Source organism: Geodermatophilus sp. SYSU D00697 (assembly GCF_054050175.1).
This window is the reverse complement of record NZ_JBJGYV010000005.1, coordinates 1-57,317: the sequence shown is the minus strand read 5'-3', so window position 1 is coordinate 57,317 and position 57,317 is coordinate 1. Positions and strand designations below refer to the sequence as shown.

Genomic DNA, 57,317 nt, shown 5'->3' with positions numbered 1-57,317 from the left:
GCGGGTCCGGCTGAGCGAGGCCCGCAACCCCTCCCGCTGCCGCTCCACCGTGCGGCGGCGGCCCTCGAGGATCCGCAGCCGCACGTCCGCGGCGGTGTGTCGGAAGAACGCCAGGCGGACGCCGAAGAGCCCGCCGTCGTCGTACGCCTCCGGGCCGGACTGGCTGACCAGCTCGTGGAAGCGCTCCTTCCCCTCCGCGGTGATCGTGTAGACGACCTTCCCGCGCCGGCCGGTGAGCGGCGGTGCGTCGGCCGGCAGCAGTGCACGGGGCTCCGGGTCCTCGGTGGTGACGTACCCGGCGGCGTGCAGCCGCTTGAGCGCGGGGTACAACGACCCGTACGAGATGCTGCGCAGCCCCCCGAGCACCTGCGCGAGCTGTTTGCGCAGCTCGTAGCCGTGCATGGGGTGTTGGTGCAGCAGGCCCAGGATGGCGAACTCGAGCACGTCGCCTCCCCTTCGCCCCGCGGTTCGATGTATCGGGACGATACATCGACAGGTGAACGCCGTGACAACCGGAGGTGGCGGACCGGCGGGCGCCCGACGCTCGAGCGGGCGGCGGGCGAGGCACCAGCGGGTGTCGGTCAGTGCGCGATCAGACGTCCGCCGTCGTCCCCGGTGCGTACATTGGCGCCGTGCCCGGACGTCGATCCGTCGTGGACTACTCGCTGCAGCGGCGAGCCGTCCTCGCCGACGTGTACGCCGGACGCACGGGGCTCTTCGAGGTCTGCGACGCCAGTCCCTACCTCTCCCGCGCGGCCAAGTACCACGGCGAGGCGACCGAGCACGCCTGCCCCGTGTGCCGCAAGGACCGACTCGTGCTGGTGAGCTACGTCTACGGTGAGCACCTGGGGCCGACGGCGGGCCAGGCCAAGACACAGGCCGAGCTCGCCCGCATGGACGCCGCGCAGGAGGAGTTCACCGTCTACGCCGTCCAGGTGTGCCGCAGCTGCGGCTGGAACCACCTGGACTGCTCGTACCTCCTCGGCGCCGAGCCCGAGCCGGGGCGCACGCCGCGCCGCACGCGACGGCGGGCCGCGACGGAGTAGTCGCACCGCCGGGGAACAAACGCGCCCCGGTGGACCCTTCCGTACCACAGGACCGCTGTGGGACGGCGATGTCGCGGGTCCTCCCCCGTTCTCACAGCTGAAGACGACACCCTGGGTGTGGGACGCCTGTGTCCCGTGTCCACCAACGAGTCAGAGAGGGGCCCCTTCGTGCCTCCCCACGACGAGACCTCCCCGGTCGGGCCGCCCGGCGGCTCGGACCGCCGGCCGCCGCCCGGCCGCACCGGTGGCGGCAGCGCCAGCCGGCGTCCGCCGGCCGGCCACGGAGGCCGGACGACGGCGTCACGCAGCGGTGCCCCCGCCACCCGCGGCACGCGGCCCGCCGCCAAGGGCTCTGTTGCCAGGGGCTCTGCTGCCAAGGGCAAGGCGGCGCGGACGGCCAAGCAGAAGCGCCGCCGCCGGCTGAAGATCGCCGGCGCGACCCTCGCCGGTCTGCTGGCGCTGCTCTGCGTCTTCGTCGGCGTCGTGTACGCCACCACCGAGGTCCCCGACCCCAGCTCGGTGCAGAACGCGCAGACCACCGTCGTCTACTACGCCGACGGCACCACCGAGATGGCCCGGCTGGGCGTGGACGGCGGCAACCGCACCAACGTCCGCCTCGACCAGGTCTCCAAGCCGGCGCAGGACGCGATCCTCGCTGCGGAGAACCGCAGCTTCTACACCGACCCCGGGATCTCCTTCACCGGCATCGTCCGGGCCGCCTGGAACAACCTCACGGGTGGCTCGACGCAGGGCGGGTCGACGATCACCCAGCAGTACGTCAAGAACGCCTTCCTGACGCAGGACCAGACGTTCAGCCGCAAGTTCCAGGAGCTCTTCCTCGCCATCAAGTTGGACAACAACTACGACAAGGAGGAGATCCTCGAGAACTACCTGAACACCATCTACTTCGGGCGCAACGCCTACGGCATCGAGGCCGCCGCGAACACCTACTTCGGGGTGCCCGCCGCCGAGCTCACCCCGCAGCAGGGCGCCGTCCTCGCCGTCCTGATCCGCAGCCCCAGCAACAACGACCCCGCGGTGAACCCGGAAGGCGCGCTGCAGCGCTGGAACCTGGTGCTCGACGCGATGGTCGAGGAGGGCTGGCTGTCCCAGGCCGACCGGGAGGCGTCGGTCTACCCGCCGGTGCTGCCCAAGTCCCCGTCGTCCCTGGGCATCCCGGAGGGCTCCGAGGGGCTGGTCGTCCAGCGCGCCGTGGCCGAGCTGGAGGCCAAGGGCTACACCGAGCAGCAGATCCGCGCCGGTGGCCTGCGGATCACCACGACCGTGGACAAGCGCTACCAGGACGCCGCCATCGCCGCCGTCGACACCGAGATGGCCGGCGAGCCCGAGGGGCTGCGCCAGGCGCTGGTGTCGGTGGACCCGCGCACCGGCGCGGTGCGGGCCTACTTCGGCGGGCGCAACGGCACGGGCACCGACTACGCGCTGGCCCAGCGCCAGCCCGGCTCCTCGATGAAGCCCTACACGCTGGCCACCGCGCTGGAGCAGGGCATCAGCGTCAACTCCCGCCGGGACGGCAGCTCCCCGCAGAAGTTCCCCGACCGGGACGCGCTGGTGCGCAACTCCGGCGGTGCCTCCTGCGGGGCGTGCACCCTCGTCGAGGCCATGACGCGCTCGCTGAACACCACCTTCTACGGGCTGGCCTACGAGGTCGGCCCGGCGAAGGTCCGGGAGACCGCCCTGGCCGCGACCGGGCTGCCCGAGACCTGGCAGAGCGGGACGCTCAAGGACAACACCACGCTGGCCAACGCCGACGGCTTCACCGGGTCGGCGATCGGCATCGGCGAGTACGAGATGCGCCCGATCGACCAGGCGCACGGCTTCGCGACCTTCGCCAACGGCGGTGTCGAGCACGAGCCGTTCTTCGTCTCGCGGGTGACCGACAACGAGGGCACCGTGCTGCTGGACTACAACGGCGACACGGGCGAGCAGGCCATCCCGGCCGACATCGCCAACGACGTCACCTACGCGCTCAAGGGCGTGGCCTCCTACTCCAAGCGCGCCCTCGACGGCGGCCGCGAGGTGGCCAGCAAGACCGGTACGCAGGGCCAGGGCGAGGACAACTCCGACGCCTGGATGGTCGGGTACACGCCGTCGATCTCGACCGCGGTCTGGATGGGCAACGACTCCCCCAGCGACCCGATCGTCAACGCCAACGGCGCGATCATCTACGGCTCGGGCCTGCCCGGGGCGATCTGGCAGGAGTACATGAACACCGTCCTGGACGGGACGCCGGAGGAGGACCTGCCCGACCGGGCGATCATCCGCGGTGACACCGGCGTCGGTGTGCCCGAGCCGACCCGGGAGCGCACCACCTCCGCGCCGTCGTCCTCCGCCGCGCCGACCAGGTCGTCCGAGTCGGCCGAGCCGACCGAGACCCAGGACGACGCCGAGGAGAGCGGCGACGGCAACGGGACCGGGAACGGGAGCGAGAACGGCAACGGCAACGGCAACGGGAACGACGACGCCGGGACCGGCACCGGAGGAGGCGACCAGGGGACCGAGGAGGAGGGACCCGGTGGCGACCTGACGACGCCCGAGGACGACGGCGACGTCACCGAGGGCGACACCACTGGGGACACCCAGAACGGTCAACCCGCTGTGCCGGTGCAACCAGCCGCCTGACCCCCTGAGGGCAGACTGACCGGTGTGAGCAGCACACCGACGGGCCCGTCCGACCCGGCATCCCAGCCGGCGGACGGGCCCTCGGCGTCTCCGGGGGTCGGGGTCCGATCGGCGGACGACGGCCGTCCCGACCGCGTCGTCCCCACCTGGAGCGACCCGGTGGCCGTGCAGGCCAGCGAGGCCGTGGGGGGCCCGTGGGGCCGGCACGCGGTCACCGGCCGGGCGCTGTTCTGGACGCCGCTGCGCGTCTGCCTGCTGTTCACCACCGCGGTGCTGGCTCTGGCCTGGGTCAAGCAGGCGCCCTGCTCCGACGGCAACTGGGCCGGCTCGGTCCAGTACACGCACTTCTGCTACTCCGACACCGTCCCGCTGTTCGGCCTGCACGGCCTCGACCGCGGCGAGATCCCCTACCTGGACTCCGCCGTCGAGTACCCGGTCCTGACCGGCGCCCTCATGGCCGCGGCCGCCGGCCTCGGCCGGGCCTACGACGCGCTGGCCGCCGCGGTCGGCGTGCTGCCCGACGTCCCGCCCGTGCAGTCGTACTACGTCGCCACCTGCCTGCTGCTCTCGCTCTGCGCGCTGCTGCTGACCCGCGCCGTCCTCGGGACGTCGGGACGGCGGCCCTGGGACGCGGCGATGGTGGGCCTGTCCCCGCTGCTGTTCGTGCACGCCTTCACCAACTGGGACCTGCTCGCCGTCGCGCTGGCCGGCCTGGGCCTGTGGGCGTGGGCGCGGCGACGGCCGGTGCTGGCCGGGGCGCTGCTGGGGCTGGGCGTCGCGGCCAAGCTCTACCCGCTCGTGCTGCTGGGCGCGCTGTTCCTGCTGTGCCTGCGGGTCGGCCGGCTCGGCACCTGGCTGCGGACGGCGATCGCGGCCGGCGTCGCCTGGCTGCTGGTCGACGTGCCGGTCGCCGTCCTCGCGCCGGAGAACTGGTCGCGGTTCTTCCGGCTCAACAGCGAGCGGCCCGCCGACCCCGACACGCTGTGGAACATCGCGATCACCGTCTCCGGCGGCCGGCTTCTCGGCGGGGTCCCGGCCGAGGGCGAGACCCCGGCGGTGCTCAACGCGGTCGTCGCCGTCGCCCTGCTGGCGCTCGTGGCCGCGGTGGCCTGGCTGACCCTCGCCGCGCCCGTGCGTCCGCGGGTGGCCCAGGTGGCCTTCCTGCTGGTGGCCGGGTTCCTGCTGCTGAACAAGGTGTGGAGCCCGCAGTACTCGCTGTGGTTGCTGCCCCTCGCGGTGCTGGCCCGCCCGCGGTGGCGCTCGCTGCTGCTGTGGCAGGCCACCGAGGCGTTGCTGTGGGTGCCCCGGATGCTCTGGTACCTCGGCACCGGCAACCGCGGCGTCGAGGTGGAGTGGTTCTTCCTCGCGGTAACCGTCCGCGACGTGGCCGTCGTCGTCCTCGTGGCGCTGGTCGTGCGCGACGTCTGGCACCCGGACGAGGACGAGGTCCGGGCCACCTGGCCGGGCGTCGACGACCCCGCCGGAGGCGTGCTCGACCATTCCCCTGACCGGGTGCGCCTGACGGGCGGTCGCCTGCACCGCACTCCCAGTCCGACAGAGGCACCGGGAGCAGTGCACGCGTCCGGAGGTGCCGTGACGTAGGCGGAGTCCCCCGTGCCTGGGGGTCAGCCGGCGAGGGCTGCCCGCAGGGCCTGGATCTCCGCGGCGTGCTCGGCGGCGTCCCCGGGGGTCTCGAGGACGATCGGGCAGTCGGCCGCCCGCGCCACCTCGGCCAGCACCTCGAAGGGGATCTCGCCGGACGTCAGCGGGGCGTGCCGGTCGCGGCTGGAGCCGGCGGGGTCACGGCTGTTGTTGAGGTGCACCAGGTCGATGCGGCCGGTGATGGCCCGGACGTCGTCCACGGCGGTGGCGAGGTCCCAGCCGGCTGCCCACGCGTGGCAGGTGTCGAGCACGAACCCGGCGCCGAACTCGCCGACCGCCTCCCACAGCCGGGCGATGGCGTCGAGGTCGCGGGCCATGGCGTTGCCGCCTCCCGCGGTGTTCTCGATCAGCAGCGGCAGGGGGAACCCGCCGTCCTCGGCCTGCCGCGCGAACGTCTTGCGCCAGTTGTCGACGCCGACCGCGGGGTCGTCCTTGGCCAGCACGTGACCGCCGTGCACGACCATGCCCAGTGCGCCGATCGCCGCGGCCGCCTGCGCGTGCTTGTCGAGCAGCTTGCGGCTGGGGATCCGGATGCGGTTGTTCGTCGTCGCGACGTTGAGCACGTACGGCGCGTGGACGACGACCACGACGTCGCTGGCGAGCAGGTCGGCGGCGTCCGGGCGCGGCTTGGGGGCGGTCCACCCCTGCGGGTCGGCCAGGAAGACCTGCACGCCGTCGGCGTCCATCTCCGCGGCGCGGGCGAGCGGGCCACCGGCGTCGAGCTCGTTGTCCTCGGTCAGGCCGGGGCCGACGTGTACGCCGATCGGGTGAGCTGCCACGCGCCGACCCTAGAAGGACCCCCTGTCCCCCGTCGCTCGCAGGCTCGCGGCGGGACCCCGCAGGGGGCCAGCGGCCCCGTCGGGCCTGTGGACGACGGCAGCGGGCTCCCCTCCGCGCGCTGGTAGCATGGGAAGAGCGCGTTCCCCCGGTGCCCGCCACCGGTCGGGGCGCGCGACGCGTGTACGACCCTCCTGCTGCAGATGCACTGCAGCCGCCGAGACCAGAGGAGGTGGGGTTCTCCGTGCGTCACTACGAACTGATGGTCATCCTCGACCCCGATCTCGAGGAGCGCACCATCGCGCCCTCGCTCGACCGGTTCCTGACCGTCGTCACCAACGCCGGTGGCACGTTCTCGACCGAGATCTGGGGCCGCCGCCGGCTGGCCTACGAGATCAAGAAGCAGGTCGAGGGCATCTACGCCGTCATCGACATCCAGGCCGACCCGGCCGCGGTGGCCGAGCTCGACCGGCAGCTGAACCTCAACGAGTCGGTCCTGCGCACGAAGCTGATGCGGCCCGAGGTCCACTGACCATGGCCGGCGAGACCGTCATCACCGTCATCGGCAACCTGACGTCGGACCCGGAGCTGCGGTTCACGCCGTCCGGCGCCGCGGTCGCCAACTTCACCGTGGCCTCGACGCCGCGGACCTTCGACCGTCAGTCCCAGGAGTGGAAGGACGGCGAGGCGCTCTTCCTGCGCTGCAACGTGTGGCGGCAGGCGGCGGAGAACGTCGCCGAGTCGCTCACCCGCGGCTCGCGGGTGATCGTCTCCGGCCGGCTCAAGCAGCGGTCGTTCGAGACCAAGGAAGGCGAGAAGCGCACCGTCGTCGAGCTCGAGGTCGACGAGGTCGGCCCGTCGCTCCGCTACGCCACCGCGAAGGTCACCAAGGCCTCCCGTGGCGAGGGCGGTGGCGGCGGCTTCGGCGGCGGTGGCGGCGGTGGTGGCTTCGGCGGCGGGTCCAGCGACCCGTGGTCGACCCCCGCTCCCCCGTCGGACGAACCGCCCTTCTGAGAAAGGACCCTCTCGCCCCCCACGCCCCGCTCCGCGCAGGCGGAGGGCCCCTGCGAGAGGGCCGTTCCACTCCCTCACTCCCTGGAGAACCCCGGTGGCCAAGCCCCCCGTTCGCAAGCCCAAGAAGAAGGTCTGCCAGTTCTGCAAGGACAAGGCGACCTACATCGACTACAAGGACACGACCCTGCTGCGGAAGTTCATCTCCGACCGCGGCAAGATCCGTGCCCGCCGCGTCAGCGGCAACTGCAGCCAGCACCAGCGGGACGTCGCCGTGGCCGTGAAGAACAGCCGCGAGATGGCCCTGCTGCCCTACACCTCCACGGCGCGCTGACCATGAGCACCCAGAAGCTGATCCTGACGCAGGAGGTCACCGGTCTCGGGTCCTCCGGTGACACCGTCGAGGTCAAGGGCGGGTACGCCCGCAACTACCTCCTGCCCCGCGGCCTGGCCATCGTCGCCACCCGCGGTGCCGAGAAGCAGGTCGACTCGCTGCGCCGGGCGCGTGCCGCCCGCGAGGTCCGGACGCTCGAGGAGGCCCAGGCCGTCGCCGGGCGCCTGTCGGGTCTGACCGTGCGGGTGCCGGCCCGCGCCGGTGAGGGCGGCCGCCTGTTCGGCCGGGTCACCACCGCCGACGTCGTGAACGCCGTGACCGCCGCCGGCGGCCCCGCGCTCGACCGTCGCCGGGTGGAGCTGCCCAGCAGCATCAAGACCACCGGGCAGCACACCGTCACCGTGCGGGTGCACCCCGAGGTGACCACCCAGCTGGCCATCGAGGTCGTCCCCGGCTGACAGGAGGACCCCCTGCAGGGGGGTGTGCCCGCGAGGGGCGTCGGACTCCGGTCCGGCGCCCCTCGCGGCGTTCCGGGGCCGGTCAGCCGACCGCCCTCACCTCCGGCCCGGCCGCCCTCCCGGGGGAGGGCCGCCGGGTCACCCCGACCGGCGTGCCGGCGGGGCGGACGCCGGCCGCACCCGGACACCCCGCCACGGCCTCCCACGCGCCCGCCATCGCGTCCGCGTCGGTGGTGCAGGTGACCAGCCGGACGACGTCGGCCGGCGTCGTGCCGGCCCCGTCGAGGACCGTCTCCCCGTGGTCCCGGGCCGTGAGACCTGGCCGGGCAGGTCCCCGACGTGCCGGATCTGCCCTCCGGCGTGCGGCTGGACTGCCGTGGGACCTCCCCTCCACGGCCGCCCTCGGGGCCGCGACGGTCGGCGTCGCGCAGCCATGGTGGCCTGCCCGGTCGACCTGTGGACGTGTGACCTGTGGGGCTGCTGTGCGGGGGCGGCGACACGCCGGGGCGCGACACCCGGATTTCACCCGGCTTTTTCCCGTCCACACCCCGTGGGTCGTCTCTGCGCTGGTCAGACGCGGGATACGCGGATGTCCCCGCGGCCGTCCCCCGCTGTCTCCACATGTCGACACGTCTGTGTCCACCGACTTGTCCACAAGTTGTGCAGAACGGGGTGCACACCGGTGTTGGACGGGTCCGTCCGGTGTTCCTAACGTCCTCTCCAGCTCCCCCGGCAGGCACGAACTGTCGGTGCCCCGGGGTAGCAATGACCCGAACAGACGTTCGAGTCAGGCGTACGTCGTTTCTGGTGCTTCCCCCACCAGGCCCCGGCCCTCCGGCCGGGGTCTGTTCGCGGGTGCGCTGGTGAGTGGATGGAGGAACCACCGTGGCGGTGGCCGACGACTTCAGCCGACCGACCCCGACGGCTCCGCAGTACGACCGGCAGCCGCCGCAGGACGTCGCGGCGGAGCAGTCGGTGCTCGGCGGCATGCTGCTGAGCAAGGACGCGATCGCCGACGTCGTCGAGGTGCTCGCCGGCAACGACTTCTACCGCCCGGCGCACCAGGTGATCTTCGACTGCATCCTCGACCTGTACGGGCGGGGTGAGCCGGCCGACGCGATCACCGTGGCCGCCGAGCTCAACCGCACCGACCAGCTGTCGAAGATGGGCGGCGCGGTCTACCTGCACACGCTGATCCAGTCGACGCCCACCGCCGCCAACGCCGGCTACTACGCCGCGATCGTCGCCGAGCAGGCCACGCTGCGCCGGCTGGTCGAGGCCGGCACCCGCGTCGTCCAGCTGGGGTACGGCGCGGCCGGCGGCAAGGGCGACGTCGACGACATCGTCGACCGCGCCCAGCAGGAGATCTACGAGGTCACCGAGAAGCGGATGAGCGAGGACTACGCGCGCCTCGAGGACGTCCTGCAGCCGACGATGGACGAGCTGGACGCCATCGCCTCCCGCGGCGGCACCGCCCGCGGCGTGCCCACCGGCATCCGCGACCTCGACGAGCTCACCAACGGCCTGCAGGCCGGCCAGATGGTGGTCATCGCCGCCCGGCCCGGTGTGGGCAAGTCGACCCTGGGGCTGGACATCGCGCGGTCGGCCACGGTGAAGCACCACATGCCGGCGGTCATCTTCTCCCTCGAGATGAGCAAGCACGAGATCACCATGCGTCTGCTGTCGGCCGAGGCGAAGGTGCCCCTGCACCACATGCGCGCCGGCACGCTGTCCGACGAGGACTGGTCGAAGCTCGCCCGTCGGATGGGCGAGATCGCCGACGCCCCGCTCTACATCGACGACTCGCCGAACATGACGATGATGGAGATCCGGGCCAAGGCGCGGCGGCTCAAGCAGCGCAACGACCTCAAGCTCGTCGTCATCGACTACCTCCAGCTGATGACGTCGGGCAAGAAGGTCGAGAGCCGCCAGCAGGAGGTCTCGGAGTTCTCCCGGGCGCTGAAGCTGCTGGCCAAGGAGCTCGAGGTCCCGGTCATCGCGATGAGCCAGCTCAACCGTGGCTCCGAGCAGCGTCAGGACAAGAAGCCGATGCTGTCCGACCTCCGTGAGTCCGGCTCGATCGAGCAGGACGCCGACATGGTGATGATGATCCACCGCGAGGACATGTACGAGAAGGAGAGCCCGCGGGCCGGCGAGGCCGACATCATGCTGGTCAAGCACCGCAACGGCCCCACCGCGAACGTCACCGTCGCCTTCCAGGGCCACTACAGCCGCTTCGTGGACATGGCGAACTGACGGATCCCCCAGCACGCCGAGAGGCCCGGAGCCACGCGCTCCGGGCCTCTCGTGTGTCCTCCGCCCGCCACTGGCGAACGGGTGGGGTGCGGATCAGCTCACGGGCACCGCGGCGATGCTGCGGGCGCTGGCCCGCACCTCACCGCGTGCCATGTTCACCGTCCCGGTCATGCCGTACACGGTGTGGTTGAGGGCTGCGAGGGACGGCTCGGCGGTCTGCATCGTCACGGCCCCGTGGATCGGCACCTCGACGTCGGGCCACTCGAAGCCCGGCGCGGCCAGCGTCTCCAGGGGTGGCATCTCGAAGGGCGGCGTGGCGAAGCCACGGACCTGGAGGGACACGATGCCCCCGCCCGGCAACGTGATCGTCTCGTGGACGTCGAGCACGGCGGTGCCGTCCCGGCGGATCAGCAGGTGGTCGACGCCGGTCACCCGCCCGCCGGTCATCGGCCCCTCGGTGATCGTGCCCTCGACCCCGACGTCCAGGCGCAGTCCCTCGGGGACGAGGCCGATCGGGATCGTGCTCGGGAGCCGGGCCGCCAACACGTAGCCGTCCATCGTCGTCCTCCCCTGTGGTGGGTGGTCAGGCGGCCATGCCAGCGCGTGCGGACTCGGAGGGGCAGGGGCGTGGGTCCCGGCACCGGATCTCCCTGCGTCCCGGAGCGCGGTGTCGGCACAGCGTGCGCTCGGAGGACGACGGAGGGCGGGGGCGACGGCCGCTGCCGCCTCCCCCGCCCTCCGCGGTGTCCGTGTCGCCGGTCAGGCGGCCGCCGCGGCCGCCTGGGTCTCCGCCAGCAGGCGGCGGCGGGTCTTCGGGTCCCCGGTGCTCATCTTGTAGAGCTTCACCAGCTGCGACGGCAGGTTCCGGACGGTGGTCTGCTCCAGCCAGCCGTTGGGCAGCGACAGCCGGATGATCTTGTGCCAGGCCGACGCGACCTGCTTCGGCAGCGGCGCGGAGTGGTAGTTGAGCCCGTAGCGGTCGAACAGGTCGCGGACCTTGGGGGCGATCTCGGCGTACCGGTTGCTCGGCAGGTCGGGGAACAGATGGTGCTCGATCTGGTGCGACAGGTTGCCGGTCATGACGTGCATGGCCTTGGACCCGGAGATGTTGGCCGAGCCGAGCATCTGCCGGAGGTACCACTCACCGCGGGTCTCCCCGTCGATCGACTTCTTCTCGAACGTCTCCACGCCCTCGGGGAAGTGCCCGCAGAGGATGACGGAGTTCGACCACAGGTTGCGCACCACGTTGGCGACGAGGTTGGCCGTCAGGGTCGCCAGGAAGTTGGGGCCGGACAGCAGTGGGTGGATGAGGTAGTCCTTGCGCGCCTGCCGACCGATCTTGCGCAGCACGGCCTTGGCCCGGGCGCGGAACTCGGGGTCCTTGGTCTGCTTCTTCGCGATGACGGCGCCGAGCTCGAGGTCGTAGGCGGCGATCCCGTACTCGAAGAAGCAGGCGTTGATGAAGCTCCACACCGGCTGCCCGAGGTACATCGGCACCCACTTCTGGTCCTCGTCGACGCGCATGATGCCGTAGCCGAGGTCGTTGTCCTTGCCGATCACGTTCGTGTACGTGTGGTGCAGCTCGTTGTGCGAGTGCTTCCACTGGTCGGCCGGGCTGGCCATGTCCCACTCCCACGTCGTGGAGTGGATCTTCGGGTCCCGCATCCAGTCCCACTGGCCGTGCAGGATGTTGTGCCCGATCTCCATGTTGTCGAGGATCTTGGCCACCGAGAGGCCGACCGTCCCGATGATCCAGGCCGGCGGGAACCCGGAGGCCAGGAGCACCGCGCGGCTGCCCAGCTCGATCTTGCGGTGGACGTCGATGACCTTGCGGATGTAGCGGGCGTCCCTCTCGCCACGGGTGTCGATGACCTCCTGGCGGATCTCGTCGAGCTCCTTGCCGATCAGCTCGATGTCACCGGCAGTCAGGTGGGCGATGGGGTTGACGGGCTTCTTCTGCAGAACGGTCACGCGTTGTCCTCCGGGATCTCTGGGGAACGGGGTCAGTGGTCGATGGAGCAGGCGCCGGCGGCGGCGCTGATGCAGGTCTGGACGAGGACGCCGTCCCCGGGGGCGGCCGTGGTGACCTCGCCGGTGCGCAGGTCACGGACGGCGCCCTCGCGCAGCGGGAGCACGCAGCCGTAGCAGATGCCCATGCGGCAGCCGCTGGGCATGAGGACACCGGCCTCCTCGGCGGCGTCCAGGATCGGCGTCGCGCCGTCGGCCTCGAGGGTCGTGCCGGCCCGGGTGAAGGAGACCGTGCCCCCCTCGCCGGCGACGATCACTGCCGGCCGGAACCGCTCGGTGAACAGCCGGTCGGCGATGCCGGCGGCGCTCCAGTGCTCCTCCAGCGCCTCCAGCATGCCGACCGGCCCGCAGGCCCAGGTGGCACGCTCGGCGAGGTCGGGGACCAGCTCGGCGATCGCGGCGGGGTCGAGCATCCCGGCGGAGTCGGTGTGCTGCTCGATCAGCCGGATCCGGCCGGCGGCGGCCAGCTCGCGCAGGTCCGGGCCGAAGACGACGTCCTCCGCCGTCGGGGCCGAGTGCACGACGACGACGTCGCGGAGCTCGTCGTGGTTGCGCAGGATGCCGATGACCGGGGTGATGCCCGAGCCCGCGGTCACGAACAGGACCTTGGCGGGCGCCTGCGCCGGCAGCACGAACTCCCCGGTGGCCTGGTCGAGGTGCACCAGCGTCCCCGGCGTCGTGCGGTGCACCAGGTGGTTGCTCACCTTGCCGCCCGGGATGGCCTTGACGGTGATGCTGATGCAGCCGTCGGGCCGGTCCAGGTGCGAGGTGAGCGAGTAGGCCCGCCACATCCGGACGCCGTCGACGTCGATCCCGATGCGCACCCACTGACCCGGCACGTGGCGCTGCCAGTCGGCCCCGGGTCGGATGACCAGCGTGGCGGCGTCCCGGGTCTCCTTCTGGACGGCGACGACGCGTCCGCGCAGGTCGGTGCCGGCCCGCAGGGGGTTCACCATGTCGAGGTAGTCGTCGGGCAGCAGCGGCGTGGTCACCAGCTCGGCGAGGCGCAGGGCACGGGCGCGCAGCGCAGCCAGGGCCGGCCGGGCCGGGGCCGGGCGGGCCGGGGCCGGGGCCGGGCGCGGGACGGTCGCGGTCATGTCCTCGATCGTTCCCAGCGGGGGGCGCAATTACCTGTGCTCTGGACGTGAACCTCCGCCCGGATACTGTTCGCTGCGAACAACGACGCGGGAGCGGTGAGGTGGACGTGGCCCCGGAGACCGAGACCTTCACCCCGGAGGTGGCCGCCGCCATGCTCGGGGAGCTGCCAGCCGTGGCCGAGTCGACGGTGGCCGCGATCGTCGTCGAGGTGCCCAGCTATGCCGAGGCGTTCCAGGGCGACATGGGCCGGGCCATCGAGAACGCCGTCCAGCTGGCCCTCGGCGGGTTCCTCGAGCTCGCGACGGCGACCGGCGGCGCCGACCCGAGCCGGCCGATCGGGCCCGCCCTGGAGGGTGCCTACGCGCTGGGCCGCGGGGAGGCGAAGGGGGGCCGCACCATGGACGCGTTGCTGGCCGCCTACCGGGTGGGCGCGCGGGTGGCGTGGCGGCACATGAGCGAGACGGCCGTGGCCGCCGGGATGCCGGCGGACTCCCTGGCCCGCTTCGCCGAGCTGGTGTTCGCCTACATCGACCAGCTGTCGGCCTCCAGCGTCGCCGGGCACGCCGACCACCTGGCCACCAGCGGCCGGGTCCGCCGTCGCCACCTGGAGCGGCTGGCCGAGCTGCTCCTGACCGGTGGCCCGCCCTACGACCTGGCCGCCGCGGCCGAGCGCGCCGACTGGTCACCGCCGCGGACCCTGACCGCGGTGCTGCTCCCCGAGGTGCGGGCCCGCGCTGCCCTGGCGGTGCTCGACGCGCGCACGCTGCAGGCGGGCGAGGACCTGCCCGGCGCCCAACCGGAGACCGAGCGCGCGGTGCTGCTCGTCCCGGACGCCGAGGGGTTCGCCCGGGCCGGGTTGCTCAAGGCCCTGCGCGGGCGTGCGGCCGTCGTCGGGCCGGCGCGGCCGTGGCAGGAGGCCCGCTCCTCCTACTCGCGGGCGCTGCGGGCGCTGCAGCTGGGGCTGCGGCCGGAGGGCGACGCCCCGGTGGACACCGAGCAGCGGCTGGTCGAGCTGGTCCTCCGGGCGGACGGCGAGGCGCTGGCCGACCTGCGGGCGCAGGTCCTCGCGCCGCTGGACGACCTGGGCCCCGGCCCGCGCGAGAAGCTGGTCGAGACGCTGCGCTCCTGGCTGCTGCACCACGGCCGGCGGGAGAAGATCGCCGCGGAGCTGTTCGTCCACCCGCAGACGGTCCGCTACCGGATGGGCCAGCTTCGCGAGCTCTTCGGCGCCCGCCTCGAGGACCCGCAGAGCGTGCTGGAGCTGACCCTCGCGCTGGGCACCCAGCGGTCGTGAGCCCTCGTGCGACGGCCGTCGCGAACCCCCTGCTGGCGGAGGTGTGGCCGCTGCTGGCCGGCGTCCCCGCCCCGGACGTGCCGGTCACCGGCGCGACCGGCCTGGACGGGCCGCTGCCGGTGCCCGACCTCGCCGTGGGCGCGGTCGCCGCGCAGCTGCTCGCCGCCCGGCTGCTGACGCCCGGCGACCCGGTGCGGCTGGACGCCGCGCACGTCGGGCTCGCCTTCCGCAGCGAGCGGTACGCCGCGGTCGACGGCCGGCCGGTGGGGCCGGGGTTCCACCCGCTGTCCCGGTTCTGGCGCACCGCCGACGGCTGGCTGCGCCTGCACGCCAACTACCCGCACCACCGGGCCGCGGCGCTGCGGGTCCTCGGGGAGGACGTCGAGTCGGCCGCCCTGCGGTGGACCGCCGAGGAGCTGGAGTCGGCCGTGGTCGCGGCCGGCGGTGCGGCGGGCGCGGTCCGTTCCGCGGCGGCGTGGGCCGGGTCGGCGCCGGGCCGGGCCGTCGCGGCCACACCCCTCGTCGGCCTGCGCCGGGCGGCTCCCGGCCCGCCCCGCGCGGGATCGCCGCACGGGCTGCGGGTCCTCGACCTGACCCGGGTGATCGCCGGTCCGGTCGCCACCCGGACGCTGGCCTCGCACGGCGCCGACGTGCTGCGGGTCGACAGCCCGCGGCTGCCCGACGACCCCGGTTCGCTGGTCGACACCGGGCCGGGCAAGCGGCACGCGCTGCTGGACCTCGCGGCCGGCGCCGACCGCCGGACCGTCGAGGCGCTCCTCGCGACGGCGGACGTCGTCGTGCAGGGCCACCGGCCCGGCGCGCTGGCCCGTTTCGGGCTCGACCCCGCCGCGCTGGCCGAGCGGCACCCGCACCTGGTGGTGGTGAGCCTCTCGGCGTGGGGGACGCGGGGCCCGTGGTCGGGACGGCGGGGCTTCGACTCGCTGGTGCAGGCCGCGACCGGCATCGCGCTCGCGTGCGGGGGCGCCGAGGCGCCGGGCGTGCTGCCGGCCCAGGCGCTGGACCACGCGACCGGCCACCTGGCCGCGGCGACCGTGCTGGCCGCCGTGGCCCGTCGGCGGGAGGAGGGCGGCAGTTGGCACGGGGAGCTCTCCCTCGCGCGGACGGCGCACTGGCTGCTCGGCGCGCCGCGGCGGGCACCGGAGGGCGGCGACCCGGCCGACCCGGCGCCGTACCTGGTGACGTTGCCGTCGGCCGAGGGCGCCGTGACCGTGGTGGCGCCGCCCGGGTCACCGCCCTGGCGGGCAGCGGCGGAGCGCGACGCCCACCCGGGCTGGCGGACCTAGCGGACTGCCAGCCGCCGGCCAGTTCCCTGCCAGGGAGCGGGCCCACGCTGGAGGGCGCTGGGGCGAGCGGGCAGGAGCACCCGTTCCCACGACCCCGGCGAGCGGAGGCCGGCTCGAGGGCGCCGGCCCCGCCGGGAACGCGGAGCCCGGCACGTCCCCGTGGTGCCGGGCTCCGCGTTCCCCCTCCGGGCCGACGTGCCACGTGGAACACCGCTCGGCACGGGGAGTCCGCCCTCAGGCCGGGCGGAGGACGGCGACCAGGAAGTCCGACGCGGGCGTGAACGGCCGCACGTCCCACGTGGACAGCAGCAGGTCCGGCGCCCAGCCGGCGGTGCGGGCGTCGTCCAGGAACGTGTCGAAGCCGTACCCCCGCCCGGCGCCGAACCCGATGACCGCGCGGCCGTCGCCCGCGACGTGCGCGCGCAACCGGCGCAGCACCGCGGTGCGGGTCGACGGCGCGAGGAAGGTCATCACGTTCCCCGCGCAGACGATCGCGTCGAGGAGTCGTCCGCCCAGGTCCAGCTCGGCGAGGTCGCCGACGAGCCACCGCGGCCCGGGGTGGTCCTCCTCGGCGGCGGCGATCAGGACCGGGTCGACGTCCACCCCGACGACGTCGTGCCCGGCCCGCGCCAGCCAGCCGCCCACCCGGCCGGGACCGCAGCCGGCGTCGAGCACCCGCGAGCCGCGGGACAGCATCGCGTCGACCAGCCGTGCCTCGCCCGCCAGGTCGAACCCCTGGGCGGCGAGGGTGCGGAACCGCTGCACGTAGTTCGCGGAGTGACCGGGGTCCTCCTGGGTCATCCGCACCCACGCGCTCTGCTCGGCCACGCGGCCCATGATCGCCCCGATCCCGACCGAATCCCCACCCGGGGCCCAGGCTCCCCACAGGTGCGCGGCGCAGCCTCGGATCCCGACCGGCCCGCGAGGGGCCGCGGGACGACGGGAGGACACCATGGGCACCAGGACGAGCGAGGGCAGGATCCGGCGGCGCATGCGGATCCGCCCGCTGACCCCGCCGCCGGACGTCGACCTGCCGGCCGACCTCGCCGTGGCGGTCGCGACCGCGGCGCTCGCCGAGCACCCCGGCGCCACCATCGACCGGGTCGAGGTGGACGGCGAGGGCCTCTACACCGCCCACCTCGTCACCTGCTGCGGGCAGCGGGTCGTCGTCCCGGTCGACCGCGACCTCACGGTGCTCGGCTGGGTGGCGCTGGCCCGCTGACCCGCCAGTCCGGCGGGTCGGCCGGGTGCAGCGCGGGGTCGTCGGCGGGGAGGGTCCGCACGGGCCCGGGCGGGGTGAGCGGGCCCTCGAAGCGGACCGTCACCCGCCCCAGCCCCCTCCCCCACACCCAGCCGGCGCCCAGCTCGTCGTGCCGCACGTCCTGCCCCGGCCACCACCGCGCCTCCGTCGGGGCCGGTGGGACCTCGGCGGCTCCCGGCTCGTCGGGGAGGACGGCCTCGTCGGGGGACGACGGCTCGTCGTCCGACGCGAACAGGTCGCCCTGGGCGTAGAGCGACAGCCCCGAGACGCCGACGCCGAGCAGCCGCAGCCCGCCGCCGGTCCCCGCCTCGGTGAGCAGCCGGCGCGCGATGGAGGCGATCACCCGGACGTCGTCGGTGGGCTGCGGCAGCGTCTGCGACCGGGTCTGCGTCGTGAAGTCGTAGCGGCGCACCTTCAGCGTCACCGTCCGGCCGGAGAGGTCCGACGCGCGCAGCCGGGCGGCCACCCGCGCGGCCATGGCGTCGATCTCCCGGCCGAGGACGGCGAGGTCGGTGAGGTCCCGCTCGAAGGTCTCCTCCTGCGACACCGACTTGGCCTCCCGCTCGGCGACCACCGGCCGGTCGTCCTCGGCGCGGGCCAGCGCGTACAGGCCGGCCCCGTGCGCCCGGCCGGCCAGCGCCACCAGGTCGGGCAGCGACTTCACGGCGAGGTCGGCCACGGTGCGCACCCCGACCTGCCGCAGCCGCTCGGCGGTCGCGGGACCCACCCCGCCCAGCCGGGTCACCGGCAGCGGGTGCAGCACGTCCAGCTCGCTGCCCGGGGGGACGACGACCAGCCCGTCGGGCTTGTCGAGGTCCGAGCCGATCTTGGCCATCAGCTTCGACGAGCCGATGCCGACCGACCCGGTGACCCCGCCGGTGGCCGCGGCGATCCGCTCCTTGAGGCCGCGGGCCAGCTCGGTGACGCCGTCCACCGACAGGTCGTGCCCGGGCCCGGCCGCCAGGTCGACGTAGGCCTCGTCGATCGACACCGGCTCGACCAGCGGGGACAGCTCCCGCAGCAGCCCCATGACGACGTCGGAGGTGCGACGGTAGGCGGCGAACCGGCCGCCGAGGAACGCCGTGCCGGGCGGGCAGCGACGCCGGGCCTCGGCGGTCGACATCGCCGACCGGGCACCGTAGGCGCGCGCCTCGTAGGACGCGGTCGCCACCACACCGCGCCCGCCCACGCCGCCGACCACCACCGGCCGTCCGCGCAGGGACGGCTTGTCCCGCTGCTCCACCGCGGCGAAGAAGGCGTCGAGGTCCAGGTGCAGGATGCTCGCCTCCCGCCGCACACCCCACCTCCTCGCAGATCCCGCCGGCCGTTCCCATGGTCGCCCGTCCTCCGACCGGGTGAGAGCGGACCTCCCGGGGCCGGAACCGGTTGATCACCGTCCCCCGTGGCTGCGAGTGTCCGGTGGCACACCGACGGAGAGGGGCAGCGTGGCGGGAGTCCTCCTCGTCGTGGGCGCGATCGGCCTCGGCGTCCTGCTGCTGTCCCTGCTCGTCGGCGAGATCGGCGACCTCGCGGGCGACGCCGACGGCCCATTCTCCGTCCTCGCCCTCGCGGCGCTGGTCGGCGGCGTGGGCTTCGGCGGTGCCGCGGCCGCCGCGGTGCTGCCCGAGGGCCTCTCCGACGCCGGCCGGCTCCTGGGCGCCCTGGCCATCGGGGCGGCCGTCGCCGTCCCGCTCGCGTGGGGCGCGGTGCGCCTCTCCCGCGCCCTGCGGGACATGCCCACCACCGCCACGCTCACCCGCCACCACCTCGTCGGCACGCAGGGCGTCGTGGTGTCCGCCGTCCCCGGTGCGGGCTTCGGCGAGGTGCGGCTGGCCGTCGCCGGACAGCAGCTGAAGTACGCCGCGCGCAGCGACGTCCCGCTGCCCGCGGGCACGCCCGTGTACGTCGTCGAGGCGCTCAGCGAGACCGCGGTCCAGGTCGTCTCGACCGCGCCCGACCCCCTGCCCGAGACCGGAGGCTGACGCCCGTGGACCCGACCCTGCTCATCGCCATCGGCGGCATCGCCGTCCTGGTCCTCCTGCTCGTGGTGCTGGTGCTGTCCCGGATCAAGGTCGCCGGCCCCAACCAGGCGTTCATCGTCACCGGCCGCCAGGGGCGGGAGGTCACCAGCGCCACGGGGCTGACCTCCCGCGACGCCTCGGGGCAGAAGGTCGTCATGGGGGCGAGCGTCTTCGTGCTGCCGGTGGTGCAGAAGCTGCACACGATGGACCTCTCCAGCCGGCGCATCCCGGTCGGCATCCGCGGGGCGGTGTCCAAGCAGGGCGTCAAGTGCGACCTCGAGGGCGTGGCCATCGTCAAGGTGGGGGGCAGCGAGGACTCCATCCGCGCCGCGGCGCAGCGGTTCCTCAACCAGCAGGAGGGCATCGACACCTTCACCTCGGAGGTGCTCGCCGGTGCGCTGCGCTCCATCGTCGGCCGGCTGACGATCGAGGAGATCATCCGCGACCGGGCCGCGTTCGCCTCGGCCGTCGCCGAGGAGGCGGAGTCCTCGCTCACCGGCCAGGGGCTCGTGCTCGACACCTTCCAGCTCCAGGACATCCAGGCCGAGGGCAGCTACCTGGCCGACCTGGGCCGCCCCGAGGCCGCCCGGGTGCTCAAGGAGGCCAGCATCGCCGAGGCCCGGGCCCGGCAGGCCGCCCAGCAGGAGCAGCTGCTGGCCGACGAGGCGATCGCGGTGGCCCAGCGCCAGCTGGCGCTCCGGCAGGCCGAGATCACCGCCGAGACCGACGCGGCCAAGGCCCGCGCCGCGGCCGCCGGTCCGCTGGCCCAGGCCGCGCAGGACCAGGCGATCCTCACCGAGCAGGAGAAGGTCGCCGTCCGCACCGCGGCGCTGACCGAGCGCCAGCTGGACACCCAGGTGCGCCGTCCCGCCGACGCCCAGCGGTACAAGGTCGAGCAGGAGGCCGAGGGCCGCAAGAACGCCGCCATCCTCGCCGCCGAGGCGCAGCGGCAGGGGACGATCGCCGCGGCCCAGGCGGCCGCGGAGCAGGCCAAGCTCTCCGGTGAGGGCGAGCGGGCCCGCCGCTCGGCGCTGGCCGAGGCCGAGGCGATCGAGGGGGCCAAGCGCGGTGAGGCCGAGCGGCTGCGCCGGCAGGCGATCGCCGACGCCGTCGAGCGGGAGGGGGCGGCCGAGGCGGCGGCCATCCTGGCCCGCGGCCAGGCCGAGGCCGAGGCGCTCGACGCCCGCTCGGAGGCGTTCGCCAAGTACGGCGAGGCGGCGGTCCTGGAGATGCTGGTGAAGGTGCTGCCGGAGGTCGTGCAGGCCGCGGCCGCGCCGCTGGCCGGCGTCGACAAGATGACGGTCATCTCCGCCGACGGAGCCGGGTCGCTGGGCCGGTCGGTCGCGGCCAACGTGGCCCAGGGGCTGCAGCTGTCCGGCGACCTCACCGGTGTCGACGTCGCGGCGCTGCTGCGTCGCCTCGGTGGCGCCGGCGCGGTCGCGGGCACGGCCACCGCTGACGGGGCGGCCACCCGCATCCCCGTCGTCCCCGCGGACGGCGAGGCCCCGGCGCGCTGAGCCGCGGTCAGGGGAGCGGGTCGGGCCAGGTCTCCCGCTCGTGCGCGGCCCGCCAGAAGTCCAGCTCGTACCGGGTGGCGACGGCGAACGCGCGCAGCATGGCGGGCTGCGCGCCGGGGTCCTGCCGGGCCGCCGTGTCCACCAGCGCCCGGGCCTGCTCCGCGGACTCCTGGAACTCCGGGGAGTCGTAGGCGGCCACCCAGCGCAGGTACGGGTGCCCGGGCACGGCGGTGGCGGTGCGGGCCAGCCGCGCGCCGACGTCGGCGTAGACCCAGTAGCAGGGCAGTGCCGCGGCGGCGCCGACCGCGTACGGCGCGGTCGCCGCCGTGGCCACCAGGTAGGAGACGTAGGCCCGGCAGGTCGGTGAGGGCACCGGCTCCCCCGCCGTCCGGTCCGCCGGGGGCAGCTGCGCCGACAGCAGGTCGGCGTGCAGTCGGCGCTCGACCGTCGCGGTCACGGCCGCCGACGTCGCCCAGAAGGACGCGGCGGCGGAGTCCGGGGCGCGGGCGCCCAGCAGCGTGAGCGCCCGCGCGTAGTCGGCCAGGTAGAGGCTGTCCTGCTCCAGGTAGTGCCGGAAGGTGAGCGGGTCCAGGGCGCCGGAGCCGAGTTCGGCCAGGAACGGCAGGTCCTCGATCGCCGCCCGGAGGTCCGCGGTCGCCGTCCAGGCCCGTGCGCTGAACGAGCCCACGGCGCCCCCGGCGTCGCTCGCGACGGCGCTCACGCGGACCAGACGCCGGCGAAGTGGTGCACCGGGCCGTGCCCGGACCCGACGCCCAGGCCGCTCCCGGCGACCAGTGCGGCCTGCAGGTAGTCGCGCGCCGGGTCGACCAGCACGGCCCACTCGTCGGTGCGGCCTCGGGCGGCGAGCGCGGCGAGGGCCGACGACAGCGTGCAGCCGGTGCCGTGCGTCGCCGTCGTCCGCACCCGGGGACGGCGGGTCACCGTGACACCGGCCGCGGTGGCCAGCACGTCGACGCTCTCCTCGCCGCCGAGGTGGCCACCCTTGAGCAGCACCGCCCGCGGGCCGAGCGCGAGCAGCGCCGTGGCCTGGCCGGGGAGGTCGTCCACCCCGCCGGCCGGGGCGGCGTCGAGGAGGGCGGCCGCCTCGGGCACGTTCGGCGTGACCAGGTCGCAGACCGGCAGCAGGTCGGTGCGGACGGCGTCGACCGCGGCCTCGTCGATGAGCCGGTCGCCGCTGGTCGCCACCATCACCGGGTCGCAGACGACCGGGCCCGCCCGGCGGCCGGCCAGGACCCCGGCCACCGCCCGGACCACCTCCGCGGTGCCCAGCATGCCGAGCTTGGTGGCGTGCACCTCGACGTCGTCGAGGAGCGTCTCCAGCTGAGCGACGACGAACTCCGCCGGCACCGGGTGGACGCCGGTGACCCCGCGGGTGTTCTGCGCGGTGAGGGCGGTCAGCACCGCCGTCCCGTAGACGCGCAGGGCGCTGAAGGTCTTGAGGTCGGCCTGGATGCCGGCGCCGCCGCTGGGGTCGCTCCCGGCCACGGCCAGGGCGACCGGCACCCCCGCGCCTCCCGTGCTCCCTGGTCGCCCCGGCCCGCTCACCGGGCCACTCCCACCGACCGCCCCGCGTCGACCTCCGCGCGCAGCGCGCGGGCCGCCGCCGCGGGGTCGGCCGCGCCGCAGATGGCGGAGACGACGCAGATCCCGTCCACCCCGGTGGCGGCCACCTTCGCCGCGCGGGCGGCGTCGATGCCGCCGATCGCGACCGCGACCAGCCCCGCGGCCCGGGCGGCGGACGTCAGCGCGCCGGTGCCCTCCAGGCCGAGGCCGGGCGCGGCGTCGGGCTTGGTCGGCGTCGCCCACACCGGGCCGATGCCGACCAGGTCCACGGTGCCCGGCGGCAGCGCCAGCGCGGCGTCGAGGTCCGCGGCGCAGGTGACGCTCAGGCCCAGCACCACACCGGGCCCGAGCAACCGCCGCACCTCGGCCGGGGGCAGGTCGTCCTGGCCGACGTGCACGCCACCGGCACCGGCCAGCAGCGCGACGTCGACCGCGTCGTTGACCACGACCGGCACGTCGCGCCGGTCGGCCAGCGCCGCCTGGACCGACCGGGTCAGCTCGAGCAGCTCCCGCCGGGAGGCGGTCTTGTCGCGCACCTGGACCGCGGTCACCCCTCCGGCCACCGCGGCCCGGACGACGTCGGCCACCGGCCGCGGCCGGGACAGCCCGGTGTCGGTGACCAGGTAGAGGGTCGGGTCGAACCTCACGGCTCCGCCCGCACGTCGGCCCCGGCCAGGGAGTCCCCGTCGAGCGCGTCCAGGGCGTCGAGCCAGGTCGGCGCGAAGGTGCCGGGACCGTCGGCCACGTCGGCGGCCACCTCGGCGGCGAGCGCCACGTGCGCGTGCGCGGCGACGGCGGCGGTCAGCGGGTCGTCGCAGACGGCGAGGTAGGCGGCGACGAGGGCGCCCAGGGCGCACCCGGCCCCGGTCGTGCGGGTGAGCAGGACAGAGCCGCCGCCCACCCGCACCGTCCGCCGTCCGTCGGTGAGCAGGTCGACCTCGCCGCTGACCGCCACGACGCCGCCGGTGCGCCGGGCGAGGTCGGCGGCGGCCTGCGCGGCGGCGTCGGTGCTGTGGGTGCTGTCCACCCCGCGGCCGCCGGCGCCCGCCCCGGCCAGCGCCATGACCTCCGAGGCGTTCCCCCGGACGGCGGTCGGGCGCAGCTCGACCAGCTCGGCGGCCAGGGCCGTGCGGTAGGACAGCCCACCGACGGCGACCGGGTCGAGCACCCACGGCGTCCCGGCGGCGCCGGCCGACCGGGCCGCCAGGCGCATCGCCTCGGCGGTGCGCTCGTGCACCGTGCCGACGTTGACCAGCACCGCGGAGGCGACCGCGGCGAAGTCCCCGGCCTCCTGGGGTGCGTCGACCATGGCCGGCGCGGCACCGGCGGCGAGCAGGGCGTTGGCCGTCATCGTCTGGACGACGGTGTTGGTCAGGCAGTGCACCAGCGGTGCAGCGGTGCGCAGCGCCTCGCGGGCCGCGCGCAGGTCCATGGCTCCCACGCCGTGACATCCCTTCGCCAGTACGAACTGGAGCAGGTTCGACGGGTGTTCTCTCAGCCCCGGGCGGGGCACCCCGTGCCACTTACGCCCTCGAACCTAGCAACGTCGTCCCGGCCGGGGGCGCTCAGGAGGCGAGCGGGACGAAGCGCTTGAGCTTGCCCGACGGCGGACGGGCGATCCGGGCGACCGGCGTGACGGTGACCTCCGGGTCGGGGACGCCGACCCCGGCCAGCTCGCCGGCGATCGTCGCGGCCAGGGCGCCGGTGTCGACCGGCGCGGTGGCGTGGACGACGACCGCCGCGCCCCGCGGCGTCTGGCGCACCTGGTACTCCACGACCTCCCGCCGGCGGGACAGCGGGGACCGGAAGACGTGGGGGTGCACCCGCACCGCGCCGTAGGTGAAGACGTCGTCCAGCCGCCCGTACGGGTCCTCGATCCGCCGGTGCGTGCAGCCGCACGGGCAGGCGCCCTCGACCAGCGTGAGCTGGTCGGTGAGCTCGTACCGGATCAGCGGCAGCGCGGTGTTGTAGAGGTTGGTGAGCAGCACCGTGTCCGACCGCGTGCCCGGGGGCACCGGACGCCCGTCGGTGGTCACCAGCTCGTTGATCATCAGGTCGTCGGCCAGGTGGGTGCCGAACCGGCAGGGGCAGCCGTTGCCGCCCGCCTCGGAGGTCCCGTACCAGTTGCCGACCGGGACGCCGAAGGCCTCCTCGAGCGCCGCCCGGGTCTCGGGCAGCAGCGGCTCGCTGGTGCCCATCACCCAGGCCGGGGAGATCCGCAGCCGGCCGGCCTGCGCCTCGGCGGCCAGCTGGTGCATCGCCGAGGAGTAGCCGCACAGCAGGGTCGGTTGTGCGGTGTTGAGCCCGGCGACTATCTCGGCCATCGGGAGGGTGACCGGGAAGCGGACGATCTCCATCTGCGGGTTGCTGAACGTCTGCGGGGCGGCGCTGGTCATGTGCGTCGGCGCGGCGGCGGCGACCATGCCCAGCTTCGGCCGGATCCCCGCGAACGCCGGGTCCGTGCGCAGCGCCCGGACCGGGTGGCGCATCAGGCTCCAGTAGACGGTCGCCCAGCCCACCCAGTCGTAGACGAAGACCCCGCGCCGTCCGGACGAGCCGCCGGAGGCGCACGCGTGGTAGCGGTCGAACAGGTAGGCGTCGGAGGTGAGCCGGTCGAGGTGGGCCTCCACGACGTCGAGGGTCAGCCGGTCGTCGGTGACGATCTCGTCGAAGTGCGCCATGAGGTCGTCCTTGGTCATCACCGGCAGCTCGCCGAGGGTCTCCTCGGTGACCTCGTCCGGGTCGACGCCGGCCAGCCGCTTGCGGTGCCACGGGGAGAGGTCCCGGGCCACGCGGACCAGGCGGCGCAGGGCGTCGCGGCGGTGCTCGGCGAGCCGGTCGGGCGGCCACTCGAGGGGCGCGAACAGCCGTGGGACGAGGGCGGTGGCGTCGGCGAGGTGCCGCTGGCGGAGTCTCTCGTAGGTGGTCATGGCCGCGACGCTAGGAACGGGCGGGACGCCGGTCTGGCGTACCGGTACGTGCCCGGGTACGCGATTCCGTGCCCGCCGGAGTTCCCGGACCCGCGCCCGCTGTCGCCCCCGGGCCCGTCCTCCCTGGTGTGCCCGGACCCGCCCCCGCCCCCGGGCCGTCCAGCCCCTCGGCCGCCACGTACCGGGCCAGCTCGACCCGGGACCGCACGCCCAGCCGGGCGTAGGCCCGGGCCAGGTGTCCCTCCACGGTCCGCTCCCCGATGAACAGCCGGGCGCCGATCTCCCGCGCTGACAGGCCGGTGGCTGCCAGCTCCGCCACCTCCCGCTCGCGGGCGGTCAACGAGCCCGGGCCGCGGGCGGCCGCGGCCTCCCGGCGGCCCCGTGAGCCCCGGCGCGCCAGCGCGTCGAGGGCGTCGTCCCGCCGGACCAGCGCGCCGCAGGCGGCGTAGCCCTCGGCCGCGGCGGCCAGCTCGGCCGTGGACCGCTCGCGGTCGCCGGCGGTGAGCCCCAGCAGGTGGTGGGCGCGGGCTCGGTGGATCGGCCAGCTCGCCGCGTCCAGGACCTGCACCGCCCGGGCCGCCCAGCGCTCGGCCGCGCGGTCCCGCCCCTCGCCGTGGGCGGACCAGCCGCGGGCGAGGTCGGCCAGGGCGGCGTGCGCGGGGACCCCGGTGCGCTCCGCGACCCGGTCCAGGGCCGGCGCCGCAGTGGGGGTGGGCCGGCCGAGCCGGGCGCCGGCCTCGGCCAGGTCCACCAGGCAGGGCAGGGTGAGCAGGATGCCCAGCTCGTCGAGCCGCCCGGCCAGCCGGTGCAGCTCGGGCAGCACGTCGTCCCGCCGGGAGGCGAGGGTCGCGCACACCGTCGCCGCGTAGGCCACGATCTCGCCGTAGATGCCGCGGGTGCCCGCGTACGGGGCGCGCGCCACGGCCAGGAGCCGGGCCGACTCGGCGTGCTGCCCCAGCTCGGCCGCCGCGGCCGCCGCAGTGGCCGAGGCCCAGGCGGTCCGGCGCCCCGGACCGACCGGGTGCGCGTCGGTGGTCCGGCGGGCCGCCGCCACGGCGCCGGGGAAGTCACCGGCCAGCCAGCGGACGAAGACCTCCAGGGGAAGCGGCGGTTCCTCGGGGGCGAGCTCCCGGGCCTCCTCCACCCGGGGCAGCGCCTCGTCGACCCGGCCGGCGACCACCAGCAGCTGGGCCTCGTTGTGCAGGGCCATGGAGAGCCGGTATCGGCTCCCGTCCGCGCGGGCCATGGCGCTGCTCTCCCGCAGCGCGGCCCGGCCGACGTCGAGCTCACCGGAGATCGTGGCGGTCAGCCCCAGCGTGCGCAGGGCCCGGCCGAGGACGACCCGGTCCCCCAGCGCGCGGGCACGCTCGACCACCCGGGCCGAGGACTCCCGGAGCGCCGGCGCGGAGCTGCCCGCGAGGTGACGGATCCAGGCCAGCTCGTGTCCGGCCAACAGCGAGCCCCTGGTGTCGCCCGCGGCGGTGAACAGCTCGGCCGCCTCCGCGCACAGCCGCTCCGCGCGGCCGAGGTCGCCGTCCCCCCAGGCCAGGAAGCTGGCCAGCCGGAACCGCACCTGCGCGCGGGGGCGCGGGTCGGGCACGTCGGCGAGCGCGGCGTCCATCGCCTGGAGCGCGCCGATCCCGGCGGGTGCGTGCTCGTCGGCGCGGTGGTCGAGCACCCACTCGGCGTCCCACCGCAGCGCGTCCACGACGGCCACCCAGCGGGGGTCCCCGGCGGGGAGGAGCTCGACCAGCGCCCCGAGGACGGCCAGGGCCTCGGGGAACGCGCCGGCCGACTCCGCGCGCCGCTCGGCCTCGATGAGGACGCCGACGGCCTCGTCGTCGTCCGCTCCCGCCGATCGGGCGAAGTGCGGTGCCGCCTCCCCCACGCGGCCGGCGCCGAGCAGCACCCGGCCCACCTGGCGGTGCAGCAGGCGGCGGCGCGCCGCGCCGATCCGCCGGTAGACGGCCTCGCCCAGCAGGGGGTGGGCCGGCTCGTAGGACAACCGCAGGCCCCGCTCCTCCTCGGTGACCAGGTCGGCCCGCACCAGCGACTCCAGCGTGCCGGCCAGCGTCGCCGGCTCGGACCCGGCGAGCGCGACCAGGCTGCGCAGGTCGGTGCGCCGGCCGAGGACCGCCAGCAGCTCCAGCAGCGCGACGGCGTCGGGGGCCAGCCGGGCGAGGTCGAGCTCCACCCGCTCGGCCAGGGACGCCGGCAGCCGCGGCAGCTCCGGTGCGGCCAGGTCGGCGCCCTCGGCGCACAGCGCGCGCAGCAGCTCGATCGCCGCGAACGGGTTGCCGCCCGAGCGCCGGGCCAGCCAGTCGGGGAGCGCCGCCGGGACCGGCGTCCCCGGGCCGAGGACCGCCGCGGCGAGGTCGGGAAGCGTCGCGGCCGGGAGCGGCGGGACCGGCAGCCGGCGCAGCAACCCATCCTGCTCCAGCCCCAGCAGCACCCGGCCCAGGCCCGGCTCCGCACGCAGCGGAGCCGGCCGGGCCGTCGCCAGGGCCAGGACCGCGGCGTCGGCGCAGCCGTAGGCCACCGAGTGCAGCGCCTCCAGCGACGAGGCGTCGGCCAGGTGCAGGTCGTCGAAGCGGAGGACGACGGGACGCTCGGCGGCCAGGCTGCGCAGCACCGCGGGAAGCGCCGCCATCAGCCGCGGGCGGGACGGAGTCCCCGCGGGCCGGGCGCCCGTGGCCGCGGCGACGCTCCGCAGCAACGGGGCGAGGTCGGCCTCCGAGCCGGCGCAGTGCCGGGCGACGTCGGCGGCGGGCAGTCCGCGCAGGTGGCGCTCCAGCGCCTCGGTCCACAACCCGAACGGCGCGGTCGACCCCAGGGGGAACGCCCGCGCGGCCAGGTCGGCGACGTCCGGACGGCGGGCCACCAGCTCGGCGGCGAGCCGGCTCTTGCCCACTCCGGCCTCGCCGGTGAGCAGCAGGCCCCGCCACTCACCGCGGGCGGCGCATGCCAGCTCGCGGGTCAGCAGCGCGAGCTCGTCGGTGCGGCCGACCAGCCGCGGACCGCGGGCAGACCGTCGCACCGCCATCCCGGCCCCCATCCGCAGGCGTCGTTCGGCGTCCAGGGTTCTCCCCCGCCGGGCCCGTGTCAGCCCCCGGCGCGCTGCCGGTCGGGGCCGGCGTGCTCCCGGTCGGCGGCTCCGGTCGGGGGGCTCATTCCGTACCGGTGAGCGCGGTCGAGGGCAGCCAGTCGGCGTCGAGCAGCTCGGCGACCTCCTGCAGGGACGACGTGTCCGCCCCCGCGGTGGAGCCGCTGACCGCCAGCCGCTCCACCATCACGCGGGCGACCTGCTCCTCGACGGTGTCCTCGGCGAACGCGACCCGCCACGGCGAGACCTGCCCGTCCCGGTGGGTGCGGCCGGTGACCTGCCGGGCCTGGATGCCGGAGAAGCGCGGCTGGTGGAACAGCCCGACCCGCGGCGTGGCCGCTGCGGTGGACCCGTTCGGCAGCAGCTCACCCGCGTGGAGGCTGATCGAGGCGGTCACCGTGAACACGCACACCGGCGCGGCTCCGGTCTGGAAGCGCAGCCGCTCGGCCTCGACGTCGAACCGGTCGCGGCCGTAGATAGCGGCCACGGCGATCCCCGAGTCCAGCAGCGCCTCGCGGATCGGGTCGGCCGCGGTCTCCACGAACTCCACCGAGACGGCGACCTGCCGCTCGGCCTCCACCTGCGCCTTGACCCAGTCCACGGTCGCCTGGGCGCGGATGAGCCCGGCCTTCTGCCGGAACCGCAGCAGCGCCGCCCGGCCCCGCGCGGTCTGCCGGCCGCGGCGGGCCAGCTGCATCTCGGCGCGGAACTCCTGCCACTCGGACTCGTAGGCGACCCGCTCGGCCGGCGTCAGCGCCACCGGCGTCCCGGTGACCGACACCGGGCCCCACGGCGCCGGCCGGTGCAGCGTCGCTGGCGGGGTGCCCTCGGCGAGCCAGCCCTGCAGCCGGGCGAGGTCGGCGCGGCGGCGGTCGGCGTCCTCGGTCCAGGCCCAGCCGTACCGGCCACGTTCCACGTGGAACCCGTGCTCGGCGAGCCTCGCGGGCAGGTCGGCCCACGCGCGCAGCGGCTCGCCGTGCCGCTGGGCGAACTGCGGCGCCAGGTAGGGGAGCTCCAGCGGCGTGTGGGCCGGGGTGGCGGTGGCCGCGATGACGAACGGCGCGTCCTTCACCCGGCCGGCGCCGGAGACGGCCTTCCAGTGCTTCCACCGCTGCGTGGTCGTGTGCCGGACCATGTGCGCCTCGTCGGCGATGACGACGTCGAACCGGAGCTTGCTGACCTTGGCCAGCCGGTCCCAGGTGGTCACGCACCAGCGCAGCCCGCCGTCGCCGAAACCGGCGATGGACCGGGTCCAGTGCGGGATGGTGATGGCGGCCGGGCGGTCGGCGACCACGAGCACGGTGCGACCGCCGCGCTGGCCCGCGACCTCGCGGGCGGCCAGGACGGCGGTGCCGGTCTTGCCCACCCCGGGGTCGTCGCCCAGCAGGAACACCCGGTGGCCCGCCTTCGCCGACGCGGCGATCGCGGCAGCGCCGGAGAGCTGCTCGTCCCGCGGCTGCATCGCACGGCCCGCGGGGACCGGGCGTGGGGTGGCGTTGAGCTCGTCCTCGAGGAAGCGCTCGAAGGTGTACGGCGGCGGGTCGTAGGGCGCCAGCTCCGGCGGCAGTTCCCGGCCGACGTACATGTGCGCCTGCAGGTCCGGGCGCCACTGGGCTCCGGGCGCCGGCGCGCGGAACGGGACGGCGAGCACCCACACCCGCTCCCCCGGGCCGGCGACCGGGCGCTCCGGGGCGGGCTTCGCGGGGCGGCGAGCCGGCGCGGCGCGGCGGGTGCCGCTGCGGGTGGTGCTGCTGCGGGTGGTGCTGCTGCGGGTGGTGCTGGTCGAGCGGCTCGTCGTCCGGCGGCGCCGTCCGGGCATGGGTGTGCTCCCCCTTCGTCCCCGGCACGCTAGAGCGCGGCTCCCGCCCCGACCGGCAGGCCGCCCGGCACGTCGTCCCCGGATCGCGGGGTCGGTCTCCGCCTCCGGCCGTGTGCGGTCGCCGCCGGGCCTCTGGTGGAATCCCCAGGTGACCGAGAACGCCGAGGAACGGCTGCATGCCCGGACGCTGGGCGAGGCCGGCCCCCGGGTCGTCTTCGTGCACGGGTTGTTCGGCCAGGGCAAGAACTGGACGACGATCGCCAAGGGCCTCTCCGGCGACCACCGCGTCACCCTCCTGGACCTGCCCAACCACGGGCACTCGCCGTGGACCGAGCGGGTCGGCTACCTCGACATGGCGCGCATGGTCGCCGACGAGCTGCGGTCGTTCGGGGAGCCGGTCACCCTCGTCGGTCACTCGATGGGCGGCAAGGTCTCGATGCAGGTCGCCCTGCGGCACCCGGAGCTGCTGCGCGCGCTGGTCGTCGTCGACATCGCCCCCAGCGAGTACCCGGTCTCCGGCGGACGCACCGACGACCCCGACGAGGAGGCCTCCCCGTTCGCCGCGTACATCGCCGCGATGCGGGAGATGGACCTCGGCTCGCTGCGGAGCCGTGAGGAGGCCGACGCCGCGCTGCGTGCCGCCGTCCCGAGCCGGATGGTCCGCTCGTTCCTGCTGCAGAGCCTGGTCCGTGAGGGGCTGGGTGCCGACGGTGGCTGGCGCTGGCGGCTGAACCTGGAGCTGCTGGAGCGCGACCTGGGTGAGCTGCGCGGCTTCCCCGAGCCGCCTCTGGGCGCGCGCTACGACGGCCCGGTGCTGTGGATCGCGGGGGCCGACTCGCACTACGTGCTGCCCGAGGACCGCCCGCGGATGGAACAGCTCTTCCCCACCACCCGGCTCGTGCGGGTCAAGAACGCCGGCCACTGGGTGCACTCGGAGCAGCCGCAGGTGTTCCTCGAGACGCTCAAGCGCTTCCTGGAGCGCGTGGAGGCCTGACACACCGCCGGCGCCCGGGAGCCTCGGGATTCCGACCGGCCGCCGCACGGAGCGCGGGGGTCGCCGCCTCGGAGGCGTCACGGGCCGGCCCTGCTGAGGACCTCGGTGCCGTCGGGCCGGGAGGTGCGCCAGCGGCTCGTACCGGGGTCGCGGGTGACGGCGAAGCCTTCCTCGTGGCAGGCGGTGTGGTGCCGTTCGCACAGCAGTGCGCCGTTGTCGCAGGAGGTCGGGCCGCCGAAGGCCCAGTGCACGACGTGGTGGACGTCGCACCACTCGGGCGGGGCGTCGCAGCCGGCGAAGACGCAGTGACCGTCGCGGACCTCGACGGACCGCCGGATCGACGCGGTGGCGGTGCGCTGGGCGCGGCCCACGTCGAGCGGCAGCCCGCCGGGCCCGGTGATGACCCGGGCGACGCCCGCGTCACAGGCCAGCCGCCGCGCGGTCTCGGGGGTGATCGGCCCCGCCCAGGCCAGCTCGCCGCCGGCGACCCCGGGGGCACCGCGGGCGGCGCACAGGGACTGCCAGTCGATGGTCACCCGCACGTGCGGTCGTTCCCCGCGCACGTCGGGCAGCCCGCCGCCGTCGAGGGCACCGCGAGCCAGGGCGACGAGGGCGTCGGCCTGCCGCTCCGCGTGGCAGCGGGTGTCACCGGCCGGGCGGTCGCCGTTCATGAGCGCGGCCAGCGCGGTGTGCACGTACTCGCCGCCGACCGGGTCCAGCTCACCGCGGACGTGCACCCGGCCGTCGAGGCCGGAGGCCATGGTGAACCGCCGCTGGGTGTCGGCCGCCTCGTCCAGAGCGCCGTCGGGATCGACCCCCGCCACCCAGCGGGCCACGCCGCGCGCCGTCTCGGTCGGGCCGGTCTCCCGGGCCAGTGCGGCCATGATGCGGTCGGTCTCCGCGAGCTCGATACCCGCCTCGGCGGCCTGGGCGATCCGGCGCGGGGTCACCGCGCGGGTGATCACGCGGACGTGGGTGGCGGTCAGCTGGCCGGCGGCGAAGGCCGCGGCCGTGGTCGGCAGCTGATCGAGGCGTCGGCCGGCGGACACGATCGCGGTCGCCTCCGCCGGGGCCAGGCGGCAGCTCCCGCGCAGCCAGGCCTTCATGGACACCGCGCCGTCGTGGCGGTGGGACTCTCGCCGGTCGGCCGCGCGCACGACCGACGTCAGTGCGGCGGCCACCCGGTTGGCGGCGGTGGAGAGCTCACCCACGAGGTCGAGCAGCGCGGCGTCGGACAGGCCGTCGAGGTCGGTCTCGGCCAGCCCGTCGAGGGCGGAGCGGAGTTCGGACACCTCGCCTCCTCCCTCGCGACGGCACCGGATCGACAGGTCGAGAGTAGGGCCGCGGTACGACGGGAAGCCCCAGCTCAGACGGGTTGTGGACGGAGGACGCACCTGTGGACGACGGCCCGCGTCGGAGTGCTCCGCCTGGTGGGATGGGCACGGCGGGAGGAGCCGAGATGACCTGCGGAACGGACGGCGAGACACCGTGCGAGGAGCACTCCTGGCGGGACCGACGACCGGGCACCGGTCGCGCCCGGTGCGGCCCACGGGCCAAGATCAGCGCATGACCGACCCCCTCGCCGGACAGCCGGCCCGGCCGAGCGACCTCATCGACGTGGCCTCGCTGGTCACCGCGTACTACACGCGGGAACCGGACCCGGCCGACCCGGCGCAGCAGGTCGCCTTCGGCACCTCCGGCCACCGCGGCTCCGCCTTCGACGGTGCGTTCAACGAGGCGCACATCCTCGCCACCACCCAGGCGATCTGCGAGTACCGGGCGGCCCAGGGCCACGACGGTCCCCTGTTCCTCGGCCGGGACACCCACGCGCTGTCCGAGCCGGCCTGGGCCAGCGCGCTGGAGGTCCTCGTCGCCAACGACGTGCAGGTCCTCGTCGACGCTGCTGACCGGTACACGCCCACGCCGGCACTCAGCCACGCGATCCTCACGGCCAACGAGGGGCGCACCTCCGGCCTCGCCGACGGCATCGTCGTCACCCCGTCGCACAACCCGCCCCGCGACGGCGGCTTCAAGTACAACCCGCCCTCCGGCGGCCCGGCCGACACCGACGCGACCAGGACCATCGCCGACCGGGCCAACGAGCTCCTCCGCGCCGGCCTGGAGGGCGTCGCGCGGATCCCGTTCACGCGGGCGCGGGCGGCGGCGCGCAGCCACGACTTCCTCGGCGCCTACGTCGACGACCTGCCGTCGGTGCTCGACCTCGACGCCGTCCGGGATGCCGGGGTGCGCATCGGCGCCGACCCGCTCGGCGGGGCGAGCGTCGACTACTGGGGGGCGATCGCCGAGCGGCACCGGCTGGACCTGACCGTGGTGAACCCGCTGGTCGACCCGACCTGGCGGTTCATGACGCTGGACTGGGACGGCAAGATCCGGATGGACTGCTCCTCGCCGAGCGCCATGGCCTCGCTGATCGGCAAGCGCGAGCAGTTCCAGGTCGCCACGGGCAACGACGCCGACGCCGACCGGCACGGCATCGTCACCCCCGACGGCGGGCTGATGAACCCCAACCACTTCCTCGCCGTCGCGATCTCCTACCTCTTCTCGCACCGGCCCGACTGGGGCGCGGACACCGCCGTCGGCAAGACGCTGGTGTCGTCGTCCCTCATCGACCGGGTCGTCGGCGGCCTGGGCCGGCGGCTGGTGGAGGTGCCGGTCGGGTTCAAGTGGTTCGTGCCCGGACTGCTCGACGGGTCGGTCGGCTTCGGCGGCGAGGAGTCGGCCGGCGCGTCGTTCCTGCGCCGGGACGGCCGGGTGTGGACGACGGACAAGGACGGCATCCTCCTCGCGCTGCTGGCCAGCGAGATCCAGGCGGTGACCGGCCGCTCACCGTCCCAGCTGCACGCCGAGCTGACCGCGCAGTACGGGGAGTCGAGCTACGCCCGCATCGACGCCCCCGCCACCCGCGAGCAGAAGGCCCAGCTCGGCAAGCTGTCGCCGGAGGACGTCACCGCCACCGAGCTGGCCGGTGAGCCGATCACCGCCAAGCTCACGCGCGCACCCGGCAACGACGCCGCGATCGGTGGGCTGAAGGTGGTCACCGAGAACGCCTGGTTCGCCGCCCGGCCCTCGGGCACCGAGGACGTCTACAAGGTCTACGCGGAGTCCTTCCACGGCCCCGACCACCTCGCCCAGGTACAGGAGGAGGCCCGCGCCGTCGTCACCGCCGCCCTCGGCGGCTGAGCAGTGGCGGGCGGAGCGTGGGCTGCCGAGGGCCTTCGGCGCCCGGCGCCCCAGGCCGGCCACGCGCGACGAGCGGCGGATTCCCCGGCGACCGACGACGATCAGGGGATGGCCGAGGGTCTGGACGTCGTGGGGCTGGTGCGGGAACTGGTGGGCCGGACGACGGTCTCGGGGGACGCCGTCGCCCAGCGCGACGTGCTGGGCGTCCTCGCCGACGTGCTCCGCCAGCGTGCCCCGCACCTGCAGGTGACCGCGGGCCGCGACCCCGACCACCCCTGGACGCTGCTGCGGACCCCGGCCGACCCCGACCGCCGCCAGCTCCTGCTGGCCTGTCACGTCGACACCGTGCCGGTGCCCGACCCCGGCGCCTGGCAGCGCGACCCCTTCGGCGCGGACCTCGAGGAGGGCCGGGTGTGGGGCCGCGGCGGGAGCGACATGAAGGCCGGCGTGGTCGCGGCGGCCGCGGCGCTGGCGGCCGCCGACCCCGAGGTCCCCGTCGCGCTGCTGCTCACCAGCGACGAGGAGATCGGCTCGAAGGGAGCCGCCGCCGCGGCCGCCGCGGTCGCCGACCAGTCGGTGGGGGCAGTCATCGTCCCGGAGGCCACCGGCAACCAGGTCGTCCTCGGGCACAAGGGGGCGCTCTGGCTCGCCGTCCGGACGGCGGGGCGGGCGGCGCACGGCAGCACGCCCGAGCGCGGGCACAACGCCGTCCTGGACCTCGTGGCGGTCCTCGGGCGGGCCGGCGGTGCGCTGCCGCTGCGCGGCGACCCGTTCCTCGGTACCGAGACGTGGAACCCCGGCGTGGTCGCGGGGGGCACGGTGCCGAACGTCGTCCCCGACCGCGCCGAGGTCGTGGTCGACATGCGCACGGTCGCCGACGGCGCGCCGTTGCTCGCCTGGTGGCGGGACCAGCCCGAGGTGGCCGACGTCGACGTCCGCGTGGACCTGCCACCCGTCGGCACCCCCGCCGACGACCCGTGGGTGGCCTCCCTGCCCGCCCCCGTGCTGCCCACGCCGGCCACCTACTTCACCGACGCTTCGGTGCTCGGGCAGGTGGTGGGCGGCGCGCCCATCGTGGTGTGGGGGCCAGGGACCCCTGCGGTGATGCACGCCGTCGACGAGTACGTGGAACTCGCCGAGCTCGAGCAGGCGGCGGCCGCGTTCACCGACGTCGTCGGCCGCTGGCGCGGCTGAGAGCGGACCCCGCCGAGGGCCGGGGGCTCAGCGCCGGCGCGCGGCCTTGTCGGCGTACATGGCCTCGTCGGCCTCGCGTACCAGCAGCTCGAACGCCAGCTCCGGGTCGGTCCCGCCGGCGACCGTGCCGATCCCGATGCTCATGCTCAGCGGGATGGTCTCCGTCTCGACCCGCAGGGGCTCGGTGACGGTGTGCCGCAGCCGCTCGGCCAGCGCCTCGGCGTCCGCGCGCTCGCTGTTCTCGCACACGATGCTGAACTCGTCCCCGCCCACGCGGGCGGCGGTGTCGCTGGCCCGCAGCACCGAGGTCAGCCGCTCGGCGAACGCGACCAGCACCGCGTCGCCGACCGGGTGGCCGTACTCGTCGTTGATCTCCTTGAAGCCGTCGAGGTCGATGCCGAGCAGACAGGTGGGCGTGCGCTCGCGGTGCCCGCGCTCCAGGGCGTGCCGCAGCCGGTCGCTGAAGAGGATGCGGTTGGGCAGGCCGGTGAGCGGGTCGTGCAGCGAGCGGTGGACCAGCGCGGCCTCGAGCGCCTTGCGCTCGGTGATGTCCTCGACGATCGCCACCACGTGGGGCGGGTCCCCCTCCGGCGTCTCGGCCACCCACGAGGAGGTGACCTGCACCGGCACCACGCTGCCGTCCTGGCGGACCAGCCTGGTCTCGTGCCGCATCGTGCGGCGCCGCTCGACCAGCTCGGAGTAGGCCTCGGCCGTGCTCGGCGCGTCCTCCGGGTGGATGAGCTCGAGCACCGAGCAGCCGTAGAGGTCGTCGGTGTTGCGGCCGAGCATGGCGCCGAAGGCGGGGTTGGCGTCGACCACGTGGCCGGACGGCGTGGCGAGGACGATGCCCATGGGGGCGTTGGCGAACGCGCTCCGGCGGTCCGCCGGTGGCAACGTGCCGGCGTTCGTCACATCCCACCTCCGTGCCGGACATTCTGCGCAGAACAGGGGCCAGTTGCTGCAGGTTCTCGACCTGGAGTGCCCCGGACGGTTCCACGTGGAACCTCCCGGCGGGGGAGGATGGGGCGTGCAGCGTGGCGTGGTCCGACGAGGGGAGCTCCCGTGAACGAGTTCGACCTGGTGCTGCCGGCCGCCGTGGACGTCCGCGAGGTGGGCATGCGCGACGGGCTCCAGCTGGAGGCGCCGGTGCCGCTGGAGGCCAAGCTGCGGATGCTGGAAGCCCTGGTGGCGACAGGGGTGCGGCGCATCGAGGCGACGTCGTTCGTCTCGCCGAAGGCCGTCCCGGCGCTCGCCGACGCCGACGCGGTCGCCGCCGAGCTCTCCCGGTGGGGCGGCGTCCTCTGGTCGGCCCTCGTGGCCAACCCCCGCGGCGCGACCCGGGCGGTGGACGCGGGCATGTCGAACCTGGAGTACGTCGTCTCGGCCTCCGACGGCCACAGCCGGGCCAACGCGGGGCGCTCCACCGCCGAGGCGGTCGGGGCGGTGGCGGAGATCGCCGGCCTCGCCCACGGCGCGGGCGGCTCGCTCGAGGTCGTCATCGCCACCGCCTGGGACTGCCCCTTCGACGGCCGCACGCCGATCGGCCGGACGGTCGACGTCGCCCGGGCCGCGGTCACCGCCGGGGCCGACCAGCTCTGCCTGGGCGACACCATCGGGACGACGACGCCGCTGCGGGTGGTCCAGCTCCTCGACGCCGTCCGTCGGGCGTGCCCCGGCATCGCGGTCGGCGTCCACTTCCACGACACCCGTGGCACCGGGCAGGCCAACGCGCTGGCCGCCGTCCAGGCCGGGGTCACCCAGCTCGACTCGTCGGTCGGCGGTCTGGGCGGCTGCCCGTTCGCGCCCGGCGCGAGCGGCAACATCGCCACCGAGGAGCTGGTCTACATGCTCGAGGAGTCCGGCGTGCGCACCGGGATGGACCTCGACGCGGTCCTGGCCGCCGCGCGGGTGACCGAGGACGCCGTCGGGCACGAGCTGCCCAGTTCGCTCTACCGGGCGGGCGGCCGTTCGGTCCCCCGCAACGCCGCGACCGTTGCCTGAGGCCGGCTCAGGCCGGCCCGAGGACACGTGGGCCGGCTCGCCGCACCCGTGGTTGGGTGGGGTCATGAGCGAGGTCGACCCCGGCACGGAGGGCGCGGTCGAGGTCATCGACCAGAAGGTCATGCGCGAGGTGCTCGGACACTTCGCCTCCGGGGTCACCGTGGTCACCGCCCTGGCCGAGGACGGTCCGGTCGGCTTCACCTGCCAGTCGTTCAGCTCGCTGTCGCTGGACCCGCCGCTCGTGGTGTTCGCCCCCGCCCGCACGTCGCGCACCTGGCCGCGGCTGCGGGACATCGGCCGCTTCTGCGTCAACGTCCTCGCCGAGGACCAGCACGACCTCTCGGGCACCTTCGCCCGCTCGGGCGTGGACAAGTTCGCCGGGGTGCACTGGCGTCCGAGCCGGCAGGGGCAGCCGGTGCTCGACGACGTCGTGGCCTGGATCGACTGCGAGCTGTGGGCCGAGTACGACGGCGGCGACCACACCTTGGTCGCCGCCCGCGTGCTGGACCTCGGCGCCGACGGGCGGCGGCGCCCGCTGTTGTTCCACCGCGGGGCCTACGGGCTGCTCGCGGGGACCGACGGCTGAGCGCCGTCGGCAGAAGCGGACGGCTGAGCGCCGTCAGCCGGACCGGACGGTTGACCGACGTCAGCCGAACCGGACGGCGATCAGCGCGACGTCGTCGCGGCCGTCGAGGCCCGCGGCCACCGCGGCGTCGCACAGCTGTCGGGGCGTCGCCTCGGGCGGGCTGGCGGCCAGCCGGGTGACCAGTTCGGCGACGCCGCGGTCGAGGTCCTCCCCCGGCCGCTCGATGAGCCCGTCGGTGTAGCCGAGCAGGGTGGTGCCCGGGGGGACGTCGAGCACCGTCGACGGCCGCCGGGCACCGCCGTCGACGCCGACCAGCAGCCCGGCCACCTCGTCCAGCACCCGCACCGCGCCGTCCGCCCCGCGCAGCAGCGGCGGCGGGTGGCCGGCGCTGGCCAGGTGCACCCGCCACGCCCCGCCGGGCTCGGCCGGCGGGACCGCCCGCGCGTAGACCAGCGTGGCCATCGAGGCCACGCCCAGCCCCTGCACCAGCCGGTCGACCCGGGCCAGGACGATGCCCGGGTCGGGGTCGGGCGCCTCCCAGACGCAGGCCCGGATGAGCCCGCGCAGGTGGCCCATCGCGGCCGCCGCGGCGATGTCGTGCCCGACGACGTCGCCGATCACCACGCCGACCGAGCCGTCGGGCAGGTGCAGCAGGTCGTAGAAGTCACCGCCCACGTCCGCGGCCTCGGAGGCGCTGACGTAGTGCGCGGCGGCCTCGATGCCCGGGATCTCCGGCAGCTGCGGCAGCAGGGAGCGCTGCAGGGTGTCGGCGACCGTGTGCTCCTGCTGGTAGAGGCGCACGTTGTCCATGGCCAGCGCCGCGCGGCGGGCGAGGTCCTCGGCGAGGTCGACGTCGTCCTGGGTGAACGGCCGACCGGCGGCGGTGCGGCCGAGCAGGATCGCGCCGCGGGTGCGGCGGCGGGCGACCATCGGCACCGCCAGCAGCGACCTCCCGCCGATCCGGGCGAAGGCCTCCCGGGCGGCGTCGCTGGCGAGCAGCTCCTCCGTCTGCTCGTCGGCGTGCTGCACGACGACGGGCCGGGAGGTGCTGATGCTGCGGCGGGTCGGGGAGCCGGGGGGCAGGTGGGGGGCGTGCACCGTGCTCAGCAGGCGCAGCTCCTCCTCGCGGCCCTCACGGTGCCGGAACGCGGTGCGGAGGACCGCGCCGGTGTCGTCGACGAGGGTGATGAACACCCAGTCGGCCACCAGGGGCACGCACAGCCGGGCCAGCCGGTCGAGCAGGTCGGTGAGGTCCAGGGTGGCGATCAGCGTGCTGGTCGCCTCGGCCATCAGCGCCAACCGGGTCTGTGCGCGCTCGGCCTCCGCGCGCGCCTTCTCGGCCTCCGCGCGCGCCTTCTCGGCGTCGGCGCGCGACTGCTCGGCCGTGGCTCGGGCGAGCTCGGCCTCCTGGCGGGCGATCTGCTCGGCCGCGAAGGCGGCCTCGCGCTGGCGCTCGACGCGCACCCGCTCGGTGACGTCGGTCTGCACGCCGACGAAGCTGACGAGGGTCCCCTCGCCGTCGAACACCGGGCTGATGGAGAGCTGGTTCCAGAACGCCGTGCCGTCGGCGCGGTAGTTGAGCAGCGTCGTGGTGACGGTGCGCTGGGCGGTGATGGCCGCGCGGACCTCCGCGACCGCCTCCGGGTCGGTCGCCGGGCCCTGCAGGAACCGGCAGTTGCGGCCGACCGCCTCCTCGTACCCGTAGCCGGTGATCCGGGTGAACGACGGGTTGACCCAGATCAGCGGGTTGTCCGGCTCCTGTGGATCGGAGATGGTGAAGGCGATGTCGGTGGCGACCACCGCCCGCTCCCGCAGCGCCTGCAGGTAGCGGTCGGGGTCGGCCTCGGCGCCGCCGGGGTCGACCTCCAGGAAGACGACGAGGGAGAGCTGCTGTTCGCTGCCCGGCCGGGAAAGCGGGAAGCCGGTCACCCACAGCAGGTGCTCGCGACCGCCCTCGACCGCCGCGCGGTCGGCCTCGGTGCTGCGCCCCGGCGTGAGGCGGACCGCCTCGCCGTTGACCGGCTGTCCCTGGGCGACCAGCGACAGCGGCCCGGTGGTACTGGCCAGGGGCCGGCCGCCGAGGTCGGTCAGGCCCGCCGAGCCGCCCCAGGTGTCGACGTCGACCGGCAGCGAGACGTTGCCGGCCATCTGGACCGCCTTGGTGTTGGCGTAGATGACCGAACCGGCCTCCCGGTCGATGACCAGGACGGCCACCGGCACGTCGGCCAGGACGCCGGGCAGTGCCGCCGACGCGGTGCCGGAGCACTCGTGCTCGGAGACGACGGCGGTGGCGGCGCTCACGATGCCGGCCTGCCGGGGGTCGCTGACGTCGTCGGGCGGGTGGGTGGGCGCCTGGGGGCGGGCGTCCCGGTCGGCCGGCACGACACGACAGTAGCCGCGGCTCGCACGGGGCGGCCACCACCACGTCGGCGCTGACCTGCGGTTCCACCCGGCAGGTGTGGGCGGGCGTCCGGCGGGAACCCAGCAGCGGGGCACGTCGTGTCCCACGTGGAGGGAGACGATCGCCATGGGACTGCTCGACCGGCTCTTCGGCCGCCGCCGGCCCGCCCACGACCAGGGGTACGGCCGCGGGTACGAGGGCTACGAGGCGCCGCCACCGCCACCGCCGCCGCCCGCCGGCCGCTCGGACGACGAGCGGGCCATCGAGCGCTACCGCTACCTGCTGCGGACCGCGCCGCCGGACAAGATCGAGGAGGCGCACGCCGAGGCGTTCGGGCAACTCACCCCCGAGCAGCGGCGGCAGGTCCTCGACCAGCTCGCCGCGGCCGGTGAGCGGGCGCACGGCGACGACCCGCGCAGCCTCGCCCGCGCCGCCACCCGGGCGGAGATGCGCCACCCCGGCACTCTCGAGCGCGCCTTCGGCGGCTACGGCCCGGGGTACGGCGGGGGCCCGGGGTACGGGCCGGCGTACGGCGGGGGCTACGGCGGCGGGTTCGGCGGGCCCAGCTTCGGCAGCATGATGGGCGCCAGCCTGTTGGGCACCGTCGGCGGCCTGGTCGTCGGGACCGCGGTGGCCGACGCCCTGTTCGACACCGGGCTGGGCGACGGCGGCCTGTTCGGCGGCGGGGACGAGGAGGCCTACGCCGCGGGTCACGCCGACGGGGCCGAGGGCGACTACGGCGGCGACCCCGGTGGTGACTTCGCCGGCGGCGCGCAGGGCGACTACGGCGGCGACATGGGCGGCGGGGACTTCGGCGGCGACTTCGGCGGGGACTTCGGCGGCGGCGGGGACTTCTGAGTCCCGGCGAGGCGGCGGCCGGTCAGCGGGGGGTGCCCTCCCGCGTGGCCGCCGCCCGTCGCCGCAGCCACAGCAGGCCGACCACCGGCAGCACCAGCGGGATGAACAGGTAACCCCGGCCGTAGGCCGACCAGACCGTCTCGTCGGGGAAGGCCGCCGGGTCCAGCAGGGACAGCGTCCCCACCACCAGCACCCCGGCCAGCTCGATCGAGATGGCGGTCAGGGCGGTGCGCCGGCCGCCGCGGGCCAGCGCCACCGTGGCGACGAGGTAGACGACCGCGGCCAGCGCGGACAGCAGGTAGGCCACCGGCGCCTCGGCGAACCGCGTCGACAGCTGGACGGCCGCCCGCGCCCCGGCGGCGAGGGTGAACACGCCGTAGACGGCGACCAGCACGCGCCCCGGGCCCCCGCCGGTCGAGGTCGCCGCGTCCTGCCCCGCGCCGTCGACGCCCCGTCGTCCCGGATCAGCCACCCGTCGCCTCCCACAGCTGCAGCAACCGCCAGATCATGACCCCCACCGCGGCGGCGGCGACCGCCAGCACCGTGCCGGCCCAGCGGGTCGGCTCCGAGCGCGCCCAGAGCCCGCCGGCCACCGGCAGCAGCGCGACGCCGGCCAGGTAGCTCAGGAAGGTGGGGGTGTCGGCCGGGCGCTCACCGCGCACCAGCAGGACGACGGCGAGCACCACCTGCACCAGCAGGACCACCTCCAGCAGCGCGGTCGCCCACAGGTGCAGCAGGCCGATCCGGCGGCGCGCGAGGGTCGAGGCGAGGCCCGCCAGGGCCACCGCGGCGGCGAGCACGGTGACCGCCACGACCAGCACCGGCGTCACCGGGGGGACCTCGCGGGAACGGCGCTGGGCACGGATGCCATCCTCGCGCCCAGGGGGAACGTCCCGGGCACCGCCCTCGGCCGGGACGGACACCACGGGGGCGCGCCCGGTGACGGGCGTGCCGAAAGGACCGCCATGACCGTCCGCGATCTGGTCGTCGATCTCTTCTCCGAGCACCTGGACGCCGTGACCGACCAGCCCGTGCGCCTCCGGGCCCTGGTGACCCTGCTCGAGGCCTTCGAGGTCGCGGAGCCCACCACCCGCATGACGACGGCCGCCCTGCGCCGGTCCGGGTGGCTGGCCGCCTCCCGCCGCGGCCGCGAGACGCTCTACACGCCGACCGACGACCTGCGGGCCGCAGTCCGTGCCCGGTGGGCCCGGCTCGACGAGCGGCTGGGGCCCTGGGACGGCCGCTGGCGGATGGTCATCTACACGGTGCCCGAGACCGACCGGTCGGCCCGGGAGCGGGTGCGGCGCACGCTCACCCGTCACGGGTTCGGCCCGCTGGCCCCGGCCACCTGGCTGTCCCCGCACAAGGTCGCCCTGGACGACGTCCGCACCGAGCTGGCGCGGGAGCCGCTGAGCCGGCTGGACCTGCTCACCGCCCAGGTGACCCAGGAGACCGGCGGCTCGGACACCGAGCTGGCCGCCCGGTGCTGGGACCTGCAGGGGGTCGCCGCCGCCTACCGCCGGGTGATCGACGGCATCCGCGCCGTGCTGGCCGGCCCCGCGCCCGACGGGGTCTCGGCACTGGTGACCCACCTGCGGGTCCTCGCCGAGATCCGCCGGGTGGGCGTCAGCGACCCGATGCTCCCCGACGCGCTGCGGCCGCCGGGCTGGCCCGGTGCGGAGCTGTGGGAGGCCTGGCAGGAGCTCTGCGCCCGGCTGCACGGCCCGGCGCGCGAGCACGTGGCCGCGCTGGTCACCGAACGGTCGGACGGGTCGGGCGAGGAGCAGCCCTGGCCGGCTCAGCGGTGCACGGTGGACATGTCCGGGTAGCGGTCCCCGGCGGTGGCGCCGGCGGGGGCGGCCTCGTCCAGCCGGCGCAGGTCGTCGTCGGAGAGCCGGACGTCGGCGGCGGCGGCGTTCTCCTCGAGGTAGGCCACCCGCTTCGTGCCGGGGATCGGCACGATGGTCGGGAAGCCCCCGCGGTCGCTCTGCGCCATCACCCAGGCCAGCGCGAGCTGTGTCGCGGTGACGCCCTTCTCGTCGGCGACCTCGCGGACCCGGTCGACCAGCTCGAGGTTGCGCACGAAGTTCTCGCCCTGGAAGCGCGGGTTGCGCCGGCGGAAGTCGTCGGGGGCCAGGTCGTCGATGCTGCGGATCTGCCCGGAGAGGAAGCCGCGGCCGATCGGCGAGTAGGCGACGAAGCCGATGCCGAGCTCGGCGCAGGTGGCCAGGACGCCGTCGTCCTCGGGGTCGCGGGTCCACAGCGAGTACTCGGTCTGCACGGCCGTCACCGGCGTGACGGCGTGCGCGCGGCGGATGGTCTCCGGCGCGGCCTCGGAGATGCCGAGGTGGCGGACCTTGCCCGCCTCGACCAGCTCGCGCAGGGCGCCCCAGGTGTCCTCGACGGGCACGGTCGTGTCGACCCGGTGCTGGTAGTAGAGGTCGATGACGTCGACGCCCAGCCGCTGCAGGGAGGCGTCGCAGGCACTGCGGACGTAGTCCGGCCGGCCGTTGATCCCGCGGAAGGAGCCGTCCTCGCCGCGCTCGTTGCCGAACTTGGTGGCGAGGACGACCTCGTCGCGGCGACCGGCGATCGCCGCGCCCACCAACCGCTCGTTGGTGAACGGGCCGTACATGTCGGCGGTGTCGAGGAACGTGACGCCGAGGTCCAGGGCGCGGCGGATGGTCCGCTCGGCCTCGGCCTGGTCACCGGTGCCGTAGAACTCGCTCATCCCCATGCAGCCCAGCCCCTGGGCGGACACGGTCAGGTCTCCGAGGGTGCGCTTCTCCATGTCCCTCCCCTGCCCCTGCTGCCCGCCCGACAACCGGCGGCCGGTGACCCGGTTGACAGCGGTGACGGGTGGTGTGACAAGTTAGGCCGCCCTCAGTTAGCCAAGCCTTCCCTCAGGAGCACGATGCGCACCGCCGCCCGGCCGCTGGCCGCCCTCTCCCTCACCGTGGCCACCGCCCTGTCGCTCAGCGGGTGCGGCGAGGGCGAGGACACCGCCGAAGCCGGGACGGCGGCAGCCGAGACCGTCTCCTTCACGTGGGACCGGAACACCGCCGCCGAGGACGAGGAGCCCGTCCTCGAGGAGACCACGGTCGACGTCCCGAAGGACCCCGAGCGGATCGTCGTCTTCGACATGGCCAGCCTCGACACCATCGGCGCGCTCGGCGGCGAGGTCGCCGGCGCCCCGCTCGACTCGGTGCCGGGCTACCTCGAGCAGTACCTGGCCGACGACGCCTTCAACGCCGGCACCCTGTTCGAGGCCGACCTCGTCGAGATCGAGTCGCAGCAGCCCGACCTGATCGTGATCGGCGGCCGCTCCTCGGCGCTGTACGAGGACCTCAGCGAGATCGCCCCGACCGTCGACCTGGGCCTGCGCGGCTCGTACACCGAGACCCTCGAGCGCAACGCCACCTTCCTCGGCGAGGTGCTCGGTGCCGAGGACGAGGCGGCCGCGGCGATCGACGAGGTCGAAGCGGGCATCGAGGAGGCGAAGGCCGCCACGGCCGAGGCGGGCACGGGCCTGGGCATCATGGTCTCCGGGGGTGAGCTCAGCGCGATGGCCCCGGCGGGCGAGGACGCGTCCGGGCGCGGCGCGCGCGGCGGGCTGATCTACGACGCCTTCGGCGTGCAGCCCGTGGTCGAGGACATCCAGGCCGCCACGCACGGCGAGCCGGTCTCCTTCGAGTTCCTGCTCGAGACCAACCCCGACCACCTGTGGGTCGTCGACCGCGACGCCGCCACCGGTGAGGAGGGTGCGCAGGCGGCCGCGGCGGTCCTCGACAACGACATCGTCGAGCAGACGACCGCGTTCCAGAACGACCAGATCCACTACCTCGACCCGGTGGCCTGGTACGTCGTCTTCGGCGGCATCGACACCACGAAGATCATGATCGACGACGTCCTGCAGATCGCTGCGTGACCAGGTCGCACCTGTACGAGCACCCCTCCCGTCCCCTGTGACGGCGCTCGACACGACCCCGACGAGCACCCCTGCCCGCGTGCGGCCCGGCCGCACCTGGGTGGGGGTGCTCGTCGGCGTCCTCCTCGCGGTCCTGGCGCTCGCGAGCCTGTTCGTCGGTGTGTCCGACGTGTCCCTGGGGTCGGTCCTCGCCGGCGGGCCGGAGAGCAACGCGGCCTTCCTGCTCGTGGCCAGCCGCATCCCCCGCACCGTCGCCGTGGTCCTCGTCGGCGCCTCCCTGGGCATCGCCGGGCTGATCATGCAGATGCTCGTCCGCAACAAGTTCGTGGAGCCCGGCACGACCGGCGTCAGCGAGTTCGCGACCCTCGGCATGCTGGTCACGATCGTGTTCTCCCCGGGCATGGCCGTCATCGGGAAGATGGGTGTCGCCGCCGTCTTCGGCCTCGCCGGCACCTGGGTGTTCCTCCGCGTGGTGCGGGCCGTGCCCGTGCGCCAGCTCGTGCTCGTGCCGCTGGTCGGCATCATGCTCGGTGGTGTCGTGGGCGCGGCAACCACGTTCTTCGCCTACCGCCTGGACCTGCTGCAGTCCCTCGGGCAGTGGTCGCAGGGCAGCTTCGCCACGGTCATGCAGGGCCGCTACGAGTTCGTGTGGATCGCGGCGGCCATGGTCGCGGTCGCCTGGTTCGCCGCCGACCGCTTCAGCGTGATCGGGCTCGGTGAGGAGTTCGCGACCAACCTGGGGCTCGACCACCGCCGGTGGGTGGCCGTCGGCATGGTGCTCATCGCGGTGATCACGGCGGCGGTGCTGGTCACGGCAGGCCTGATCCCCTTCCTGGGGCTGGTCGTGCCGAACGTCGTCAGCCTGCTCATCGGCGACAACGTGCGCCGCGCGATCCCGTGGGTCGCCGGGCTGGGGGCGGTGTTCGTCCTGGCCTGCGACATCCTCGCGCGGGTCGTGCGGTTCCCCTACGAGATCCCGCTGTCGGTCATCGTCGGCGTCATCGGCGCGGCGCTGTTCCTCTGGCTGCTGCTGCGACGGGGGAGCCGTGCTCACTGACCCCGCTCCCCCGACGACCCGTCCCGCCGCCTCCCGTGCCCGGTCCACCGCGCGCTGGACCGACCCCCGGGTCCGCCTGGCCGCGCTGGGCGTCGCCGTCTTCGGCCTGGCCGCCGCCTACTGCTTCACCGACGTCCCCGGCTCGCTCGCCTTCGCGCTGGAGATCCGCAGCCTCACGGTGCTCGCGATGCTCGTCGTCGCGGCGGCGGTCGGGGTCTCGACGGTGGTGTTCCACACGATCACGCAGAACCGCATCCTGACCCCGTCGATCATGGGGTTCGACGCGTTCTACGTGCTCGTCTCGACGGTCATCGTCTTCTCCGCCGGGTCGGCGTCGTTCCTGGCTGCCGACCCGTTCACCCTGTGGATCGTCCAGGTCGTCGTCATGGTGGCCTTCAGCGTCGTCCTGTTCACCTGGTTGTTCGGCGGCAAGCGACGGTCCATCCACCTCATGCTGCTGGTCGGCATCGTGCTGGGCACGTTCTTCCGCAGCTTCACCGAGTGGATGCAGCGGATGCTCGACCCGCTGGACTTCCAGGTGCTCACCGACGCGGTGTTCGCCTCGCTCACGCGCCCCGACGAGGTGCTGCTGGCGCTCACCGCGCTGCTCGTCGCCCTCGGTTGCGTCGCGGTCGTGCCGCTGCTGCGCACGCTGGACGTGCTGACGCTCGGCGAGCCGGCCGCCGTGGGCCTGGGCGTCGACCACCGGCGCGTCGTGATGACCCTCTTCACGATCGTCTCGGTGATGATCGCCGCGTCGACGGCGCTGGTCGGACCCATCCTGTTCTTCGGCCTGATCGTCGCGAACCTGGCCTACTCCTACGCGGGCTCCTTCCGCCACGTGTGGACGGTGCCCACCGCCGTGCTCATCGGCATGGTCTGCCTGCTGGGCGGCCAGCTGGTCCTCGAGCGGGCGTTCGGCTTCGGCGGCGCCCTCTCGACGGTCATCGACTTCGCCGGCGGGCTGTTCTTCCTGTACCTCGTCCTGCGGAAGGGGGCGCGGTGATCGCGCTCGAGGGCGCCACGAAGCGCTACAACGGCCAGCCGGTGGTCGACGACCTCTCGATCGCGTTCGGCGCGGAGGGCGTGACGGCGCTCATCGGGCCCAACGGCGCCGGCAAGTCGACCCTGTTCGGGCTGGTGAGCCGCCTCGTCCGGCCCGATGCCGGCCGGGTGACGGTGGACGGGATGGACGTCGCGACGACGCCGTCCTCCGAGCTGGCCAAGGTGCTCGCGGTGCTCCGCCAGGACAACCACGTCGCCGCGCGCCTGACCGTGCACGACCTCGTGGAGTTCGGTCGCTTCCCGCACTCCCGGGGGCGGCTCACGGTGGTCGACCGGGAGCACATCGAGCGCGCGATCGCCTACCTGGACCTGGACCCCTACCGGAACCGGTTCCTCGACGAGCTCTCGGGCGGGCAGCGCCAGCGGGCCTTCATCGCGATGGTGCTCGCGCAGGACACCAAGTACGTCCTGCTCGACGAGCCGCTCAACAACCTGGACCTGCGGCACATGACCGAGATCATGCGGCTGGTCCGGAGGATGGCCGACGAGCTCGGCAAGCGGGTCGTCACCGTGCTGCACGACGTCAACTTCGCGGCGACCTACGCCGACCGCATCGTCGCCATGCGCGACGGGGGTGTCGTCGCGGACGCCCCCGCGCGCGACGTCATGCGCCCCGAGGTGCTCGCGGCGGTCTACGACACCACCGTCGACGTCCGGGAGATCGACGGGCGGCCCGTGGCCCTGTACTACAGCTGAGCGCCGCGGGTCAGCCCCTCCTGGGCCCGGCGCCGGCCGCGCCTGGGGATCTGGCGGGGGCGGTCTTCCCGCAGGTCTGCAGCGGCGCGGGCGATGATCAGGTGACCTGGTCATCCGGCGTCCTCCCCCACCGCCCACCGTGTGGGAGGACGCTCCACGATCAGGTCACCTGGTCATCGCCGGCCGCCGCCGCCGCGTCGGTTCCACGTGGAACCGGGCTGTGTTGCGTCGGTGTGACGTTCTCCCGGCCCCGTCGCGGGGTCCGGGAACGTGGGGTTGGATCGAGGACATGTGCGGCCTCTCCGGCGAGATCCGGTTCGACGGCTCCCTGGCCGACACCACCGCCGTGGCGCGGATGGTCGACGCCCTCGTCCCCCGCGGCCCCGACGGCCAGGGCTCGTGGAGCAACGGGCGGGTGGCCTTCGGGCACCGCCGGCTGTCGGTCATCGACCTGTCCCCGCACGGCTCCCAGCCGATGGTGGACAGCGAGCTCGGCCTGACCGCGGTCTTCAACGGGTGCATCTACGACTACAAGGAGCTGCGCGCCGAGCTGGAGGGGCACGGCTACCGCTTCTTCTCCACCAGTGACACCGAGGTGATCCTCAAGGGTTACCACCACTGGGGCGCCGACGTCGTCTCGCACCTGCACGGGATGTTCGTCTTCGTCATCCACGAGCGGGACACCGGCCGGGTCGTGCTGGCCCGCGACCGGCTGGGCATCAAGCCGCTCTACCTGGCCGAGACACCCGGCCGGCTGCGGTTCGCCTCGTCGCTGCCGGCGCTGCTGAAGGCGGGGGACGTCGACACCTCGATCGACCCGGTGGCCCTGCACCACTACCTGACCTGGCACGCCGTCGTGCCGGCGCCGCGGACCATCGTCAACGGCGTCCGGAAGCTCCCGCCGGCCACCGTGCGCGTGATCGAGGCCGACGGCACCTCCCGCGAGGAGCGCTACTGGAACGCGACCTACGAGCGCCGCCCGGAGCACGCCTCCTGGTCGAACCGGGACTGGGAGGACGCGATCGAGGAGGCGCTGCGGGTCGCCGTCCGCCGGCGGCTGGTCGCCGACATCCCGGTCGGCGTGCTGCTCTCCGGCGGGCTGGACTCCAGCCTGATCGTCGGGCTGCTCGCGCAGGAGGGGCAGACCGGGCTGGCCACGTACTCGATCGGCTTCGAGGCCGTCGGGGGCCGCGAGGGCGACGAGTTCCAGTACTCCGACGTCATCGCCGAGCGGTTCGCCACCGACCACCACCGCATCCGGGTCGCCTCCGACGAGCTCGCCGCCGCCCTCGGGCACGCGATCGGCGCGATGGCCGAGCCCATGGTCAGCCACGACGTCGTCGCCTTCGACCTGCTGTCGGAGCGGGTCAGCCAGTCGATCCGGGTCGTGCAGTCCGGCCAGGGCGCCGACGAGGTCTTCGCCGGCTACCACTGGTACCCGCCGCTGGCCGACGTCGGCCGCGAGGAGGCCGTCGAGCGGTACGCCGCGGCCTTCTTCGACCGCGACGCCGCGGACATGGCGCGGCTGGTGGCCGACCGCTACACCTGCGACGGGGACCCGAGCCTGGAGTTCGTCCGGCGGCACATGTCCATGCCCGGCGCCCAGACCGCGGTGGACGCCGCGCTGCGCCTCGACAGCGAGGTCATGCTGGTCGACGACCCGGTCAAGCGGGTCGACAACATGTCCATGGCCTGGGGCCTGGAGGCCCGGGTGCCCTTCCTCGACCACGACCTGGTCGAGCTGGCCGCGATGTGCCCGCCGGAGCTCAAGCTGGCCGACGGCGGCAAGGGCGTGCTCAAGGCGATCGGACGGCGGATCATCCCGCCGGAGGTCATCGACCGCCCGAAGGGCTACTTCCCGGTCCCGGCGATCACTCACCTCCAGGGCAAGGTGCTCGACCTGGTGCGCGACGCGCTCACCGGCGAGGCGGCCCGCGCGCGCGGCCTGTTCCGCCCCGAGTACGTCGACGCGCTGCTGGCCGACCCGAACGGCGAGCTGACGCCGCTGCGGGGCAACAAGTTGTGGCAGCTGGGCCTGCTCGAGCTCTGGCTGCAGACCCACGGGGTGTGAGGGGGCGCGGATGAGTCCCCGCATCGCCGGCCACCGGCGCCGTACCGCCGTCGCCGACACCCCCTCGTTCACCAGCCGCTCGTGGCAGCAGCCCTCGGAGCACCAGCGGCAGGGCATGGGCACCGACGTCGTCCTCGACATGGGCTGGGGGCGGCTGGTCTTCGGCCAGACCTTCGCCGACATGCGCGGCATCGTCGACGCCCTCCGCGCCGAGGAGAGCGGCCGCCGCGACATCTGCATCTACCCGCGCGACCCGCACGTGCTGGTCGGGCTGGCCCCCGACGAGCTGTTCATCGACCCGAGCTACACCTACCGGCTCGACCTGCACCGGTACCGGCCGCGGCCCGAGCTGATCCGGGGCGTCTTCGTGCGGACGGTGACCGCGCTGGCGGAGATGGACGCGGTCAACGACATCTACGCCCGCAACGCCATGGTCACCGGCGACCCGGAGACGATGTGGGCCAACCACCGCACCCGCACGTTCACCTACCTGGTGGCCGAGGACCGGCGCACCGGCCGGATCGTCGGCACGGTCACCGGCGTCGACCACGTGCTCGCCTTCGACGACCCCGAGGGCGGGGCGAGCCTGTGGTGCCTGGCCGTGCACGCCCAGGACGCGCCGCCGGGCACCGGGGAGGCGCTGGTGCGCGTGCTGGCCGAGCGCTACGTCGGCCGCGGGCGGGCCTACCTGGACCTGTCGGTGCTGCACGACAACGCCGGGGCGATCGCGCTGTACCGCAAGCTCGGCTTCCAGCGGACCCCCGCGGTCTGCCTCAAGCGGAAGAACCCGATCAACGCGCCGCTGTTCGCCTCCTTGCCCGAGGGCCTGGAGGACCTCAACCCCTACGGGCGGATCATCGCCGAGGAGGCGCTCCGGCGCGGGGTGCGGGTCGAGGTCACCGACGCCGAGTGGGGTGAGATGCGGCTGTCGCTGGGCGGCCGGACGGTGCTCACCCGCGAGTCCCTGTCGGAGTTCACCACGGCGGTGGCCATGAGCCGCTGCGACGACAAACGCGTCACCCGCCGGATCATGGAGCGGGCCGGCGTCCGGGTGCCCCGCGGCGTGCGGGCCGCCGAGGGGGCCCTGGACGACGCCCGGCGGCTGCTCGAGGAGTGCGGCGAGGTCGTCGTCAAGCCCGCCCGCGGGGAGCAGGGCCGCGGCATCACCGTCGGTGTGGCCTCCCCCGAGGCGCTCGAACGGGCGGTCGGGGTCGCGCTGCAGTTCTGCCCCGACGTGCTCGTCGAGGAACTGGTCGAGGGCGACGACCTGCGGGTGGTGGTCATCGACCACGAGGTGGTGGCCGCCGCCGTCCGCCGTCCGGCCGAGGTGGTCGGTGACGGCCGCAGCCCGGTGACGCAGCTGGTGGAGGCGAGCAGCCGGCGCCGGGAGCGGGCCACCGGCGGGGAGTCCCGGATCCCGCTGGACGACACGACCGCCGAGGTGGTGGCCGAAGCCGGGTACGGGATGGACGACGTCCCGCCCACCGGCGAGCGCATCCGGGTCCGGCGGACGGCGAACCTGCACACCGGCGGCACGATCGAGGACGTCACCGACCGGCTGCACCCCGCGATCGCGCAGGCGGCCGTCCGGGCCAGCCGGGCGATCGGCATCCCGGTGACCGGGTTGGACTTCCTGGTGCCCGACGTCGAGGGCGCCGAGCACGTGTTCATCGAGGCCAACGAGCGCCCAGGGCTGGCCAACCACGAGCCGCAGCCGACCGTCGAGCGCTTCGTCGACCTGCTGTTCCCCGAGACCCGCCGCCGCTGAGGAAGGGCAGCCCCGCCCCCGGGGAGGACCGTCGGGGTGAGGATGTGCCGGTGGCGTACGTGATGGCGGCCCTCGGGGGTGTCCTGGGTGCCCTGGCGCGGTGGGGGGTCGCCGAGGCCCTCCCCTCCCACCCGGGGACCTGGCCGTGGGCCACGCTGCTGGTGAACCTCACCGGCTGCCTGGTGCTGGGCGTCCTGCTGGGCGCGGTGTTCGCCGTCCACCCCGACCGCCCCTGGTTGCGCCCCTTCCTGGGCACCGGCGTCCTCGGCGGCTACACGACGTTCTCGACCTTCGCCGTGGAGAGCGTCGAGCTGGCCGACGTCGGCGCGTGGGGCACCGCGGCGGCCTACGTGGCCGCGTCGGTCCTCGGCGGGGTGCTCGCCGCGGTCGCCGGGGTGGTGCTCGGCCGGGCCCTGGCCCCGCGGCCGGTGCCGAGGAGCGCCGAGGTCGCTGCCGAGGAGGAGGTCGCGTGACCGCGTTGCTGGTGGCCGCCGGCGCCCTCGTGGGTGCGCCGCTGCGGCTGCTCGCCGAACGGCTCGCCGTCGCCCGGCGCGGCCGGGGCAGTGTCGTGGGGACCCTGGCGGTCAACGTCGTCGGCAGTGCGGTCCTGGGTGTCGTGCTCGGGCTGCGGTCGGTCCCCCCGGCCGTCGTCGTGCTGGTCGGCACCGGTTTCTGCGGCACCCTGACGACCTTCTCCACGTACGGCAACGACGTCGTCCGGCTGGTCGAGGAGCGGGCCCTGGCCCGCGCGCTGGCCTACGCGGCCGGCAGCGTCGTGCTCGGGCTGGGCGCGGCCGCGGGGGCCTACGTCCTGGCCCGGGGATGAGGGTTGCGGCTGCCGTCGGGGACGGCGGTCAGTAGGGTCGGGGACGGTATGGCTGACACAGCGGCAGGCAGCGAGCGGGCGGACAGCCCGGTCGTCGTGGTGGCCAACCGGCTGCCGGTCGACCAGGTGACCGATGCGGACGGGACGACGCGCTGGCAGCGCAGCCCCGGCGGGCTGGTGACCGCCCTGGAGCCGTTCGTCGCCGGCCGCGGCGGCGCCTGGGTGGGCTGGTCGGGGTCGGCCGGTGAGGCGCCGGAGCCGTTCGAGTCCGGGGGCATGTCGCTGATCCCGGTCGAGCTCTCCGAGGAGGAGGTCGACCGCTACTACGAGGGCATGTCCAACGCCTCGCTGTGGCCGCTCTACCACGACGTCGTCGAGAAGCCCGAGTACCACCGCACCTGGTGGGACACCTACGTGCAGGTCAACAAGCGTTTCGCCGAGCGGGCCGCCGAGGTCGCCGCCGAGGGCGCCATCGTGTGGGTCCACGACTACCAGCTGCAGCTGGTCCCGGCGATGCTGCGGCAGCGCCGGCCGGACCTGACCATCGGCTTCTTCCTGCACATCCCGTTCCCGCCCTACGAGCTGTTCACCCAGCTGCCGTGGCGCTCGGCGATCGTGGAGGGCCTCCTCGGGGCCGACCTGGTCGGGTTCCAGCGGCCCAGTGCGGCGGCCAACTTCGTCCAGCTGGCCCGCCGGCTGCACGAACTCCCGGCGCGGGGACAGACCATCGAGTACGACGGCCGGACAGTCACCGCCCGGGCGTTCCCCATCTCCATCGACGTCGCCGCCTTCGACGAGCTCGCCGGCTCCCCCGAGGTGGTCCAGCGGGCCAAGGAGATCCGGGCCGAGCTCGGCAACCCCGACAAGATCATCCTCGGGGTGGACCGGCTGGACTACACCAAGGGCATCGCCGTCCGGTTCAACGCCTTCCAGGAGCTGCTCGAGGACGGCGCCCTGGAGGCTCCGCAGACGGTGATGGTGCAGGTGGCCACGCCGAGCCGGGAGCGGGTCGAGCACTACGTGCACATGCGCGAGACGATCGAGCAGCAGGTCGGGCACATCAACGGCGTCTTCGGCACGCTCGGCGGCCCGGCCGTGCACTACATCAACCAGTCGGTACCCCGCGAGGAGCTGGCCGCCCTCTACCGTGCCGCCGACGTCATGCTCGTCACCCCGTACCGGGACGGCATGAACCTGGTCGCCAAGGAGTACGTCGCCGCCCGCAGCGACCTGGGTGGAGCGCTGGTCCTGTCGGAGTTCGCCGGCGCCGCGGCCGAGCTCAAGCAGGCCTTCCTGGTGAACCCGCACGACATCGCCGGCGTGAAGAACCAGCTGGTGCGGGCGCTGCGCGCGGAGCCCGACGAGCTGGCCAAGCGGATGCGGGCCATGCGCCGCCACCTGGCCAAGAACGACCTCGAGCACTGGGCCACGTCGTTCTTCGACGCGCTGCGCGCCCAGGCGTGACCGCCGTCCCCGCGGACCTGACCGCCGCACTCCGCGAGCTCGCCGGACAGCGGCCGCTGCTGGTGGCCAGCGACTACGACGGCGTGCTCGCCCCCCTGGTGGGCGACCCCTCGGAGGCGGTCCCCTCCCCCGGTGTCGCCGAGGCGCTGGCCCGCGTGGCCGCCCGGCCCGGCGTCGTCGTCGCACTGGTCAGCGGCCGCGGTGTCGCCGACCTGCGGGCGGTCAGCGGGCTGGCCGGCCCCTACCGCTGGGTGGGCAGCCACGGTGCGGAGTTCGACGGCCCGCTCACCGGCGAGCTCGCCGGCCGGCGCGACGCCCTCGCCGAGCGACTGGCGCCCCTCGTCGCCGACGTCCCCGGGGCCCGCCTGGAGGTCAAGCCGGCCAGCGTGGCGGTGCACGTGCGGCAGGTGGCGGACCGGGCCGCGGCCGCCGCGCTGCTGACCGAGGCCGATGCCGCAGCAGATCCGTCACTGACGAAGAAGCCCGGCAAGGAGGTGCTCGAGCTCGCCGTCACCGACGCCGACAAGGGCCGGGCCCTCCGCCGGCTGCGGGAGGAGGTCGGTGCCGCCGCGGCGGTCTACCTCGGGGACGACCGCACCGACGAGGACGCATTCCGAGCCCTGCTCCCGGGCGACGTCTCGGTGAAGGTCGGCGAGGGGGAGACCGCGGCCCGGTTCCGCGTCGCCGGCCTCGATGCCGTCGTCCGCCTCCTCGAGGACCTGGCCGACCTGCTGGCCTGACCCCGGCGTGGCGCGGGACCGGCTCGGGTCACCGCTGCCCGCGTGGGCGGCGACCGGCCACTCGTCGTCGACAACTCCCCGCCTCCTCCGCGCACTCGGGGCGGAAGGCGCCCGGGATCGCGCCGGTCACCGTTCCGAGCCTGTCGACAAAGGACTTCCCGGACGGCGGTGACCGCGGTTGCGGGAAACGATTCCGCACGATCCCGAGTCAGCCTGGTCCGGCGTCCGCGCGATTCCCTGGAATGGCGACACACTCTGGCCCAGCGCACAACCGGCGCCTTTCGCCATCGGCCTCCCAGGAGGGGTCCCGTGTTCTCCCCCACCATTCCTGCTCCACCGGCCGGCGGCCGTGCCCGCTGGTTCGACGACCGGCCGGTCGGTGTCCGGATCGGCGCGGTCGTCGCGCTGCTGGCGGTCGTCGTCCTCGCGACCAACGCCCTCGCGGTGCTCCGGATCTCCGAGATGCGGACGCACCAGGAGGCCATCTACACCGAGAACCTCGAGCCGCTCAACGCCCTCTCGGCGGTCCAGCGGGCGACTGCCGCCCACCGGGCCCGCGTGCTCGAGTACGCCGTCTCCGACCCGGCGCGGCGCGTCGAGCTGCGCGGCGAGATGGACGAGAAGCAGGCCGACGTCGACGCGGCGCTCGACGACTACCAGCCCCACGTCATCGACCAGGCGGCGATGGACAAGTACCTCGGCGCCCGCGAGGAGTTCCTGACCAGCAACGAGACCCAGCTGTTCCCCGCCGCCGACCGCGGGGACCTCGCGGCCTACGCGGCGATCTACCGGGAGGTCTCCAGCCCGCTGCTCACCGACATCGCCGACGGCCTCGAGGAGGAGGGTGTCGCCCAGTCCGCGCAGGCCGCCGCCCGGAACGTGGACGCCGCTGACCGGGCCGACTCGGCCGTCACCACGCTCGTCGTGAGTGCCCTGGTCGCGACCGCGCTCGCCGGCGCGCTGACCGTGGTCGTCGTCCGCCGGATCACCCGGACCGTGCGCGCGGTGCAGGGCGTGGTCGAGGCCATGGCCGCCGGCGACCTGCGCCGGAGCACCGGCGTGCACTCCCGTGACGAGCTCGGGCAGATGGCGGCCTCGCTGGACTCGGCGCAGGAGAGCCTGCGCGCGGTGCTGGCCGAGGTGGCCTCGTCGGCCGACGCGGTCGCGGCGAGCTCGGAGGAGCTGTCGGCGTCCTCGGCGCAGATCGCCGTCTCGGCGGAGGAGACCTCCGCGCAGTCCGGTGTGGTGGCCGGCGCGGCCGAGGAGGTCTCCCGCAGCGTGGCGACGGTGGCGGCCGGTGCCGAGCAGATGGGGGCTTCGATCCGGGAGATCGCCACCAACGCGGCCGAGGCCAGCGACGTGGCGGCGCGGGCGGTGACCGCGGCGGAGACGACCACGGCCACGGTGGCGAAGCTGGGGGAGTCCTCGGCCGAGATCGGCAACGTGGTCAAGGTGATCACCTCGATCGCCGAGCAGACCAACCTGCTGGCGCTGAACGCCACCATCGAGGCGGCGCGGGCCGGGGAGGCCGGGAAGGGTTTCGCGGTCGTCGCTAACGAGGTCAAGGAGCTGGCCCAGGAGACCGCGAAGGCGACCGAGGACATCGCCAAGCGCGTGCAGGCCATCCAGGGCGACACCACCGCCGCGGTGACCGCCATCGAGGAGATCTCGCAGGTCGTCGCGCAGATCAGCGACCGGCAGACCACCATCGCCTCCGCGGTCGAGGAGCAGACCGCGACCACCGCGGAGATGTCCCGGTCGGTCGCCGAGGCCGCCGGCGGCTCGGGCCAGATCGCCGAGAACATCGGCAGCGTCTCCACCGCCGCGGACTCCACCACCCAGGCCCTCGCCCAGACCCGGACGGCGGTGGACGAGCTCTCCCGCATGGCCTCGGGGCTGCGGACGGCGGTGGGCCGCTTCACCTACTGACCGTCCCCGGGGCGGGGGAGTGCGACCTCCCCCGCCCCGGAATGGTCTCGGTCGGCGCGCGCGGAGTCGACGAAGAATCCGGGGAGAAGCGGTCGCTGACAGTTCTCGGAGGAGCGCGGCGACACGCACGCCAATGCGCAACAGAACCGTGCGGAATGCCCGAGAGTGGCGCCGCACCCCAGTACTCCTGCAGGAACCAGAGAATCCGTGGAACGGCCTCGGGGGGCGCTGACAGTCCCCGTGCACGACCCCAGGAGCACCGAGGCCCCGACCCAGCCGCGGGTCGCGGTGGACGAGCTGTCCCGGATGCCGCCGGCCTGCGTACCGCCGTCGACCGCCTCACCCACTGACCACCCGGACCGGCGCGGCGTCTTCCCCCGCCGCGCCGGCCC

51 protein-coding genes and 1 riboswitch (1 of these 52 running past the window's edge) are annotated in these 57,317 nt (G+C 74.8%); of the genes, 31 read left to right on the top strand and 20 right to left on the bottom strand.

What is annotated here, in order from left to right; all coding sequences use genetic code 11:
- Positions 1-444, bottom strand: the 5' portion of a protein-coding gene (locus ACI79C_RS06540) for a PadR family transcriptional regulator (protein ID WP_456944820.1). It extends 186 nt beyond the left edge of the window; the window shows 444 of its 630 coding nt (coding positions 1-444); it begins with the start codon at positions 442-444; the stop codon falls past the left edge of the window.
- A 188-nt stretch (positions 445-632) separates the two neighbouring features.
- Here ACI79C_RS06540 and ACI79C_RS06535 point away from each other — a divergent pair, with 188 nt between their 5' ends.
- From ACI79C_RS06535 to ACI79C_RS06525, 3 genes are all read left to right on the top strand, one after another.
- Positions 633-1,046, top strand: coding sequence for a DUF5318 family protein (locus ACI79C_RS06535; RefSeq protein WP_456944819.1), 414 nt, complete (start codon positions 633-635; stop codon positions 1,044-1,046).
- A gap of 168 nt (positions 1,047-1,214) precedes the next feature.
- Positions 1,215-3,689: a transglycosylase domain-containing protein gene (locus tag ACI79C_RS06530; protein WP_456944818.1), complete on the top strand. Its 2,475-nt coding sequence runs from the start codon at positions 1,215-1,217 to the stop codon at positions 3,687-3,689.
- Positions 3,690-3,848: 159 nt separating this feature from the next.
- Positions 3,849-5,291: a glycosyltransferase family 87 protein gene (locus tag ACI79C_RS06525; protein WP_456944817.1), complete on the top strand. Its 1,443-nt coding sequence runs from the start codon at positions 3,849-3,851 to the stop codon at positions 5,289-5,291.
- A 23-nt stretch (positions 5,292-5,314) separates the two neighbouring features.
- On the opposite strand, the gene ACI79C_RS06520 is transcribed toward ACI79C_RS06525, so the two are convergent.
- The gene (locus tag ACI79C_RS06520; RefSeq protein ID WP_456944816.1) at positions 5,315-6,130 is read right to left on the bottom strand and encodes a deoxyribonuclease IV; all 816 of its coding nucleotides are present in this window, start codon (positions 6,128-6,130) and stop codon (positions 5,315-5,317) included.
- Positions 6,131-6,372: 242 nt separating this feature from the next.
- Here ACI79C_RS06520 and rpsF point away from each other — a divergent pair, with 242 nt between their 5' ends.
- The 5 genes from rpsF to dnaB all read left to right on the top strand — a co-directional run bounded on the left by rpsF (position 6,373) and on the right by dnaB (position 10,187).
- Complete coding sequence (rpsF, locus tag ACI79C_RS06515) at positions 6,373-6,660, top strand: 30S ribosomal protein S6 (RefSeq protein WP_456944815.1); 288 nt, start codon at positions 6,373-6,375, stop codon at positions 6,658-6,660.
- Between the two features lie 2 nt (positions 6,661-6,662).
- Positions 6,663-7,142 (top strand): single-stranded DNA-binding protein, encoded by a 480-nt coding sequence (locus ACI79C_RS06510; protein WP_456944814.1) that lies wholly within the window; start codon positions 6,663-6,665, stop codon positions 7,140-7,142.
- Positions 7,143-7,236: 94 nt separating this feature from the next.
- Positions 7,237-7,473 carry a 30S ribosomal protein S18 gene (rpsR, locus tag ACI79C_RS06505; protein ID WP_091377883.1) on the top strand — a complete coding sequence of 79 codons (237 nt, stop codon included), beginning with the start codon at positions 7,237-7,239 and terminating at the stop codon, positions 7,471-7,473.
- A 2-nt stretch (positions 7,474-7,475) separates the two neighbouring features.
- Complete coding sequence (gene rplI / locus ACI79C_RS06500; RefSeq protein ID WP_456944813.1) at positions 7,476-7,931, top strand: 50S ribosomal protein L9; 456 nt, start codon at positions 7,476-7,478, stop codon at positions 7,929-7,931.
- Positions 7,932-8,816: 885 nt separating this feature from the next.
- Positions 8,817-10,187, top strand: a complete 1,371-nt coding sequence (gene dnaB, locus ACI79C_RS06495; protein WP_456944812.1) for a replicative DNA helicase — start codon at positions 8,817-8,819, stop codon at positions 10,185-10,187.
- A gap of 93 nt (positions 10,188-10,280) precedes the next feature.
- On the opposite strand, the gene ACI79C_RS06490 is transcribed toward dnaB, so the two are convergent.
- From ACI79C_RS06490 to ACI79C_RS06480, 3 genes are all read right to left on the bottom strand, one after another.
- Entirely contained in the window at positions 10,281-10,745 is a 465-nt protein-coding gene (locus ACI79C_RS06490) for a DUF3237 family protein (protein ID WP_456944811.1), read from the bottom strand.
- 201 nt (positions 10,746-10,946) lie between these two features.
- On the bottom strand, positions 10,947-12,158 hold the full coding sequence (locus ACI79C_RS06485; protein ID WP_456944810.1) for a fatty acid desaturase family protein: 1,212 nt from the start codon (positions 12,156-12,158) through the stop codon (positions 10,947-10,949).
- A 32-nt stretch (positions 12,159-12,190) separates the two neighbouring features.
- The gene (locus ACI79C_RS06480) at positions 12,191-13,312 is read right to left on the bottom strand and encodes a ferredoxin reductase (protein ID WP_456944809.1); all 1,122 of its coding nucleotides are present in this window, start codon (positions 13,310-13,312) and stop codon (positions 12,191-12,193) included.
- Between the two features lie 101 nt (positions 13,313-13,413).
- Between ACI79C_RS06480 and ACI79C_RS06475 the strand changes: the two genes are divergently transcribed.
- Both ACI79C_RS06475 and ACI79C_RS06470 read left to right on the top strand, forming a co-directional pair.
- Positions 13,414-14,607, top strand: coding sequence for a PucR family transcriptional regulator (locus ACI79C_RS06475; RefSeq protein ID WP_456944808.1), 1,194 nt, complete (start codon positions 13,414-13,416; stop codon positions 14,605-14,607).
- A complete protein-coding gene (locus tag ACI79C_RS06470; protein ID WP_456944807.1) occupies positions 14,604-15,911 on the top strand; it encodes a CoA transferase in 1,308 nt (435 codons plus the stop codon). Before ACI79C_RS06475 ends, ACI79C_RS06470 begins: the two co-directional genes overlap by 4 nt.
- 234 nt (positions 15,912-16,145) lie before the next feature.
- Here ACI79C_RS06470 and ACI79C_RS06465 read toward each other — a convergent pair whose 3' ends face one another.
- Entirely contained in the window at positions 16,146-16,748 is a 603-nt protein-coding gene (locus tag ACI79C_RS06465; protein ID WP_456944806.1) for a class I SAM-dependent methyltransferase, read from the bottom strand.
- Positions 16,749-16,863: 115 nt separating this feature from the next.
- Between ACI79C_RS06465 and ACI79C_RS06460 the strand changes: the two genes are divergently transcribed.
- The gene (locus tag ACI79C_RS06460) at positions 16,864-17,133 is read left to right on the top strand and encodes a hypothetical protein (RefSeq protein ID WP_456944805.1); all 270 of its coding nucleotides are present in this window, start codon (positions 16,864-16,866) and stop codon (positions 17,131-17,133) included.
- Here ACI79C_RS06460 and ACI79C_RS06455 read toward each other — a convergent pair.
- Positions 17,099-18,469, bottom strand: coding sequence for a DNA polymerase IV (locus ACI79C_RS06455; protein ID WP_456944804.1), 1,371 nt, complete (start codon positions 18,467-18,469; stop codon positions 17,099-17,101). The genes ACI79C_RS06460 and ACI79C_RS06455 overlap by 35 nt on opposite strands.
- Positions 18,470-18,617: 148 nt before the next feature.
- On the opposite strand from ACI79C_RS06455, the gene ACI79C_RS06450 reads away from it, so the two are divergent.
- Both ACI79C_RS06450 and ACI79C_RS06445 read left to right on the top strand, forming a co-directional pair.
- Positions 18,618-19,154 (top strand): NfeD family protein, encoded by a 537-nt coding sequence (locus ACI79C_RS06450; RefSeq protein WP_456944803.1) that lies wholly within the window; start codon positions 18,618-18,620, stop codon positions 19,152-19,154.
- Between the two features lie 5 nt (positions 19,155-19,159).
- Complete coding sequence (locus ACI79C_RS06445) at positions 19,160-20,710, top strand: flotillin family protein (protein ID WP_456944802.1); 1,551 nt, start codon at positions 19,160-19,162, stop codon at positions 20,708-20,710.
- A gap of 7 nt (positions 20,711-20,717) precedes the next feature.
- Here the strand turns inward: ACI79C_RS06445 and ACI79C_RS06440 are convergent, their stop codons facing one another.
- From ACI79C_RS06440 to ACI79C_RS06410, 7 genes are all read right to left on the bottom strand, one after another.
- On the bottom strand, positions 20,718-21,431 hold the full coding sequence (locus tag ACI79C_RS06440; protein WP_456944801.1) for a TenA family protein: 714 nt from the start codon (positions 21,429-21,431) through the stop codon (positions 20,718-20,720).
- Entirely contained in the window at positions 21,428-22,234 is an 807-nt protein-coding gene (thiD, locus tag ACI79C_RS06435) for a bifunctional hydroxymethylpyrimidine kinase/phosphomethylpyrimidine kinase (RefSeq protein WP_456944800.1), read from the bottom strand. The genes ACI79C_RS06440 and thiD overlap by 4 nt, the downstream gene beginning before the upstream one ends.
- Before the next feature lie 38 nt (positions 22,235-22,272).
- Positions 22,273-22,941 carry a thiamine phosphate synthase gene (gene thiE / locus ACI79C_RS06430; protein WP_456944799.1) on the bottom strand — a complete coding sequence of 223 codons (669 nt, stop codon included), beginning with the start codon at positions 22,939-22,941 and terminating at the stop codon, positions 22,273-22,275.
- Positions 22,938-23,726, bottom strand: coding sequence for a hydroxyethylthiazole kinase (thiM, locus tag ACI79C_RS06425; RefSeq protein WP_456944952.1), 789 nt, complete (start codon positions 23,724-23,726; stop codon positions 22,938-22,940). The genes thiE and thiM overlap by 4 nt, the downstream gene beginning before the upstream one ends.
- A gap of 1 nt (position 23,727) precedes the next feature.
- Positions 23,728-23,821, bottom strand: a riboswitch (TPP riboswitch).
- A 38-nt stretch (positions 23,822-23,859) separates the two neighbouring features.
- Positions 23,860-25,224 carry a phenylacetate--CoA ligase family protein gene (locus ACI79C_RS06420; RefSeq protein WP_456944798.1) on the bottom strand — a complete coding sequence of 455 codons (1,365 nt, stop codon included), beginning with the start codon at positions 25,222-25,224 and terminating at the stop codon, positions 23,860-23,862.
- 10 nt (positions 25,225-25,234) lie between these two features.
- On the bottom strand, positions 25,235-28,261 hold the full coding sequence (locus ACI79C_RS06415) for an ATP-binding protein (RefSeq protein WP_456944797.1): 3,027 nt from the start codon (positions 28,259-28,261) through the stop codon (positions 25,235-25,237).
- 130 nt (positions 28,262-28,391) lie between these two features.
- Complete coding sequence (locus ACI79C_RS06410; RefSeq protein ID WP_456944796.1) at positions 28,392-30,146, bottom strand: helicase; 1,755 nt, start codon at positions 30,144-30,146, stop codon at positions 28,392-28,394.
- 148 nt (positions 30,147-30,294) lie between these two features.
- Between ACI79C_RS06410 and ACI79C_RS06405 the strand changes: the two genes are divergently transcribed.
- Positions 30,295-31,140 carry an alpha/beta fold hydrolase gene (locus ACI79C_RS06405; RefSeq protein WP_456944795.1) on the top strand — a complete coding sequence of 282 codons (846 nt, stop codon included), beginning with the start codon at positions 30,295-30,297 and terminating at the stop codon, positions 31,138-31,140.
- A gap of 77 nt (positions 31,141-31,217) precedes the next feature.
- On the opposite strand, the gene ACI79C_RS06400 is transcribed toward ACI79C_RS06405, so the two are convergent.
- The gene (locus tag ACI79C_RS06400) at positions 31,218-32,432 is read right to left on the bottom strand and encodes a DUF222 domain-containing protein (RefSeq protein WP_456944794.1); all 1,215 of its coding nucleotides are present in this window, start codon (positions 32,430-32,432) and stop codon (positions 31,218-31,220) included.
- 274 nt (positions 32,433-32,706) lie between these two features.
- Between ACI79C_RS06400 and pgm the strand changes: the two genes are divergently transcribed.
- The gene (gene pgm, locus ACI79C_RS06395; RefSeq protein ID WP_456944793.1) at positions 32,707-34,341 is read left to right on the top strand and encodes a phosphoglucomutase (alpha-D-glucose-1,6-bisphosphate-dependent); all 1,635 of its coding nucleotides are present in this window, start codon (positions 32,707-32,709) and stop codon (positions 34,339-34,341) included.
- Positions 34,342-34,449: 108 nt separating this feature from the next.
- A complete protein-coding gene (locus tag ACI79C_RS06390) occupies positions 34,450-35,535 on the top strand; it encodes a M20 family metallopeptidase (protein WP_456944792.1) in 1,086 nt (361 codons plus the stop codon).
- Between the two features lie 27 nt (positions 35,536-35,562).
- Here the strand turns inward: ACI79C_RS06390 and ACI79C_RS06385 are convergent, their stop codons facing one another.
- A complete protein-coding gene (locus ACI79C_RS06385; protein ID WP_456944791.1) occupies positions 35,563-36,447 on the bottom strand; it encodes a diguanylate cyclase domain-containing protein in 885 nt (294 codons plus the stop codon).
- Positions 36,448-36,597: 150 nt separating this feature from the next.
- Between ACI79C_RS06385 and ACI79C_RS06380 the strand changes: the two genes are divergently transcribed.
- Complete coding sequence (locus tag ACI79C_RS06380; protein WP_456944790.1) at positions 36,598-37,536, top strand: hydroxymethylglutaryl-CoA lyase; 939 nt, start codon at positions 36,598-36,600, stop codon at positions 37,534-37,536.
- A 64-nt stretch (positions 37,537-37,600) separates the two neighbouring features.
- Positions 37,601-38,122: a flavin reductase family protein gene (locus ACI79C_RS06375; protein ID WP_456944789.1), complete on the top strand. Its 522-nt coding sequence runs from the start codon at positions 37,601-37,603 to the stop codon at positions 38,120-38,122.
- Positions 38,123-38,182: 60 nt separating this feature from the next.
- Here ACI79C_RS06375 and ACI79C_RS06370 read toward each other — a convergent pair whose 3' ends face one another.
- Positions 38,183-40,504 carry a SpoIIE family protein phosphatase gene (locus ACI79C_RS06370; RefSeq protein ID WP_456944788.1) on the bottom strand — a complete coding sequence of 774 codons (2,322 nt, stop codon included), beginning with the start codon at positions 40,502-40,504 and terminating at the stop codon, positions 38,183-38,185.
- 145 nt (positions 40,505-40,649) lie between these two features.
- Between ACI79C_RS06370 and ACI79C_RS06365 the strand changes: the two genes are divergently transcribed.
- The gene (locus ACI79C_RS06365) at positions 40,650-41,381 is read left to right on the top strand and encodes a hypothetical protein (protein WP_456944787.1); all 732 of its coding nucleotides are present in this window, start codon (positions 40,650-40,652) and stop codon (positions 41,379-41,381) included.
- Positions 41,382-41,403: 22 nt separating this feature from the next.
- Here the strand turns inward: ACI79C_RS06365 and ACI79C_RS06360 are convergent, their stop codons facing one another.
- Together ACI79C_RS06360 and ACI79C_RS06355 are read right to left on the bottom strand one after the other, a co-directional pair.
- Positions 41,404-41,853, bottom strand: a complete 450-nt coding sequence (locus tag ACI79C_RS06360) for a hypothetical protein (protein WP_456944786.1) — start codon at positions 41,851-41,853, stop codon at positions 41,404-41,406.
- Positions 41,846-42,211 (bottom strand): hypothetical protein, encoded by a 366-nt coding sequence (locus tag ACI79C_RS06355; RefSeq protein ID WP_456944785.1) that lies wholly within the window; start codon positions 42,209-42,211, stop codon positions 41,846-41,848. The genes ACI79C_RS06360 and ACI79C_RS06355 overlap by 8 nt, the downstream gene beginning before the upstream one ends.
- A 135-nt stretch (positions 42,212-42,346) precedes the next feature.
- Here ACI79C_RS06355 and ACI79C_RS06350 point away from each other — a divergent pair, with 135 nt between their 5' ends.
- The gene (locus ACI79C_RS06350; RefSeq protein ID WP_456944784.1) at positions 42,347-43,210 is read left to right on the top strand and encodes a PaaX family transcriptional regulator; all 864 of its coding nucleotides are present in this window, start codon (positions 42,347-42,349) and stop codon (positions 43,208-43,210) included.
- Here the strand turns inward: ACI79C_RS06350 and ACI79C_RS06345 are convergent.
- The gene (locus tag ACI79C_RS06345; protein WP_456944783.1) at positions 43,180-44,172 is read right to left on the bottom strand and encodes an aldo/keto reductase; all 993 of its coding nucleotides are present in this window, start codon (positions 44,170-44,172) and stop codon (positions 43,180-43,182) included. The two genes, ACI79C_RS06350 and ACI79C_RS06345, sit on opposite strands and share 31 nt — an antisense overlap.
- Before the next feature lie 123 nt (positions 44,173-44,295).
- Here ACI79C_RS06345 and ACI79C_RS06340 point away from each other — a divergent pair, with 123 nt between their 5' ends.
- The 11 genes from ACI79C_RS06340 to ACI79C_RS06290 all read left to right on the top strand — a co-directional run bounded on the left by ACI79C_RS06340 (position 44,296) and on the right by ACI79C_RS06290 (position 56,925).
- The gene (locus ACI79C_RS06340) at positions 44,296-45,309 is read left to right on the top strand and encodes a siderophore ABC transporter substrate-binding protein (RefSeq protein ID WP_456944782.1); all 1,014 of its coding nucleotides are present in this window, start codon (positions 44,296-44,298) and stop codon (positions 45,307-45,309) included.
- A 79-nt stretch (positions 45,310-45,388) separates the two neighbouring features.
- Positions 45,389-46,366 (top strand): ABC transporter permease, encoded by a 978-nt coding sequence (locus ACI79C_RS06335; RefSeq protein WP_456944781.1) that lies wholly within the window; start codon positions 45,389-45,391, stop codon positions 46,364-46,366.
- Complete coding sequence (locus ACI79C_RS06330; protein WP_456944780.1) at positions 46,356-47,372, top strand: iron chelate uptake ABC transporter family permease subunit; 1,017 nt, start codon at positions 46,356-46,358, stop codon at positions 47,370-47,372. Before ACI79C_RS06335 ends, ACI79C_RS06330 begins: the two co-directional genes overlap by 11 nt.
- Positions 47,369-48,127: an iron ABC transporter ATP-binding protein gene (locus ACI79C_RS06325; RefSeq protein WP_456944779.1), complete on the top strand. Its 759-nt coding sequence runs from the start codon at positions 47,369-47,371 to the stop codon at positions 48,125-48,127. The genes ACI79C_RS06330 and ACI79C_RS06325 overlap by 4 nt, the downstream gene beginning before the upstream one ends.
- Positions 48,128-48,416: 289 nt before the next feature.
- On the top strand, positions 48,417-50,198 hold the full coding sequence (locus ACI79C_RS06320) for an N-acetylglutaminylglutamine amidotransferase (protein ID WP_456944778.1): 1,782 nt from the start codon (positions 48,417-48,419) through the stop codon (positions 50,196-50,198).
- A gap of 10 nt (positions 50,199-50,208) precedes the next feature.
- Complete coding sequence (ngg, locus tag ACI79C_RS06315; protein ID WP_456944777.1) at positions 50,209-51,966, top strand: N-acetylglutaminylglutamine synthetase; 1,758 nt, start codon at positions 50,209-50,211, stop codon at positions 51,964-51,966.
- Positions 51,967-52,016: 50 nt separating this feature from the next.
- Complete coding sequence (gene crcB, locus ACI79C_RS06310; protein WP_456944776.1) at positions 52,017-52,439, top strand: fluoride efflux transporter CrcB; 423 nt, start codon at positions 52,017-52,019, stop codon at positions 52,437-52,439.
- Positions 52,436-52,792: a fluoride efflux transporter FluC gene (locus ACI79C_RS06305; protein ID WP_456944775.1), complete on the top strand. Its 357-nt coding sequence runs from the start codon at positions 52,436-52,438 to the stop codon at positions 52,790-52,792. Before crcB ends, ACI79C_RS06305 begins: the two co-directional genes overlap by 4 nt.
- A gap of 48 nt (positions 52,793-52,840) precedes the next feature.
- Complete coding sequence (locus tag ACI79C_RS06300) at positions 52,841-54,256, top strand: alpha,alpha-trehalose-phosphate synthase (UDP-forming) (RefSeq protein ID WP_456944774.1); 1,416 nt, start codon at positions 52,841-52,843, stop codon at positions 54,254-54,256.
- Positions 54,253-54,996, top strand: coding sequence for a trehalose-phosphatase (otsB, locus tag ACI79C_RS06295; protein ID WP_456944773.1), 744 nt, complete (start codon positions 54,253-54,255; stop codon positions 54,994-54,996). The genes ACI79C_RS06300 and otsB overlap by 4 nt, the downstream gene beginning before the upstream one ends.
- 309 nt (positions 54,997-55,305) lie before the next feature.
- The gene (locus tag ACI79C_RS06290; RefSeq protein WP_456944772.1) at positions 55,306-56,925 is read left to right on the top strand and encodes a methyl-accepting chemotaxis protein; all 1,620 of its coding nucleotides are present in this window, start codon (positions 55,306-55,308) and stop codon (positions 56,923-56,925) included.
- Positions 56,926-57,317 lie beyond the last annotated feature (392 nt).

Excerpts from the sequence above, each read along its gene's own strand:
- ACI79C_RS06510 (WP_456944814.1), top strand. The coding sequence starts at position 6,663 with ATGGCCGGCGAGACCGTCATCACCGTCATCGGCAACCTGACGTCGGAC.
- rplI (WP_456944813.1), top strand. The coding sequence starts at position 7,476 with ATGAGCACCCAGAAGCTGATCCTGACGCAGGAGGTCACCGGTCTCGGG.
- ACI79C_RS06490 (WP_456944811.1), bottom strand. The coding sequence starts at position 10,745 with ATGGACGGCTACGTGTTGGCGGCCCGGCTCCCGAGCACGATCCCGATC.
- ACI79C_RS06480 (WP_456944809.1), bottom strand. The coding sequence starts at position 13,312 with ATGACCGCGACCGTCCCGCGCCCGGCCCCGGCCCCGGCCCGCCCGGCC.
- ACI79C_RS06465 (WP_456944806.1), bottom strand. The coding sequence starts at position 16,748 with ATGGGCCGCGTGGCCGAGCAGAGCGCGTGGGTGCGGATGACCCAGGAG.
- ACI79C_RS06460 (WP_456944805.1), top strand. The coding sequence starts at position 16,864 with ATGGGCACCAGGACGAGCGAGGGCAGGATCCGGCGGCGCATGCGGATC.
- thiM (WP_456944952.1), bottom strand. The coding sequence starts at position 23,726 with ATGGACCTGCGCGCGGCCCGCGAGGCGCTGCGCACCGCTGCACCGCTG.
- ACI79C_RS06420 (WP_456944798.1), bottom strand. The coding sequence starts at position 25,224 with ATGACCACCTACGAGAGACTCCGCCAGCGGCACCTCGCCGACGCCACC.
- ACI79C_RS06410 (WP_456944796.1), bottom strand. The coding sequence starts at position 30,146 with ATGCCCGGACGGCGCCGCCGGACGACGAGCCGCTCGACCAGCACCACC.
- pgm (WP_456944793.1), top strand. The coding sequence starts at position 32,707 with ATGACCGACCCCCTCGCCGGACAGCCGGCCCGGCCGAGCGACCTCATC.
- ACI79C_RS06390 (WP_456944792.1), top strand. The coding sequence starts at position 34,450 with ATGGCCGAGGGTCTGGACGTCGTGGGGCTGGTGCGGGAACTGGTGGGC.
- ACI79C_RS06375 (WP_456944789.1), top strand. The coding sequence starts at position 37,601 with ATGAGCGAGGTCGACCCCGGCACGGAGGGCGCGGTCGAGGTCATCGAC.
- ACI79C_RS06365 (WP_456944787.1), top strand. The coding sequence starts at position 40,650 with ATGGGACTGCTCGACCGGCTCTTCGGCCGCCGCCGGCCCGCCCACGAC.
- ACI79C_RS06350 (WP_456944784.1), top strand. The coding sequence starts at position 42,347 with ATGACCGTCCGCGATCTGGTCGTCGATCTCTTCTCCGAGCACCTGGAC.
- ACI79C_RS06345 (WP_456944783.1), bottom strand. The coding sequence starts at position 44,172 with ATGGAGAAGCGCACCCTCGGAGACCTGACCGTGTCCGCCCAGGGGCTG.
- ACI79C_RS06340 (WP_456944782.1), top strand. The coding sequence starts at position 44,296 with ATGCGCACCGCCGCCCGGCCGCTGGCCGCCCTCTCCCTCACCGTGGCC.
- ACI79C_RS06320 (WP_456944778.1), top strand. The coding sequence starts at position 48,417 with ATGTGCGGCCTCTCCGGCGAGATCCGGTTCGACGGCTCCCTGGCCGAC.
- ngg (WP_456944777.1), top strand. The coding sequence starts at position 50,209 with ATGAGTCCCCGCATCGCCGGCCACCGGCGCCGTACCGCCGTCGCCGAC.
- ACI79C_RS06300 (WP_456944774.1), top strand. The coding sequence starts at position 52,841 with ATGGCTGACACAGCGGCAGGCAGCGAGCGGGCGGACAGCCCGGTCGTC.